Raw genomic sequence first — 42992 nt, forward strand, 5'->3', positions numbered from 1 at the left:
GGGTGCGCGATAGCAAACTGCAGGCCGTTCTCGCGCGCTTTGCGTTTGCGCCGCAGCATCGTGAAAAGCCCGTCGAAAACAGGTGACGAAACCCACGGCAAAGCGCTCGCCACGCTGCAAGCCGCTCGTCAAACCGGACAAAATCCTTTATGCTGCATTGACTTACCACCACAACCGCAGCGGCGTCGCCGGCCCGATCGTGCAGTTCCGAGGCCGGATCCGGCGCCGTTTTCGTTTCATGACCTCCCGGACCATTCGCCATTACCTGCAGTTCAAGGATTTCTCTCTTGACGAGTATGAATATGTGCTCGAGCGTGCCCGCATTCTGAAGCGCAAATTCAAGAGCTACGAGACCTACCATCCCCTGCACGACCGTACGCTCGCGATGATCTTCGAGAAGAACTCGACGCGCACGCGCCTTTCGTTCGAAGCAGGCATCTTCCAGCTCGGCGGTCACGCCGTGTTCATGAGCACGCGCGACACGCAGCTCGGGCGCGGCGAGCCGATCGAAGACGCGGCGCAGGTGATCTCGCGCATGGTCGACATCATCATGATCCGGACGTTCGGCCAGGACATCCTGACGCGCTTCGCGCAGAATTCGCGCGTGCCGGTCATCAACGGCCTGACGAACGAATATCACCCCTGCCAGGTGCTGGCCGACATCTTCACGTACTACGAGCACCGCGGGCCGATCCGCGGCAAGACCGTCGCCTGGGTCGGCGACGCGAACAACATGCTCTATACGTGGATCGAAGCGGCGCAGATCCTCGACTTCAAGCTGCGCATCTCGACGCCGCCGGGCTATCAGCTCGATCCGGCACTCGTCGCGCCGGAAAGCACGCCGTTCTTCTCGGTATTCGACGATCCGAACGACGCCTGCGACGGCGCCGACCTCGTCACCACCGACGTCTGGACCAGCATGGGCTTCGAGGCCGAGAACGAAGTCCGCAAGAAGGCGTTCGCCGACTGGTGCGTCGACGCCGAGATGATGGCGCGCGGCAAGCCCGACGCGCTCTTCATGCACTGCCTGCCGGCACATCGCGGCGAGGAAGTGAGCGCGGAAGTCATCGACGGGCCGCAGAGCGTGGTCTGGGACGAGGCGGAAAACCGTCTGCACGTCCAGAAGGCGCTGATGGAATTTCTGATGCTCGGCCGCCTGAACCACTGATCCGGGCCCGGCGCGCCGCCCGAAAAGCACGGCGCGCTGACGGTTTGGTGTCAAAATATTGTTTTCCGCGCGTCGGGGCCGCCCGCGCGCACAGATCTCACCCGTTACGGACTCACCATGAGCGATATCAATAAAGTCGTGCTCGCCTACTCGGGCGGCCTCGATACCTCGGTCATCCTGAAGTGGCTGCAGGACAACTACGACGCAGAAGTCGTGACCTTCACCGCCGACATCGGCCAGGGCGAAGAACTTGAGCCGGCGCGCAAAAAGGCGCTGCAACTCGGCATCAAGCAAGAGAACATCTTCATCGACGACCTGCGCGAAGAGTTCGTCCGCGATTTCGTGTTCCCGATGTTCCGCGCCAACGCGCTGTATGAAGGCGAGTACCTGCTCGGCACGTCGATCGCGCGTCCGCTGATCGCCAAGCGCCAGATCGAGATCGCCCGCGCGACCGGCGCACAGGCCGTCTCGCACGGCGCAACCGGCAAGGGCAACGACCAGGTCCGCTTCGAACTCGGCTACTACGCACTCGAGCCGGGCATCAAGGTGATCGCCCCGTGGCGCGAGTGGGATCTGCTGTCGCGCGAGAAACTGCTTGCCTACGCCGAAAGCGCCGGCATTCCCATCGACATGAAGCACCGCCAGGGCGGCGCGCCCTACTCGATGGACGCCAACCTGCTGCACATCTCGTTCGAAGGCCGTCACCTCGAAGACCCGAAGGCGGAAGCCGAGGAAGACATGTGGCGCTGGACGGTTTCGCCCGAACAGGCGCCGGACGCAGCCGAATACGTCGATATCGAGTACGAACACGGCGATCCGGTCGCCATCAACGGCAAGCGCGTCACGCCGGCTGAAGCACTGACCGAACTGAACCGCCTCGGCAGCAAGCACGGCATCGGCCGTCTGGACCTCGTCGAAAACCGTTACGTCGGCATGAAGTCGCGCGGTTGCTATGAAACCCCTGGCGGCACGATCATGCTCAAGGCGCACCGCGGCATCGAGTCGATCACCCTCGACCGCGAAGTCGCCCACCTGAAGGACGACCTGCTCGCCCGCTACGCCTCGCTGATTTACAACGGCTACTGGTGGAGCCCGGAGCGCCGTGCAATCCAGGTGCTGATCGACCACACGCAGCAGAACGTCAACGGCTGGGTGCGCGTGAAGCTGTACAAGGGCGGCGTCTCGGTCGTTTCGCGCGACTCGAAGGACACGCTGTTCGACAAGACCATCGCGACCTTCGACGACGACCACGGCGCCTACAACCAGGCCGACGCCGGCGGGTTCATCAAGCTCAACGCGCTGCGTATGCGTATCGCTGAAAACGCGCGTCGCCAGCGCGGCAAATAAGCGGCAAATAAGCGGCAAATAAGCGGCAAATAAGCGGCAAATAAGCAGATTCAAGCACGCAGGCAGTCGCAAAGCCGGGACGATGTCCCGGCTTTTTCAATTCCGCCGACGCAGTGCAGTACGCGGCTCAGACCGTCTCCCCGAGCCGCCGCGCGAGCGACTTGAGCAGCGGCGCGACGCGCTCGCGAAACACGTCGGGTCCCATCGACGATGCCGGTCCGCTGCAGCTCAGCACGAGCCAGCGGCGCTCGCGCGGTTCGCGAAACGGCACCGCCACGGCGTTCACATCGTCGTGCCAGTCGCGAAACGAATAACAGCACCCTTCCTGCGCGAATATCGCGATCTCGCGCTGCGCCGCCGCGACCAGTGCCGGACCTTCATCGCCCGCCGCCTTCTCCAGGTCGGCCAGCAGCGCCGCGCGCGCATCGTGCGGCAGCACCGCCAGATAGGCGCGCCCCATCGAACTCGTGAGCATCGACAGCCTTGAACCCGATGCGAGACCGAGCGTCAGCGCCGTTTCGCTACGAATCGTCTCCAGATAAACCATGTCGAGCCCATCGCGACAGCCGAGCGATACGGCCGCCCCCACCTCGCGGGCAAACGCCCGTAGATGCGGCCGCGCGAGTTCGAGGATGTCGGTGCCCGACAGCATCGTGAAACCCAGCGAGAGCACACCCGCGTCGAGCGCATATTTGCCGAGCGCCTCGTCGAAGCGCAGGTAGCCAAGCACGCTCAGCGTGTAGGCGAGCCGGTTCACGGTCGCCTTGGGCAAGCCCGTGCGTTCGACGAAATCGCGGTTGCCGAGCAGCGTCTCGCCGGGGCGGAACGCGCGCAGCAGTTCAAGACCCCGTGCGAGTGCGACGACGAACTTGCGTTCGTCGATCGTTGCATCGGGCTGCGAGGCATGTAACGGAAATCCGGATGCAGACATAAGCAGGCAAGTGGTACACTGGATCAAATTGCAAAACATTGTTCCGCACAGCGGAACTCCTGTCAAGTACCTGATCCCCTATCCGAGGAGACACACCATGGCCGAGCACGCCCATTTTCATTGGGACGATCCGCTGCTGCTGAACCAGCAACTCACCGACGACGAACGCATGGTGCGTGACGCCGCTGCCGCATACGCGCAGGACAAGCTCGCACCGCGCGTACTCGAAGCGTTCCGCCATGAAAAGACCGACGCGTCGATCTTCCGCGAAATGGGCGAACTGGGCCTGCTCGGCCCGACGATTCCCGAGCAGTACGGCGGCCCCGGCCTCAACTACGTGAGCTACGGCTTGATCGCGCGCGAAGTGGAGCGCGTGGACTCAGGCTACCGCTCGATGATGTCGGTACAGTCGTCGCTCGTGATGGTGCCGATCTACGAATTCGGCTCGGACGCGCAAAAAGAGAAGTATCTGCCGAAGCTCGCGAGCGGCGAATGGATCGGCTGCTTCGGCCTGACCGAGCCGAACCATGGCTCTGATCCGGGCAGCATGGTCACGCGCGCGAGGAAGGTCAGCGGCGGCTATTCGCTCTCGGGCGCGAAGATGTGGATCACGAATTCGCCGATCGCAGACGTGTTCGTTGTCTGGGCGAAGCTCGAAGAGAACGGCCAGGACGATATCCGCGGTTTCATCCTCGAGAAGGGCTGGAAGGGTCTGTCGGCGCCGGCGATCCACGGCAAGGTCGGGCTGCGCGCGTCGATCACGGGCGAAATCGTGCTCGACGAAGTGTTCGTCCCGGAAGAGAACATCATGCCGGGCGTGAAGGGTCTGCGCGGCCCGTTCACGTGCCTGAACTCGGCGCGCTACGGCATCGCCTGGGGCGCGCTCGGCGCGGCGGAAGCGTGCTGGCACACGGCGCGCCAGTATGTGCTGGACCGCAAGCAGTTCGGCCGCCCGCTCGCCGCCAATCAGCTGATCCAGAAAAAGCTGGCCGATATGCAGACGGAAATCACGCTCGGCCTGCAAGGCTGTCTGCGCCTTGGCCGCATGAAGGACGAAGGCACGGCCGCCGTCGAAATCACCTCGATCATGAAGCGCAACTCGTGCGGCAAGTCGCTCGACGTCGCGCGGCTCGCGCGCGACATGCTGGGCGGCAACGGCATCTCCGATGAATTCGGCGTTGCGCGTCACCTCGTGAACCTCGAAGTGGTCAACACCTACGAGGGCACGCATGACATTCACGCGCTGATTCTCGGCCGCGCGCAGACGGGCATTCAGGCGTTCTTCTGATCGCCCGGCGTGCCTTGCACGTCTGCAATAGCCGGATGCAAGAAAGCGCCGCACGATGTGCGGCGCTTGTTAATTGGCGAGGTGCGCGGCCGGGAAGCTTATTTGCCCGGCTGCGGCGTGAGGCGCAGATACGGGCGCAGCGCCTTGTAGCCCTTCGGGAATTTCTGCTTGATGAGTGCTTCGTCCTTCAGCGACGGCACGATCACGACGTCGTCGCCCTGCTTCCAGTTGCCGGGCGTGGCGACCTGATGGTTATCGGTGAGCTGCAGCGAGTCGATCACGCGCAGCACTTCGTCGAAGTTGCGCCCCGTGCTGGCCGGATAGGTGATGATGAGACGCACCTTCTTCTTCGGATCGATCACAAAAAGCGAACGCACAGTGAGCGTTTCGTTCGCATTCGGGTGGATCATGTCATAAAGCTCCGACACCTTGCGGTCGCCGTCCGCGAGAATCGGAAAGCCGACGCTCGTGATCTGCGTCTCGTTGATGTCCTTGATCCACTCTTTGTGCGATTCGGCGCTGTCGACGGAAAGGGCGATCGGTTTGACGTTGCGCTTCGCGAACTCGTCCTTCAGCTTTGCCGTCAGACCGAGTTCCGTGGTGCAGACCGGCGTGAAATCGGCGGGATGCGAGAACAGCACGCCCCAACTCTCTCCAAGCCAGTCATGAAACTTGATGCGGCCGATGCTCGAATCCTGCTCGAAGTCGGGTGCGGTATCGCCAAGACGTAGACTCATGTTCGATGTCCTTGAATGAAGGGTGGCCGGGCGCACCGCAAACCCGTGCAGTGCATGCGAAGGTAAGCGGGCGTTGAAGACAAGGATACGGGAGCCGTATCGCAGAAAGAACGAATATCGCTTCACACCTCCATGAATTTTCGTAATTTTGGATGCGATCACGAAACTTTACGTGCCAGATCAACTCCATGGGAGTGGACCGCAATTCGCCATGCATGCCCGTCATCGCACTGCAACGACGTAGCGGTAACAGGCGGTTCGTGACTCGCAGGCGCTCGGTGCGGCGCGCCGCGCTTGCCAGTGTCCGTTTCTTTGTTACGATTTACGCTTGGCGAGACACGAAGGGAGCCAGTTAATGTCAGAAGTCAACAAGGAGAGGCTAATGTCGGATATCAAAAACGTCCTCGCGGACGCCGAGGACCTGCTGAAGCAGGCTGCGAGCGCCACCGGCGAACGCGCGTCCGAACTGCGCGAAACGGCACTCTCGCGCCTGAAACAGGCAAAAGAAAAGGCCGCCGACGTGCAGGTCGTCGTGGTCGAGAAAGGCAAAAAGGCGGCTCGCGCCACCGACGACTACGTTCACGAACACCCGTGGACCTCGATCGGCATCGCCGCAGGCGTGGGTGTGTTGATCGGCCTCCTGATCAATCGCAAGTAATCCGCGAGTAACCCGCATGTAACCGTACTGCGGGCGCCCGGCCTGTTTCCGCACAACGGCGCGGGCACACCGTGCGGTCTCGCTGCGCCCGCTGCTCCTGCAACGGGCGCGCCGCGACGGCCCGCATCTTCTCGTGCATCAGCATGCACCACCCGCTCTCGCCATGACGACAGACACCCAATCGCCACGACATGATCATGGACCGCTGCGCCGCCTGCTCGGCTCCGCGTTCGCGATGCTGCAGACCAGGCTGGAGCTGATCGGTATCGAGCTGTCCGAAGAGAAGGACCGCCTGATGGCCGTGCTGTTCCTCGGCGTGGCCGCGATGATGCTCGCCGCGATGGCGCTCATGGCGCTTACCGCGCTGATCGCGATTGCGTTCTGGGACACCTGGCGCCTGCAGGCGCTCGCCGGTATCACGATCGTCTACGCGCTCGCCGCGCTGTTCTGCGCCATGAAGGCGCGCAGCAGCCTGCGCAATGCTCCGATGGTGTTCCAGGCGACCCTCGACGAGTTCGAGAAGGATCGCGAAATCCTTCGCAAGCACTAGCCGGGGAATCTTTAGCCGCCCAGCCAACCGCCCAATCGACACTATGAGCCGACCCAGACCGGATACCGCCTTTCGCCCCGCCCGCCCGCGTTCGCGCGATCTGTCGACGCCGCAACTGCGTGCGCTGCGCAAGGAGTTGCTGATCGTGCGTGCGAGCGTCGAGCGCGCCGAGATCGCCGGGGCCATTGGCGAGCTGCGCGACAGCGTCGCGCGTTTTAGCTGGCTGCGTTTTCTCGTTCCGGGCGCCGACCGCTCGTACGGCCGCGGCCTGGGCGCGGGACTCGGCAACCTGCTCAAGCAATATCCCCTGCTGAGTTCGCTCGTCTCGCTCATCCTCGCCAAGCCGCTGCGCAGCGGCGTCGTCTCGGCGCTGCGCCCCGTGATCAAGTGGGGCGGCCTCGCATTCACCGCGTGGGAAGCCTGGCGCCTGTTTCAGCAGGCCCGGCAGCAAGGCGACCAGGCCGCGGGCAGCGCATCGTCCGGGACGACGGACGATGCGGGCTACTGAAGCGCCCTCCTCCCTGCGAATCAGCGGCCGCGCCAGCATTCCCCGGTTCCGGGCGCAGCCGCGCCGGTCGTCTCATTGCCCCGTGTACCCGTAGCGTCGAGCGTGAAGGTCCCGCAAGCGTCGTCGAGCATTGGACCGGACGCCACCGGCGAAGCCGCGATCACGTACCCGCCATTCGATTCGTCGCCAGGCAGTAGCGTGAGCCGATAGACGGCCACACCCGTCGGCGGAACTCGATCCATGCCCGCCGGCAGTGCGGTTCTCGTGGGCGTCTGCAGGTCCACGAACTGCGCCGCTCGATAGAGCGCCGTCATGGCGTCGATGCGGTGGGCGCGCGCGATCTGGCTATGCCAGGCCGGCAAGGCAAACGACGCGACGATCGCCATCGCGGCAAGCGCCATCGCGAGTTCCAGTAACGTGAACGCCTTGCGCCTGATCCTCATCGCTTCCTCTTGCACACGGGTGGATGTCAGAACGGACGCGCGACGACGCGCCGCCAGTGACGTTCAACACGTGTCCCCTCGAATACGATCTGAGCCTGCAGCCAGCTCTGCGTGTCATCGTCCACGCCGAAGCCGCGTGCCGTGACGACGAACGCACGCGCCGCCGGACGACTGTCGATCCGCCAGGCTTCGACGAGACACTGTGGCGACCGGGCCGAACCAGGCCACGTGACAACGGGCACCACCGCCTGTGCTTCAAACGTGCCTTTGTGCCGCCAGCCGGCAGGCTCGCCGGGCTGCACCGGCGCCGATGGTGCGAACATCGAACCGTTCACGAGTGCGCGCGTGCACAGCGACAGCGCACCGTCTGCGGCATGGAAGGCCTGAAGGTGATCGGCCATGAGACGCGCGTTGCGGGCTTCGAGCAGCGACGCCTCGAACCACGCCGCCGATGTGACGAGCATCATCGACGCGATCACCAGCACGACCGGCAGCGCTACACCGCGAGGCGCGGCGTATCGGCCACGGCGATAAACGCGATAGCGGCTTGTGCTCATCACGAAGAGCCTTGCTGGTTTCGCAGTGCGATATGCCGCCAGAAAATCTGGCGGGCACGACCATCGGTTGCGATCTTCGAGGCACCGTCACAGTCGACATAGCTCGCCTTGCGAGGAAATGGCGCACCACGCACCTGGACGCACAGATCCACGGCAATCACCGACAACCACTGCTCACGCGCAAGCGCCGACGCACTCACGGGCCGCGTGGCATCATGCAGCCAGTAACGCAAGTGCAAAGCTTCGACGCCCTCGACGAGCGGCTGTGCTGCCCCGGCTTTTCCCGAGCCTTCGCAGTACAGTTCCGGCTCGCCGGTGGAACTGCTTGCCTTCGCGTGATAGCGGTTGACCACCGTGACACCCGCCGCGCCGACCGCCTGCCCGAGGCAGTCGGTCACCTGGCCACTCGACGACGGCCAGGTCGATACCGTGTCGCCCGCATAACGTACGGCGATGCCATCGGATCCATTTGCCAGCGACGCGCAGGTGAGATTGTCTTGCGCACCGATCGGACGGCCCGCTGCGCAGCCGAACACCGCAGGCCCGGCGAGACTTCGCGGCGCATCGGCCGAGGCGAAACCAGCGAGCTGGATCTGCTCGCCGACAAGCGTCAGCGCATTCATACCGGCTTCGTGAATGCGCGCGGTGTCGGTGGCGAGAATAAACGCCTGATGCTGCGCGCGATACGCGGCGACAGCGCCCGCCACGATGACCAGGCCGAGCGCCACTGCGATGGTCAATTCCAGCAGCGTGTGGCCGGTGCCGCCGATCAGTCGGACGTGGCGGCGCTTCATCGTGCAAACGTGAGGGCAACGCAATCGCGCCCGGAAGCGACGCTCGCACCATTGCAGTTCGATGGCGGCACGACGGCACCCGACGCGAATGCGTAGCCGGTAAATGCCCACGTCACCATTGCAATCGACGCCTCGGCGCTTTGGTTCGGGATTGCAGCGAGGCCGTCCGGCACGATCGTCCGGGCGCGCGCTCTCCAGGCGTCGACGGCTGCACCACCCGTAACCGTCGAGGACTCCGTGATCGCATCGGCGGCAAACGCGGCACGCTCGCGCACCGCCGCGGACTGCGCGTGGCGAGCGAGCGCAAGCTGCGTGCTCATCAGACCGAGCGCACACATTGCCATGACGCCCATGGCGAGCGCCACTTCGAGCAGTGTCGCGCCGCGAGCGTGGCCACGAGCGCGACAGAATCCGGGCGACCTCACGACGCCACCCCGCACGCACCGTCACTGATACGCGCCCGGCCGCCCGCAGCGATGCGGATGCAGCGGCGCCACGCTGCCCCACGGGTGGCGGCTGTCTGTGTACGCGGGGCGAGTTCGAACGTGCGCATCACGCCGATCGCCTGGCCAGCGGGCGGCGTAAAAACGATGGCGGTCAACGGCGAAGCCACGCCAACGTCTTCGAGTGCGGGCTGCACGCGCAAAAGCTTGGGTACACCCGAGACTTCGGCCATGACAGCCCACCCGCACGACCAGTCAGCTGCGCCTGACGGACAACTCTTGCCGGGGGCGAGGCAATTGCGGGACGTGTCGAGGCGGCAAACGGTGACGCGCCCCTTCCGGCGAATTGCCTCGTTACGCGCATAGGCGAGCGTTCCAAGCAGGGCCCCGGCGCGTGCGTTCACCTCGTCCCGCACGCGCCACGCGACGAACACCGGCGTCGCGGCCGTGGCGCAAATGGCCAGCAGGACCACGACAACCATGCTCTCGACGAGCGAGAAGCCTTCGCATTTCATCTGCAATCCTTATCGTGAAGGGAGTGCAGCAAATCTACCGGCGAAGGACAACGGGAACAATTAGCCGAACGGCCAGGTGGTGCGCGGCGCGCCTGCCCGCGACAATGCAAGCGTCACGGACAGCGGCAGCGAAGGGGGAACAGAAAGATGCAGACTGGCTCAGCGTTTGCGCGGCGGCGTGCCTGCGCTGCCGGAACGGCGGAATTCCTCGATCACGTCTTCGAATTCGGAGACGTCCTCGAAACGCCGGTAGACGGAGGCGAAACGTACGAACGCAACCTTGTCGAGTTCGCGCAGCTCGGTCATCACGAGTTCGCCGAGGCGCTCGCTGCGCACCTCGCGCTCACCGCTGCCGAGCAGTTGGTATTCGATGCGCGCGACCGCCGCGTCGATGGCGTCAGCCGCAACCGGACGCTTGCGCAGCGCCAGTTGCATGCTGGCCGCAATCTTGCGGCGGTCGAATTCCGTGCGGCTGCCATCCTTCTTCACGACGGCCGGCATCGCCAGCTCGACCCGCTCATACGTCGTGAAACGCTTGTCGCAGGCGGGACAGCGACGGCGGCGCCGGATCGCGGCGCCGTCTTCGGACACGCGGGAATCCACTACCTGCGTGTCTTCGTGCCGGCAAAAGGGGCAGCGCATAATCGGTCAACCGCCAGATCAGCGATAGACGGGGAAGCGCTTCGTCAGCTCCGCCACCTGGGTGCGCACGCGCTCGATCGTTGCGGCGTCTTCCGGATTATCGAGTACGTCGGCGATCAGGTTGCCCACCTGCTCGGCTTCCTTCACGCCGAAGCCGCGCGTCGTCATGGCGGGCGAACCGAGACGGACGCCGCTCGTGACGAACGGCTTTTCCGGATCGTTCGGAATCGCGTTCTTGTTGACCGTGATATGCGCGGCGCCCAGCGCGGCTTCCGCCGCCTTGCCCGTGATCTTCTTCGCGCGCAGGTCGACCAGCATCACGTGGCTTTCCGTGCGGCCCGAGACGATACGCAGACCGCGATTGACCAGCGTTTGAGCCAGCACGCGCGCGTTATCGACCACTTGCTGCTGGTAGGTCTTGAATTCCGGCGAGAGCGCTTCCTTGAACGCGACCGCCTTACCGGCGATCACGTGCATGAGCGGACCGCCCTGGATACCCGGGAAGATTGCCGAGTTGATCTGCTTCTCGAATTCGGCCTTCATCAGGATCACGCCGCCGCGCGGGCCGCGCAGGCTCTTGTGCGTGGTCGTGGTGACGAAATCGGCGTGCGGCACCGGGTTCGGGTAGACGCCCGCGGCGACGAGGCCCGCGTAGTGCGCCATGTCGACCATGAAGTACGCGCCCACGCTCTTCGCGATCTGGGCAAAGCGTTCGAAGTCGATGCGCAGTGCGAACGCGGAAGCGCCCGCGACGATCATCTTCGGCTTGTGCTCTTGCGCGAGTTTCTCGGCCGCGTCGTAATCGATGTCTTCGGCTTCGTTCAGGCCGTAGCTCACGACGTTGAACCACTTGCCCGACATGTTGACCGGCGAACCGTGCGTGAGGTGGCCGCCGTGCGCGAGGCTCATGCCCATGATCGTGTCGCCCGGCTTGAGCATGGCGAAGAACACGCCCTGGTTCGCCTGCGAGCCCGAGTTCGGCTGGACGTTCGCAGCCTCGGCGCCGAACAGTTCCTTCACGCGGTCGATCGCGAGCTGCTCGACGACGTCGACGTATTCGCAACCGCCGTAGTAGCGCTTGCCCGGGTAGCCTTCGGCGTACTTGTTGGTGAGCTGCGAGCCCTGCGCGGCCATCACGGCCGGGCTCGTGTAGTTTTCCGATGCGATCAGCTCGATGTGCTCTTCCTGGCGGCGATTTTCGAGTTCGATCGCTTTCCAGAGTTCGGGATCGACTTTGGCGATGGTGCTTTCGGCTCTGTCAAACATACGGATTCCGTTAAGTGTGTTCAGGTTGACCGGGTTTCGCGCGAAACGCGTAGCGGGCACGCGGCGCTGCTGGCAGCGGCGCTGGCAGGGATGCCAGCCTTGACGTGGCGGGGAACACCGCACACGCGTGGCAGGACAGCCCCTCCGGCGCTAATGCATGCGCGCGGAACTCAGCTGCCCAGGCGAACGGCAAAACGGCACCCTGCGCTTCACGGTGGGTCGTTCCACCTTGAGCTCCCGTTGCTGCCCGCGCCGCGCTTGCCAATGTGCCTGCAAAAATTGCCACTAAGGCTTACGCCGCCCGCTTCGCCATTCAGGAACCCTATCGCCAGTCACGCAGGGATTAAGCGCGTTAGTTTATTGGAACGACCTGAAATAGGCAACCGCCCGCGCGCAGGCCCGTCCAGCCGGGCAGACACGGCTGGACGGGCCTGTGGCTCGGGCTTTGGCGCCTTCCTTGCCGCTGCGCGGCAATGGAAGTAGGCTTGACCCTTTCTTTGACTTCTACCAATCAGGGAGCAACCATGATTGTCTTCGTCACCGGCGCCTCCGCGGGCTTCGGCGCCGCCATCGCCCGGGCCTTCGTCAACGGTGGACACCGCGTCGTCGCAACCGCCCGGCGCAAGGACCGCCTCGACGCCCTCGCCGGCGAACTCGGCGACAACCTGCTGCCCGTCGAACTCGACGTGCGCGACCGCGCCGCTGTGGAGGCGGCCCCCGCCGCCCTGCCGCCCGAATTCGCCGCGGTGGACGTGCTCGTCAACAACGCTGGCCTCGCGCTCGGCGTCGAGCCGGCTCACAAGGCCGATCTCGACGAATGGGAAACCATGATCGAGACCAATTGCACCGGACTGGTGCAGGTCACCCACGCGTTCCTGCCCGGCATGGTCGCCCGCAACCGGGGTCACATCTTCAATCTCGGCTCGGTGGCCGGACGCTGGCCGTATCCGGGCGGCAACGTCTATGGCGCGACCAAGGCCTTCGTGCGCCAGTTCAGCCTGAATCTGCGTGCCGATCTCGCCGGCACGGCGCTGCGCGTGACCGACATCGAGCCGGGCCTGTGCGGCGGCACCGAGTTCTCGAACGTGCGCTATCGCGGCGACGACGCCAAAGCGGCCAATGTCTACAAGGACGTCCAGCCGCTCACAGCCGAAGACATCGCCGACTCGATCTACTGGATCGCCACCCGCCCCGCTCACGTGAACATCAACACGATCGAGCTGATGCCCGTCGCGCAGTCTTTCGCCGGTCTGAACATCCATCGCGGGTAATGGTCTGTAACCGGTGTGTAACCGGAGCTTACAGATTTAGCCGAATGCGTCAGGCGAACGAAAGTCAGTATGACAGCGCATTCCGGTAGAATGCGCGGCATGGAAAGATCTACCAGCCAGGCGGACGCGGTCCCGCCCGGGTCCAGGCAAGGTTTTACGTGGCCTGTCCGCGTGTATTACGAAGATACCGATGCCGGCGGCATCGTCTTCTACGCGAACTATCTGAAGTTCTTCGAACGCGCGCGGACAGAATGGCTACGCGCATGCGGCGTCGATCAGTGCCGCCTGGCCGATGAAACCGGCGCGCTCTTCGTCGTGCGGCGCACGGCGCTCGACTATCGCGCGCCTGCCCGCCTCGACGACATCGTGACAATCGTGAGCAGGATCGAAAAGCTCGGCCGCGCGTCGGTCGACTTCATGCAGGAAGCGTGGCGGGGCGAAACACTGCTCGTAACCGGGAGCATTCGCGTCGCCTGCGTCGATGGCGCCACGATGCGCCCCGCCGTCATGCCGGACCATGTGCACGACGCCTTGCGGCGCGGATCCGACAAAGACGCACCGGCCGTGTCAACGGCCGCACAGTAATTTCCGTTGATACAACGCCAGTGGACTCTCGCCGTTCAATTCAGAACCCTGCAGTGTTCAGCCGCGCCGGCGCCGGGGAATTCCGCCTGACTCCAGGAAGCCTCGTCACGGCTTGCAGCCGCTCGCCCCTTCGGGGACGCTACAACGAACTTCTATGAACCCGACACAAGATCTTTCGATCATTTCCCTCGTTCTAAATGCGAGCTTGCTGGCGCAAGCGGTGATGGGATTGCTCCTGCTGCTCTCCCTGATTTCCTGGACCTTCATTTTCCGCAAGTGGTTTGCCATTCGCCGCGCCCGCGCGCAAACCGAACGCTTCGAACGCGATTTCTGGTCCGGCGGCGACCTGCAGGCGCTCTATCAGAGCGCCGCGAACAACCGTCACACGATCGGCGCACTGGAGCGTATCTTTGAATCGGGCATGCGTGAATTCCTCAAGGCCAAGGAAAAGCGCCTGAACGATCCGGGCGCCGTGCTCGACGGCGCGCGCCGCGCGATGCGCGCCGCTTTCCAGCGTGAGATGGACGCACTCGAAGCGAACCTGTCGTTCCTCGCGTCGGTGGGCTCGGTCAGCCCGTATATCGGTCTTTTCGGTACGGTCTGGGGGATCATGAATGCGTTCCGCGGTCTCGCGAACGTGCAGCAGGCCACGCTCGCGAACGTTGCGCCCGGCATCGCCGAAGCGCTGACAGCCACCGCAATCGGCCTGTTCGCCGCGATTCCGGCCGTCGTCGCCTACAACAGCTACGCGCACGACATCGACCGCCTCGCGATCCGGTTCGAAACCTTCATCGAAGAGTTCTCGAATATCCTGCAGCGTCAGGCCCACTAATCTCAAGGAGTCGGAGATGGGAGGCTCAGTTCGTTCGAGCATGCGCGGCAGCCGCTCGCGCCGCGCGATGGCCGACATCAACGTCGTGCCGTACATCGACGTCATGCTGGTGCTGCTCGTGATCTTCATGGTCACGGCGCCGCTCGTTGCGCCGTCGATCGTCAACCTGCCGACTGTCGGCGGCGCGGCCCAACAGCAACAGACGCCGCCGGTCGTGGTCAACATTCGCGCCGACGGCAATCTGGACGTACGCTATAAGGATGATTCCGGCGCAACCCAGCAGCAGGGTATGTCGCAAGCCGACCTCAACGCGTTCGTCGCCGAGCGCGAGCAAAGCCATCCCGACCAGCCGGTCGTGATCGCCGCAGACAAGGCCGTCAAGTACGAGGCCGTCATGAATGTGATGTCCGACCTGAAAGCGCAGGGCGTCAAACGTGTCGGACTGCTCGTCAAATCGCAATGACCCGCAAGCATTCCACCCAACCGCTTCGACCGCCTCACGAACGCGGGACGGGACGGGCTTTTCTGCTCGCCGTGCTGATGCACGTGCTGCTCGGGTTCTTCCTGTATCACGGCATCCACTGGCAGAACAGCACGCCAGCGGGTGCGGAAGCCGAGTTGTGGACCGAGGTGCCGGAGACGCCGGCGCCGCGTCCGCTGCCGGCACCTGCGCCGGCGCCGGTCGCCCCGGCTCCGCCGCAGCAGACGGAAGAAGCCGACATCGCGCTTCAGCAACAGAAACGCAAGCAGCAAGAAGCCGCGCGCCTCGCACAGCTCGCCGAGCAACAGCGTCTGCAGCAGCAACAGGAAGCCGAGGCGAAGCGCCGGCAACAGCTTGCCGCGCAACAGGCGGCGCAGCTCGCCGCGCAACAGAAAGCGGCGAAGCTAAAGGAACAGCAGGCCGCGGCCGACAAACTCAAGCAGCAGCAACTGGAAGCGCAGAAGAAGCAGCAACAGCAGGAGAAGCAGCAACAGCAGGAAGCCGCGCAAAAGCAGGCGCAGCAGGAAGCTCAGAAAGAAGCGCAGAAAGAAGCGCAGAAGAAGGCTGAGGCCGAAAAAGCGGCGAAAGCCAAGGCGCAGGCAGAGGCGCAGGCGCAGGCGAAGAAGCTCGACGCCGAGCGGCGCGCGCGCATCGCGCAGATGCAGGGCAGCGCGGGTGGCGGCGAGAGCGCGGGCGGCAACGGTCTTGCGAAGAGCGGCACCGGCACCGGCTCGGGCGGCACGGCGGCTTCGCCGGGCTATGCGGACAAGGTGGCGCGCCTCGTGCGGCCGAAGATCATCTGGGCTGGCGCGACCGAGGGCCTCGAAACGGTCGTGTCGGTGCGTTGCGCGCCGACCGGCACGCTGCTCTCCGCGCGCATCACGCGCGGCAGCGGCAATGCGCAGTGGGATGCCGCCGCCTTGCGCGCGGTCCAGCAGTCGGATCCGATGCCGCTCGACACGAACGGCAAGACACCGCCGGAATTTACAATTACTTTGCGCCCGGCAGGTTGAGGGCGGACTCAGGGGAAGAGGGACTCAGGCGTGCAGCAGTGATCAGCGGAACGATTCAAGTGTTTTCTGGTCTCTTTGCTGTTGCACTATGTTACAAAATGGCTCTTTCAGGAATCATCACAGCATGAGTTTGATGACGAAGCTTGGCTTGCGAACCCTCGTCGCGTCTTGTTTGATCGCGGCTGGCAGTGCGGCGCACGCACAACTCAACGTCCTCGTGACCGGGATCGGCTCTACCCAGTTTCCGATCGCAACGGCGAATTTCGCCAACGAGGCGAACTCCCCCGAACAGGTCAGCGCGATCGTCCGCGCGGATCTGGCGCGCAGCGGCAAGTTCACCAATATCGACGCCGGCAGCACGCCCGTTGCGGAAACCGCTTCGGTCGACCTCGGCAGCTGGAAGGCGAAGGGTGCGAACGCATTCGTCTCGGGCAGCGTGAACCGGCTGGCGAATGGCCAATTCGAAGTGCGCTTCAAGCTCTACGACACCGTCAAGGGCGAAAGCCTCGGCGGCTTGGTGCTCGTGAGCCCGCCGAGCGGCTTGCGCATGAGCGCGCATAAGGTTGCGGACTACATCTATCAGAAGCTGCTTGGCGACCGGGGTGTGTTCGCCACGCGTCTGTCGTACGTCATCAAGACGGGCAACCGCTATCAACTGCAGGTTTCGGACTCCGATGGCCAGGACGCGCACATCGCGCTGTCGAGCCCCGAACCGATCATCTCGCCGGCGTGGTCGCCGGACGGGACCAAGGTTGCCTACGTTTCCTTCGAAAGGAAAAAACCGATCGTCTACGTGCATGATCTGCCGACCGGGCGCCGCGTCATCGTATCGAACCAGAAGGGCAACAATTCGGCGCCCGCCTGGTCACCGGACGGCCGCACGCTCGCGGTCGCGCTGTCGCGCACGGGCAACACGCAGATCTTCGCCGTCAACGCTGACGGCACCGGCCTGCGCCGCCTCTCGGAAGGCTCGACGATCGACACGGAACCCACCTACTCTCCCGACGGCCACTGGATTTACTTCACGAGCGATCGCGGCGGTCAACCGCAGATCTACAAGATGTCGGCCCAGGGCGAAAGCGCCGGCGCCGCGCAGCGCGTGACGTTCACCGGTAACTACAATACGAGCCCGCGGATCAGCGCGGACGGCAAGCAACTCGCGTACATTTCGCGAACAGGCGGCGGATTTAAGCTGTACATTCAAGATCTGCAGTCTGGCGTTGCAACACAGCTCACAGACACGACACATGACGAATCGCCCAGCTTCGCGGCGAACGGTCAGTACATTCTTTACGCCACACAGGTGAACGGCCGTGGCGTGCTGGCTGCTGTATCGACCGACGGTCGTACGCGGCAAATCCTGTCCGTTCAGGGCGGCATAGTACGCGAGCCGTCCTGGGGTCCCTTCATGCAATGACACTTCTGGAGAGCAAAAATGATGTCGAATAAAGTCCGCTTGACCTTGGCCGTGTTGATGATTGGCGCGCTGGCAGCGTGTAAGTCGGGCGTCAAGACCGGCGAAACGGGCGGCGCAATCAGCACGCAGCCGAATCCGAACGCCGTTGCGCAAGTGAATGTCGATGATCTGAACAACCCGAACAGCCCGCTCGCCAAGCGCAGCGTGTTCTTCGACTTCGACAGCTACGCCGTGAAGGATCAGTATCAGTCGCTGCTGCAAGCTCACTCCCAGTATCTGAAGGCGCATCCGCAACGTCACGTCCTGATCCAGGGCAACACCGACGAGCGCGGCACGAGCGAGTACAACCTGGCACTCGGCCAGCGCCGTGCTGAAGCCGTGCGTCGTGCAATGTCGCTGATGGGCGTGCAGGATTCGCAGATGGAAGCTGTGAGCCTCGGTAAGGAAAAGCCGGTCGCGCTGGGCCACGACGAAGCATCGTGGGCGCAGAACCGCCGTGCTGACCTCGTGTACCAACAGTAATCGACGTATTGGATGAAGGGGCGTATGTCGCACCGTTTCTCAGCGCTGCGGGTAGCCGCGGCAGCCTGCGTAGCCGGCTCGGCCTTCATGGCGATGCCGGCCCACGCGGGCCTCTTCGATGACGATCAGGCGCGCCAGGCGATTCTCGACCTGCGGGCGAAGACGGACAACCTGGGGAGCCAGTTGTCCGCTGCGCAACGCACGATTCTCGATCAGTCCAACCGCATTGACCAGCTGACCCAGCAGATCGCGACGCTGCGCGGACAGAACGAGGACCTGGCGAATCAGCTGTCCACTGTGCAGAAGCAACAGAAGGACTACTACACGGATCTGGATGCGCGTCTCAAGAAGTTCGAGCCGCAGCAGCAGACCGTGGATGGCGTGCAGGGCACGGTCCAGCCGGGAGAGACGGACGCGTTCAACGCCGCTTCGCAGCAGTTCCGCAGTGGCGACTTCAAGACCGCGGCTGCGTCGTTCCGCAGCTTTATCGCGAAGTACCCGCAGAGTCCTTATCAGCCGACCGCGCAATATTGGCTCGGCAATGCGCTCTACGCGCTGAAGGACTACAAGGGTTCGACGACGACGTGGCAGAACGTGGTCAAGAACTACCCGCAGCACCCGCGCGCACCCGAGGCCCTGCTTGCGATTGCGAACAATCAGATCGAGCAGGGGCAAAAGGCTGCCGCCCGGCGTACGCTCGAGCAGATCGTGTCGCAATACAGCGGGTCGGATGTCGCCCAGACGGCGCAGAGCAGGCTGTCACAGCTCAAATAAGCGTCGCTGGATGTGGGTTGCGCGACGCTCGCCGCCGCGCGCCACGCCTCTCGCTATAGGAAAGGCCCGGGACACGATGTGTCCCGGGCCTTTGTCGTTCTACTGCACGTCGCGCACGACCGTTGACATCCGTCGCCCGCCGCCGCTATAATTACGCCTCTTTTGGGTCGTTAGCTCAGCTGGTAGAGCAGCGGACTTTTAATCCGTTGGTCACAGGTTCGAATCCCGTACGGCCTACCAAAGAAATCAAAGGGTTACATGCCATCTGCATGTAACCCTTTTCTCGTTTACGGTCAAATGTAGGCACCGTGTAGGCATTTCAGGTCGGCACGAATCAATCTCAATCCATTGTGCTGCATGCGGCACCTCCCCAATTTTCCTCTCTTCGAGGAAAATTACCCGCACGCTGATGCCCACTTCTCTCGGGCAGACCCGAGCTGAACCCGATTGGACTTGCGTGCCGTGCAAGTCGGTTGTCCGCTGCACGCGTACACGGCCAAGCTCGAAAGCTGCATTCGACTGATTCAGAAACCTTCACTCTGGTCAAAGCTGGGTCTAGTCGAAGACTATTGGACTCGTCACGTTGCGCATCACCTTGTCTTCTATGAGATCAGCGATAACGAAATCTGGGGAGCCCGATACTTCTCGGGCGTATGGGCGCCCTATTCCGATTGGGCTACTGAGAACAAGATGGCCAGACCTACAACGCAATGACAAAACGTAGAATGCCAGTGTGCGCCTTCCGCATATGCCAGCAGAGATGACTGTAGCGATTTATCGCCACCCACCCTGCGGCGTGCCGTCTGCCAAATTTCAGGCAGAGCACGCCGGTAAGAGGGTTGCGGACCGAGCGGCAGCATGGGAAGAATACAATCAGCGGTGAATCAGGAAGGTCAAGCCAAAGAATGACGACAACATCTACGTTCACGCCGCACCAAAGCAGTTTTTTTGCGCATCGCATTACCTTGGAAGGTGTGGGAGACGAAGCACTAGCACAATCGCTGTCCACTGCACGAGTCGATATGAATCCGCATCAAGTAGATGCGGCGCTCTTTGCCCTGTCCTCTCCGCTGTCGAAAGGCGTAGTCCTCGCCGATGAGGTCGGGCTCGGCAAGACGATCGAGGCAAGCCTCGTCATCGCGCAGCGTTGGGCGGAACGGCGGCGCAGGATTTTGTTGATAGTGCCTGCATCGCTGCGTAAGCAATGGAGTCAGGAACTACTCGAAAAATTTTCGCTACCATCGACAATCATTGAGAGCAAAAGCTACAACGCGGCGAAGAAGAATGGGAACAACCGCCCTTTCGATGTGGTCGACACCGTTCTGATCACATCCTACGAGTTTGCCGCTACAAAATCCGAGGACATCGCGCAAGTGCGATGGGACCTGGTCATCTATGACGAAGCGCATAGGCTCCGAAATGTCTACAAACAAGGCACGGGGCTCCGTGCCAAGCGGTTGCGTGAGGCGACCGCCGATCACTTTAAGATTTTACTGACAGCGACGCCCCTGCAAAACTCGCTGATGGAACTGTACGGCTTGGTGTCCGTGATCGACGAGCATTTCTTCGGCGACGAGAACAGTTTCCGTACGTCTTATGTCAGCGGCAGCGCGTCGAGCAACGGATTCCTCTTTCTGCGCAAGCGCCTTGAATCGATCTGCAAGCGTACGCTGCGCCGCCAAGTGCAGCAAGCGGGCCTTATTAAATACACAGCACGTTGCCCGCTTACATTGTCGTTCGAACCGTCCGACAATGAGGCAAAGCTTTACGAATCCGTGTCTTCTTATCTGCAACGCCCCGGCACCATCGCATTTGGCGACAGGCCAAACGCGCTGGTCACGCTGGTCGTGCGAAAAATCCTTGGTTCGTCCACTTTTGCATTGTCGGAAACACTGGCCAAGATCGTCGCGCGCTTGCGCGAAAAAGAGCGGCCATCGATCGAAAACCTCATAGACTACGACGCGATCGATGACTCCGCCGAGGAGTTTGACGAAGACGATGCCGCCGTCAACGAAATTGATCCAGCCAAACTTGCCGCCGAGATTACAGAGCTCGAAGAATACCGCGCCCTTGCCCTTGCGATCGGGGAGAACGCCAAGGGGAGCAAACTTGTAAATTCGCTTGCCGGTGCACTGGACGAAATCGCCTCCAAGGGAGGTTTGCGGAAGGCTGTGATTTTTACAGAGTCGGTTCGGACTCAGCGCTACCTTGCCGATCTGCTGTCCGTCAGTGGCTACGGAGATGAGATCGTGCTGCTCAACGGCCAGAACAACGACCCGGCCAGCGCCGCAATATATCGCGAGTGGCTCGCCCGCCATGAAGGCTCTGACGTGGTCTCGGGGTCCAAGACCGCAGACATGAAAGCGGCGGTCGTCGAAGCTTTCCGCGACCAAAAATCCATTCTCATCGCGACGGAGTCCGGCGCTGAAGGTATCAACCTTCAATTCTGTTCATTGGTCGTCAACTTTGACTTGCCATGGAATCCTCAGCGGGTCGAGCAACGCATTGGGCGCTGTCATCGTTATGGGCAAAAGATTGACGTAACCGTGGTTAATTTCTTGAACCTAAAGAACCAAGCCGAACGACGCGTCTTCGAGTTACTCGACCAGAAATTCAGGCTGTTCGACGGTGTATTCGGCGCGAGCGACGAAGTCTTGGGCGCCATCGAGAGAGGGGTCGATATCGAACGACGCATTCTCGAAATCGTACAAAGCGCCCGCAACGAAGATGCTATCAACGCCGCATTCGACCAGCTCCAAATTGATCTTCAGGAGCAGATCAGCGAACAAGTACTCGATGCGCGCAAACGCCTGCTGGAGAACGTGGATGAGAAGGTAACGAGACAGCTCAAGACAAGAGACGGCGAAATCCGGAAACACCTTTCTCAGTTCGATCATGACCTCTTGCGAATTGCTCGGGTGGAACTTCCCACTGCGCAGTTCCATGTTGATGATGAGCGACGGTTTGATTACCGCGGCCACACCTTTACTACCGAATGGCCGATGGCAGACGAACGCGGATGGCAGTTTTTCCGACTTACCGAAGGCACCCTGGCGCAGGAGGTGATTGCCAATGCAAAGAAACGACAATTTCTGGACACAAGCCATCTTCAATTTGATCTGTCCGCCTATCCGGGGAGGCTAGCTGATGTCGAATTGCTGCGTGGTTCTCAGGGCTGGCTTCGGGCCGCAAAACTGCGTGTTAGTACGGCAGCAGTGACGCGTGAATACCTCGTCCTTTCCATCATCGCCGACGAAGGCGACGCGCCGCATGCCGAGACGATAGAACGGCTTTTTTCAGTTCCCGCGCGCGATCTAGGGAAGACCCCTGAAGTCCTGCCCCTTGCCGCCCTAGATGCCGTCGAGTCATCAAGGCGTGCAAGTCTGCTGGCGCTTGCCGAGGAACAGAACAACACATGGTTGGAAGAAGAAAGTGAAAAACTTGACGCCTATGCTGATGACCTTGAGCGCGCATTCGAAGCAGAAGTGAAGGCAATCGATAGTGAAATCAAGGCTGCAAAGAAGGCATTACGAGGATCAAATTTGGCAATGGTTGATAAGCTGACAGAGAAGCGACGCATCAGCGCGCAAGAAGCTAAGCGCGACAAGATGAAAGCAGCGTTTTTCGATCGGAAGGCGGAAATCCGCGCCGAAGTGGAGTCGATGTTGGATCAGATACAGGAAAACCTCAAAATTGCACCGACACTAACACCGTTATTCAATGTCCGGTGGGGGGTTGTATGAGCGGAAAACAACGCCTCGAACTAACCTGGATTGGCAAAAACCATGGGCCTCGCCTTGAACCTCGAATCCTGATCGAAGATCAGGCAGTGTCATATCACGCGACGCAACGCTTCACAGATAGTGATATCTTCGACAATCGCTTGATATTCGGCGACAATTTGCTAGCACTAAAAGCGCTTGAAGCAGAGTTTACCGGCAAGGTGAAGTGCATATTTATCGATCCACCCTACAACACCGGAAGTGCCTTTACGCACTACGATGACGGCGTCGAGCACTCTATTTGGCTGGGATTGATGCGTGACCGCCTCGAAATTCTGCGACGCCTGCTTTCGGATGATGGCTCTCTTTGGATCACCATAGACGACAACGAAGTTCACTACCTCAAAGTCTTGTGCGACGAGATTTTTGGGCGAGCGAACTTCGTGAGCAATGCTGTTTGGCAGAAGAAATACACGATCGCAAACGACGCCAAATGGCTTGCGGAAAATCACGACCACGTACTCGTCTATGCACTTAACAAAGATACGTGGCGGCCATACCGTTTGCCACGTAGTGAAGAAATGGATGGGCGGTATCGCAACCCTGACAATCATCCCAAAGGTCCGTGGAAAGCGACACCGCTATACGCCAAGAGGACAGGATCAGAAAAGGAGCAAGCGTTCTCGTTTACATTCAAGAATGGCGTGGTTTGGTCTCCTCCACGGGGAACGTCGCCACGCTTTCCAGCTGAATCATTGCGACAAATGGACGAAGGGGACGAAATCTGGTTTGGCAGCGACGGCTCCGCCGTGCCTTCGCGAAAGACCTTTTTGAGCGAATTGAAGGTATCAGGCACTCCAGCGCCAACAATCTGGTTGCATACAGACGCGGGCAACAATCATGAAGCCCGAGAAGAAGTCAAAGCAATAAATCCCGACGATCCTTTCGCTACGCCCAAACCTGAAAAGCTCCTGAAGCGCATCCTTGAGCTTGCAACCGTTCCAGGCGACCTCGTACTTGACTCTTTCGCCGGTTCAGGTACTACGGGTGCGGTAGCTCACAAAATGGGCCGTCGCTGGATAATGGTGGAACTTGGAGAACACATCCATACCCACATCGTCCCGCGATTAACGAAGGTGATCGACGGCGAGGATGCCGGTGGCGTAACGCTGCCGGTGGGATGGCAAGGAGGCGGAGGATTTCGCTATTACCACCTAGCGCCTTCATTGCTTCAGAAGGATAAATGGGGCAATTGGGTTATTCAATCTGACTACAACGCAACCATGCTAGCCGAGGCCGTGTGTAAGCTCATGGGCTTTACGTACGCCCCGAGCGAAAGCCAGTATTGGATACACGGCTATTCTTCTGAGCGAGATTTCATTTATGTGACGACGCAGAGCCTCACGCATGCCCAGTTGCGCGCACTTGCAGAAGAAGTCGCTGAAGGGCGAAGCTTGCTCGTTTGCTGCAAAGCGTTCAATGCACCGCAAGATTCTTTTGAAAACCTCACCGTCCGGAAGATTCCTTTGGCTGTGCTTCGGAAATGCCAATGGGGAAAGGATGACTATAGCTTGACCGTACAGAGTCTGCCGACTGCCTCGCCGAGTCGCAGCGCCGCTCAATCGTCGAAACGCGCGCCTCAAGAGCAGGTGGACTTGTTTGCAGAAAAGGAATAATTTCAATAATGAATCGCGAACTGCACAGCATCACCCAGAGATTGTCACTTCGTGCCCCCCAAGCAGATTCCCTCGAAATTCTGGCCGAGGCACTGGAAAGCCTACCGTTGAAGAATGACATCACTGACGGTCGAGCGCTTGACGCAATCCGTGAGAAGTGGTCAAAGTTTGAGGATTTCGAAAGAGAATTCCCGTCATTGTGTTTCGCTCTTGCGACGGGGGTCGGCAAGACTCGGCTGATGGGCGCGTTCATAGCCTATCTTTACCTGACCGGGAAGAGCAGGCATTTTTTCGTCCTCGCGCCGAACACCACCATCTATCAGAAACTGATTAACGACTTCACACCAGGCCACCCTAAATACGTGTTCAAAGGGATTGCAGAATTCGCGACTAATCCGCCCCTCGTCATCACCGGCGATAACTACGACAGTGGCAGAGGTGTGCGCCTCGCTGATGGTCGCGCGTCTGACCTGTTCGGCAGCGATGTACATATCAACATTTTTAACATTGACAAGATCAACAAAGAAGAGGGGCCGCGTGGCAGCCCCAAGATGAAGAAGCTGCAGGAGACCATCGGCGAAAGCTACTATGACTATCTCGCCGGGCTCGACGACCTAGTCCTAGTCATGGACGAAGCACACCGCTATCGGGCAAGTGCGGGTGCAAAGGCGATCGACGGGTTGAGGCCAATTCTTGGGCTTGAGTTGACCGCAACGCCTAAGACCGTCGGCGCACGTTCCGCGCCATTCCGTAACGTTATCTATAGTTATAGCCTGGGACAGGCAATGGCGGACGGCTTCGTCAAGGAGCCAGCCGTCGCGACGCGCAAGGATTTCGATCCGAAGTCTGTTTCCGAGGACCGTCTCGAACAGATCAAGCTTGAAGACGCCGTGCATAATCATGATCACGTCGCCGTCGAGCTTGATCGGTATCACCGAGTTACGGAACGGCCCAAAGTCCATCCGTTTATCCTCGTCGTCGCTCAGGATACAGATCATGCCCGACGCTTGCGCACCTATATCGAATCAGACGATTTTTTTCACGGTCGATTCAAAGACAAGGTCGCCGAAGTGCATTCGGCTTTGCGTGGTGAGGAAAGCGAAGACGCAACGCAGCGGCTGGTGGCGCTAGAGCAGGACGATCGCACCGACATCGTTATTCACGTCAATAAACTTAAAGAGGGTTGGGACGTCACCAACCTGTACACAATCGTGCCGCTTAGAGCATCTGCCTCCGATATTCTCACGGAACAGACTCTCGGACGCGGCCTGCGCCTCCCCTACGGAGAACGGGTAACACGCCGTGACGAAGAAGATTTTGCGGCTGTAGACCGGCTGACGGTTATCGCGCACGACCGCTTCGACGAGATTATTCAGAAAGCGAGAGAGCCGGGCTCGATCGTCATGAAGCACATTGAAATTGGCGCTGGATGCGATGTGTCATCCGGCGGAGCGACGCTTGTGACCGCACCGTCAATCGCAGAGATCATGATCACCGGCGGAAGTCCTTCACTCCCCGGCCTTGAAAAATCGGATGCACCAGTTCTCACGCTTGAAACGCCCGAGGAAACCCGGACCGCCGAGGTAACCCTCGAAGTCATTCGGCGCTTTGAACGGAAACTAGGCAATGCCGGGGAACTGCGGTCACCTGACGTTCAGCGTCAGATTGCCGAAGCGGTGCAGGAAATCGTACGGCCAGCGCAGAGCACACTGGAGGGGATCGTTCCTGCAACTCGTGTCGAAGAGATCGTTGAGGCGGTCACCCAGACTGTGGCCGCGCGAACGCTTTCCATCCCACAGATTTTGGTGCTCCCGAAGCGGCGAACCACGTTCCAGTTCGCGGATTTTGACCTAGATGACCTCTCGACCATTAATGTCCGGCCAATCGATGACGGTTTGATCATCCAAAGCTTGCGGACAGAGGTCAGAACCTATCTTGCAAAGACGGTTGACGATCCCCGCGAGGAGCGTCTTGAAGATTATCTCGTCCGTTTCCTGATCGAGCGCAACGAGATCGATTATGACGCCCATGCCGATCTTCTATACAAGCTCGCGGGGCAAGTCATCGCGCGCATCGGTTCGTATCTCGAAATCAGGGCAGACATTGAGAATGTTCTGCTGCGGAATGGTCGGCAGCTCGCCGAATTGATCTTCGCCCAGATGATGCAGAACTACGTCGAAACGCCGCTTGACGACGATGACTACGAGGTTCGAGTAACGCGCGGATTCACCCTGCTTCAACCACAACCATTCAACATTGTTCCGGGCCAGCGAGTACGCGATTTTCGCCAGCAGGTATCGCCAGTGTCGGACACAAAGCGTCAGGTCTTCGGCGGTTTCAAGAGATGCTGTTACTCGCTACAGAAGTTTGATTCCGACCCTGAGCGCCGTTTCGCTGTTCTCATTGACGCCGATCCGATCGTCGAGAAATGGTTGAAACCGGGGCGCGCTCAGTTTCAAATCGAATATCGCGCGGGCGACAACTATGAACCCGACTTTGTCATCGAGACGCGTGACGCTGTAACGATTTGCGAAGTCAAAAGCAAGACCGAGCTGGCTGATCCTATCGTTCAGGCGAAAGCGAAGGCTGCGACGAAATGGTGTAGAGCAGCAACGCAACATGCGGCGGAGTCCGGTGGCAAACCCTGGTCGTACGCGCTCATCGGTGACGATCAGATCATCGGCAGCGCCACGCTCACTGGTTTGATGGCACGCTTCACACACGCCTGATTGAGGCAAACCGCTCCTGAGCACGAGGCAGTCAATTCCTTCGTGCTTTTTGTCCCTATGCCGCCGCGCGCTTATCAAACTCGCCAATCGATCATGAGCTTTAGTCCTCTCCCAACCTGTAGCGTCGCCCTCTTCGCCAAAGGAATGTGGAGGCTGGATGCCTTGGCCCCTATGAGCGGTAAGCGTGACAAGCCAGCCTCTTGAAACTGGAAACACCGGCTCCATATTTCAGTCACCACATTTTACGGGGAGGCAAGAATGGCGGCGATCAAAAAAGTTAAGCAGGACATCCTGGACTATTTCGCAAAGAACAACGCTGGGGTTGGCCATAGCTTCAATGCACGGGGCTTTGGTTTTACTGTGATGTTGAGCTACACCCAGAGCGAAAAAGAGGTGGTGTTGTCAGCCATGGAGGAGTTGGCGTCGGAAGAGCTGGTCGAAGAGCGCAACGGATCACATTTCCTGACCCAAGCTGGCTACGACCGAATCTATGGCACGGGGTTCGAGCACGTACAGCGAGACATTCTGGACTTTTTTGCGAAGAACGGAGCACGCGTTAGTGACAGCTTTAACGCACGAGCGTTCATGCATACCACCATGCTGCACTACACCCCCGAGGAACGACACGCGGTCGTGCCGGCGATGCAAGAACTCGTAGGAGCTGGCTTAGTCGAGGAACGCAACGGATCGCACTTTCTCACTCAAGCCGGCTTCGATCACATCTACGAATAACCTCCTTAGGGAAATCCAAAACGTAGCAACCGTTAGTTCGTCGGCAACCCCAGTTTGTCGAAAAACGCGCGGTTGCGTTCTCTCGCTGCGTTGAGCAGGCGGTCAAACGAAATGACTTCTATGTAAGCCTTGAAGTTATCGTTGTATCCGAAATAGCCTTGGTGGTCACTTGTGACCCGAAGCCCCAACATCTTGCAACGTCGCTCGACCGACTGCGTGAGATCGCATATCGCGTAGCAGAATCCAGGAATCTCGTCCGACGCAGGAATGGGCCGACCGCTTGCTGTGGTCGCTTTACCGGTACGAATACGTTCAAGGTAGCCCAGCGCCTGTTCAACTGGATCCTTTTCTTCACCAGCGGTTGCATCGTTGCGCATCGGACGCTTAATCTCGACGATGACAATCGAGGCAAGCGGCAACCTGTTGCCGTCGGACACCAGTATTGGCTCGTCAAACACATTCAGCAAACAAAGGTCCGGCTCTTTCGCCGAGGTGGAACCCGTGATCGGCATGGACGACAACGGCTTGTCCGACGCGAGGAAATCGTGAAATGCCAACCTCTCGTCAATTAGCCACAGGTTGCAACTGTCTAGCCGCACTTCGTTTGACGTCTTCCTCATCGGCATGATGAGTTCGTGAATCAGTTCTTCCTTTGAATACTTCCCATCCGCTCCGCGTTCGATGGCCTTCTCAAGAATGTCCAGGATCACCTTTCTATGGAACACGTAGTTCGCTAGATCCGACTTCTTGATGTCATCAGCCTTTTCGAGATATGCCGTAAGCCTTGCGAAGTAGTCAGCGGCCGATTCATCCTTGCTGAAGTTCATCATTGCATGGCCTTCAGCGAGCAGACTCCCTTCAATCTCCGACAGTTGCTTGTGAAGGAGAAGATCGAGGTCTTTATCCGAGATCTCCGGATCAACGGTGAGCTTGTCTGCTGCGATCCGGCCGAGAATCGGTCGATACCGAGGCGCGCGGAGCGAGACGAATTTCTCGACGCGTTCTTGCCCAGCCTTCCGACTTTCTTTCAAGTATTCGGCCAGGAAATCCTGCGACGAGGTGAGCACCACGCCACGAATGTCCGCGAGGCTAACCTCGGTGTCCGAGAAGAGATCGTCGCTGATTTCCTCGATGTCAAAGCCAATGCGCTCCGGACGGACGTTCTGATCGAGAAATGGCGAAGTCACATAGCAAGCATAGACGAAATCACCCGCATCGTCTTTGATACGACCATGAAGGCCGGGGATCTTCCCCACAATGCTTTCTTCCTCAACGACTCGACCGGCTGCACACCAGGCGATAAACGGTTGCTTCTGCGACGTCGCCTTGAGTTTCAGGTGCGTAAGCTCAAACGGCTGCTCCTTCACCGTGACGGTTTGCCGCTTCGCTGAGGAATACATGCATTCTTCGTAGACGTCATCAAGGTCGATCGTTTCGTCGTCGTCCTTAACCTTGATCTTCGGGGCTCCGCCGTCTCGAACGAAATACCATAGACAGTGTTCAAACAACGCGTTGGCAATGGCGCGTCCGGTTTTCGCCGATCGCTCGCGATACATCTGCTTGAATCCATCCAAATGTACCGACGTTCTGCCAACTTCTCCCTTCGGAGTACCCGAGAGAACCAGTTTATCGACGCCTTGCGTCGCAGTGAATGTGAAAGCCCGGCGCTTCAAAACATCGCCGGCATCGATATAGTCGCTCTTTACATGAACCGTCTCGAACGCCTTCAACCACAAGAGCCGCCCAACACCTCGACAACCGTCGCTGGCCTTGTAGTCAGAATCCAGCGTTTCGAACGATTCGAGGTTTCTATCGTCAAACCCGATGCCGTTGTCGATGACCCGGAAGCCGGTGATGTGTTCGAGAGGTGGCGCACCACGCTTCATCTTGCCGTTATCCAGGTTTAAAGAAGCCTGGGGTAAACGTACGATCTCGACGGTGATTTCACCATAGGGCGACTTTTTGCCGAGAGCCGCGATCCCTTGAATCGAGTTAACCACAGCTTCGAACAACGGCAACAGACCGTGACTGCGAGGCAGAGGCGTGTTGCGCAACCTACCTCTGAGATAGGTATTCATGCTCATGGTCTTTCCAAAGATGACGGGCCGTGTGCTCCATTCTATCAAGCGCGATCGCACATAGCCTATGCCTGCTTCCGCGCAAAACGATGACGCCAATGTCGGCGCCCACTTTCGGATTCAAGTAGCTTCATCGCGAGAATGCGCGCCTGAAATAACTGGTGGCGGAACTGCCGCGGAAGAAAGCGATGCTCGAGAAGATCGCTTTGGGAAACTGGTGAGCCGAGCGACGCCGACGCATGGCCGTCACGCGGCAGGAGCGTGCTGATTCGCGTCGATATGTCAAACGTGGGCATCGTGGATGCCACACCGTCTCTCGCCGACAAGACACTGGCTTGCACCAGTTAACAACAATACCCCAATCGCAGAAAATCTCGCGCATATATCACCTCGGTGAGCATCCAACCCGGAATGCCTGGGCAACGTCGTTTGCCCTGAACCCAGATGAGGCTGATCTATGAACCACTCCGTTTCCTGTCCCCGCTGCAACTCGACCCGCGTTACCACGCGGGATCACGCCCGAAAAGCCGGTGGTGCGGTTGGCGCTGCGGCCGGTGCCGCCGGTAGTGCTGCTGCCGCACTCGGCGGTGCCGAAGCCGGTGCAGCCCTCGGTATGGTCGCAGGCCCCGTCGGCTCGATCTTCGGCGGCTTGGCTGGTGCGCTCATGGGCGCACTATTCGGTGGCGCTGCCGGCTGTGCCGCAGGATCCGCCGTTGGCGAGCAGATCGATAACCACGTGCTCGACAACTACGACTGCATGGCGTGTGGACACACGTTCGGCAAGCAGCACACGTCCTAGCATTCACTGGGGCTTTCGCTTTATCGCTTTCATCTTTCGCCATGCCATGCCTGCAGCCCTTCGAGGGCTGCAGGCATTTGTGCTGTCTGTTTCTCACACTTTCAATCAGGAATTTCAAATGCACCTTGTACAAAGCATGGCCTATGTCAACGAAACGCCCTGGCACGGTCTGGGCAATCAGCTTGCGGCCAATCAGCCGCTCGAAGTCTGGGCGCAGCAGGCAGGTATGAACTGGCGTATCGAGGAAACCGAAGTCCGCTTCGTCTCAGGTAGTGTCGGATCCAGCCTGGGTTCGATCCACGCCTTCCCAGAACAGAAGGTGCTCTACCGCAGTGATACGAAGCAACCGTTGTCTGTCGTCTCATCCAAATACCAGGTGGTGCAGCCGGAATCAATTTTAGAATTTTATCGGGACCTTGTTGATGTCGGCGGATACGAACTGGAAACCGCAGGCGTGCTCAAAAATGGCAAGAAACTCTGGGCGCTCGCAAAAACCGGCCAGAGTGTGACGCTCAAGGGACGGGACCGCGTCAATGGATATTTGCTGCTTGCCACTGCATGTGATGGCACCCTGGCCACGACGGCTCAATTTACCTCCGTGAGGGTCGTCTGCAACAACACGCTCGCCATCGCGCTGGGCGACAGCACCGGCGCGGTCAAGGTGCCGCACCGAAGTCAGTTCGACGCCCAAGCAGTCAAACGCCAGCTAGGCATTGCGATCTCCAGTTGGGATGGATTCATGGCCCGCATGAAAGCGCTGTCCGAATGCAAGGTCAACGACACCGCCGCCGAAGCATTCTTTCGCCGTGTGCTGACCTATCAGGCGACGGGGGGCAATACAGCCTTGGCGGCCACCAACGACAGCGCCGTCAAGGCCGTGCAGGAACTGTTTGCAGGTCGCGGCAAGGGGGCCGACATGGCTTCCGCATCGGGCACCGCCTGGGGACTGCTTAACAGCGTCACCGAATTTGTCGATCACCACCGCCGCGCGCGCAGCGACGATAACCGCCGAGATTCCGCCTGGTTTAGTACGGGAGCCACCCTCAAGCAAAAAGCCTGGGATGAGGCGCTGCGGCTTGTCGTGTGATGACCGGTCTCGACGACGCGCCGGTCCTCGCGGTCGGCGTAAGGATCCAGATTCCGCGTGGAACAGGATTACGGTTCGGAGGCCGTTACGCCGCGGCTCTACTGATCAGGGCGCAAGGCACGACCGTGCACCTCGGAAACTGCAATCTCGTGACCTCTGCATTCGATGCCCTGCAGGACGCAATGGCGCGTACACAGCCAACCTGACGTGGCCTTCTCCCCGGTTTCTCGCGCTCCCTTATTCACTCACCTTTCGCCAATCCATCATCACACCACCATGCCCGGTCAGGTTCGCCTGCCGGGCTTTTCTCTTTCCGGAGGTAATATGAAAAACCTCAAAGCGGCAGCGGCCTCGCGGGGTCCCGCGCTGAGGCTGGTCAGCACTCAGGATCTGAGCCGCGAGGACTGGCTCGCCGTACGCCGCACAGGCATTGGTGGATCAGACGCGGCAGCGTCGGTCGGCCTGAATCCGTACATGAGCGCCCTTGAACTGTGGCTTGACAAGACCGGAAGGGGCGACGGACTCCCACGCCCCGATCCCACCGACACCACATCTCCAACCTACTGGGGAAACCTGCTTGAACCGATCGTTGCTGCCGCGTATACCCAGCAGACGGGCAACCGCGTCCGTAAGGTCAATGCGGTACTTCGTCACCCGAGCATCCCGTTCATGCTCGCCAACCTTGATCGCGAGATCGTGGGAGTACCTAGCGTACAGGTTCTTGAATGCAAGACGGCCGGTGAGTTCGGCGCACGACTGTGGCGTGAGGGCGTACCGGACTACGTGGTCTGCCAGGTTCAGCACCAGCTCTCGGTCACTGGCAAGCAGGCCGCCGATGTCGCGGTACTGCTCTGTGGACAGAAACTCGAAGTTCATCGCATCCAGCGTGACGACGCGCTGATTGCCCGTCTGATCGAACTGGAAGCCGCGTTCTGGCGCTACGTCGAGACAGATACACCACCGCCTGCGGATGGTTCGGAATCGGCGGATCGCGCGCTACGGTGTCTCTATCCAGGAACCGGAGGCACTGTCGATTTCTCGGATGACCGTCAACTGTCGTCGGCGTTCGCCGATCTGGTTGCGGTACGTGCCGACATCGAGCAACGCGAGGCACAGGAAGCGATGCTCAAGCAGACGATACACCAAGCAATGCGCGAAGCCGACCGGGCCCTCTTTGAGACCGGTTCGGTGTCGTTCAAACGCAGCCGGGACAGCTCTGGCATCGATCTCAAACGCCTGCTTGCCGATCACCCTGAGTTTTCGGCGCAGTACACGCTCACAAAACCCGGCTCACGCCGGTTTCTCGTTTCCGTCTGATTTCCCCGTTTCGAAGTTCTCGCTTTCGTTCCACATCCCACTGTTTACATGCAAAGGAGAGTTCCATGCTCAAAGGCTTGGCTATCACGCCCCCAACCGTAGGAAGGATCTCCATCGGGAGAGTTGTCGAGAAGAACGGCAAACGCCTCCCCGAAAAAGACGACCAGTTTACTTTGACAACTCAAGTGATCAATCGAGGCGAGTGGGTCCTCCATCCACTCAACGAGACACTTCGCAAGGCGACCACCGGCAAACTGCGTTCGATTCCGGTACGGATGCTGTTCAACGATCCGGATCTCAACCTGAGGGCCGAATACAGTCTCTTTGACCGCAGGACGGGCCGTCCCTTGTGCGTCGGAAATGGCGAGACATGCAAACGTGTGACTGACGGTGGCATCACCACAATGGACTGTCCGACGCCAGATGGCTGCGCGTTCGGCGAAGCCGGTGGCTGCAAGCCGTACGGGCGCTTGAACGTCACGATCGGCCAAGAAGACGAGCTCGGCTCGTTTATCTTTCGTACCACCTCGTACAACTCTATCCGCACGCTCTCGGCACGGCTGCAGTATTTCAGCGCAGTGTCCGGCGGCCTGCTCGCCTGTCTGCCGCTGGAACTGAAGCTGCGCGGTAAATCCACCACGCAAAGTTACGGCTCGGCAATCTACTACGTCGATTTGGGCGTACGGGCGGGGAGTTCTTTGCAGGAAGCCATCACACAGGCGCGGGAGCTCAATACCACCCGACAGGCGGCGGGCTTTGCCCAGGCAGCACTCGATGCAGCGGCACGCGTGGGTTTCGCCAATGGTGCGTTTGAAGACAGTATCGAAGAGAGCGCCGCAGTCGCCGAAGAGTTCTATCCAGCAGAGTCCGGTCACGATCGCAGTCACGATGACGGTCACGACGATACCGGTGGGCCGGCTGCTTCTGGTCTGAAGGCTCGACTGGATAAACGTGCCGCACTGCTCGGTGGGAAGGCTGCATGACCCGTCGTTCCGCGCTCGTCCTGGCTGCCGTGGCAACCAGTACCGCCGTATGTATGTCGATACTGGCCGGCTGGCAGCGCGGCGGATGGATCACGGAGCGGCTGGTGTGGGTTGCTGTCGGGATCGTGCTCGTTGCCGGCGCGCACCTGCTTCCCGCCCTGTGCCGCTCCACCCCGCTGCTTATCCGCGGCGCCGGCACGCTACTCTGGATGGCATCTATGGCGACTGCCTGCTATGGCCACGCGACCTTTTTCCTGCTGGCGCAGCAGCACGCTGGCGGATTGCGGGCCGCGTCGGTTTTTGCTCCGCCCATTTCGCCGCGCCGCAGCCTGACGATCGTGATGGACGAGCGTGCAAAAGTCGTCGGCCAACTGGCAACCCTTCGCACGCGCCGGTGCGTTCATGACTGCACGTTACTGGACGGTCGACGTGCGACGCTGACTGCGCGCATCGATGCGCTGGATGCCGAGGCAGCAGAAGTACGACGGGCGCAGGCCGAAGCCGATCGGGTTATGGGGCAACGTGACTCGGCCATGACCGACCCGGTAACGACCGGACTGGCAACAGTCACAGGCATGACGGCCCTGCACCTCGAACTGGTTGCTGGGCTCGGATTTGCCCTCGTGCTCGAATGCCTCGCCTGCCTGCTCTGGTGGATTGCACTGCCACCTGATGGGTGGCTCGCAACGGTCAAGAATGACCACGATGCGTCAGGTGAAGTCGTAGTCGCTCCTCCTGAGTCTCTGGCCACGGTCACGGAACCCGAAACCGAAGTCACGAAACTCGCGAGGGAGATCGAAGCGGGTCTCGCCCGCCCAACCGTCGCCGACATACGCCGGCATCTGCGGTGCTCACAGGCGAAGGCCGCCGTCCTTCGTCGCCAGCTCGTTCAGTCCAAGCCGTAACCCGGACGCGTCCTGCGTCCGGCATTTCCTTTCACTTTTACGAGTTCGTATCCGGTTCATCCGGAGGCCCGTGCTCGTCCGTATTCTGGAGAAATCACCATGAATCAGCCTTCGCGGCTTAAACCGCTATTCCGTCCAGGACGCCTGCTCGTCGCGTCGGACGCACTCACAGCGCTGCGTGTGAACGGCATTCCCGTCGTCAGCGTCCTGCTCCGTCATGTCGCGGGCGACTGGGGTACGGTGTCTGACGAGGACCGTCAACAGAACGACCTGTCAATCCTGGCAGGCCTGCGCCTGATCTCGCTCTATCGCCTGCCGGACCAGACCCGCATCTTGGTTATCACAGAGTGGGATCGATCGAGCACGACCGTCGAACGAGTTGAGGATATCGCAGCCGACAGCGACCCACGCGAAAATCGGCCAGCGAGTCGTCGCTATCCGGCCTGGCCTTCCGTAAGCTACATGCAGGAGTGCCGCGCATGAGCCGCTACGTGAAAGGACCCCGCTTTCCGATGGGCCGCCCCGCCATCACGCCAGGAGCCGAAGGAGCACTCGAAGCGGAAGGCATACCAGCAATCGTACTGCTCGCCCGTCATATCCATGGCGATTGGGGCAGCCTTCCGGTCGAAGACCAGACTGCGAACGAACTGGCGCTGCTCACGGGCAAACGCCTGCTGTCAAGTTACGACCTGCCGGGTGGCCGGAAGGTCTGGATCATTACGGAGGCCGACCGCTCGGCCACGACGATCCTGCTGCCCGACGACTACTGATCGACATCAGCGTTTCGCGAGTCGCCCGGTCAGCCGCTCGACAATCTCCATCACCATCGTCCGGTCACTGCTCCCAAGCTTCGAGAGCAACTGCCCGACGTGCTTCGCCTGGTCGCTGGTGCGACTACTTGCTTCCGTCAGCAGGTCAGCCGCGTTGCACTGGAACAGTTCCGCCAGTTCCACCAGTCTTGCGACGGTTGGCATCACGATCCCGCGTTCCATACGCGAAACCGCCTCATTGCCGATTCCCAGCGCCTCGGCCACCTGTTCCTGCGTGAAGCCGCTTGCCACGCGATGTTTCGCGATCGCCCGGCCAACTACCACGGCGAGCTGTTCCTGATCGACTTGAGCCATGAACCCTCCATTCAACCTGAATGGTTGAGCTACGCCTCAAAAAACTTAAGGACTTACTAAGATGAATCTAAACCTTTTAGGATGAATGCCGATATCTTTCCTGACATCCTCCCTTCATCAGCCACCTGAAAAGGAACCACGCAGTGAACAAAAACAAGATCAACAAGAGAATCGCCAGATTCGCGCTTGGCGCATCCATGTGTGCGGCACTTGCCGCGTGCGGCGGGGGCGGCGGCGGAAGCTCGCCGTCCGCAAGTAGCGGATCGACTTCGGTCAACACGACGGGCACGGCGGCGATTGGTGCGCCGATCATCGGCGGCTCGGTCGAACTGAAATGTGCATCGGGCACGACGACCTCAACCACAACCGGTACGGACGGCAGCTGGAACGTCTCGCTCAAGAGCACGGACTATCCATGCGTTGCCCGTGTGTCGGGCGGACAGGTCAACGGCTCTACGCTGGCTTCGGCGCTGCATTCGGTTGCCGCAGCCTCGGGCACGACCAATATCACGCCCTTGACCGACATCATCGTCGGGGTGCTCGGCAAGCAGGACCCGGACGCGTGGTTCAACAGCGCGAAGAGCGGCGATCTAACCGGCGCCATTACGACCGACAACCTGAACGGCGCCCTAGTCAAGCTGGAAACGGCACTGGCAACCCTGCCGGGCAAGCCGGCATTGCCACGCGGCTTCAATCCGCTCTCCACCAGCTTCAAGGCAGAAAAGGGCGACACAGGCGACACCCTGCTCGAAACCTACGGTGCAGCGCTGACGGCTTCCGGCCTGTCGCAGTCGGATGCGGCGACGAAGACGGCTAATGGCGCGGCATTGACGCAGCAGGCTTACGCCGCCACGGCCTACACCACCCCGGGGATCACGGAAATCCAGATGGGTTCGTCCGTCAACCTGGATGGCACGTTTGCCATCGCCATCGCTGATCCGAATCGCGGCCAGTACGCGGCGAAGGCGAACATCGACGCCGCCGGCAATGTGACCTCGTTCACGGATGCCGGGAAATTTAGTGCCGTTATCAGTTTGCTGGGCAACCGCGTCGGCCAGCTCTGCGCGGCCAATGGCGTCGGTAGCGTCGTCGCCGCTCAGCCGGGGCAGTATGTGTACGTGTCGAGCGACCTGACCGAAGTGACCGATCCGAGCGATCTGAACGGCAAGACGTTCGACGAGTACGAGGACTGCACAAAATCAGGCACGACGACATTCGCGAACGGCAATTCCACGTTCACCGGCATTGATGGTGGTACGGATGCGCCGGTCAGCGTTGCCCAGGCGCTAAGTGCCGATGGGATTTCCGATACGAGGAACCATTCGGTCGAGCACGCCAAGGTTTACAAGTACACCGATCCGGCATCGGGCACGACGAAGTACGCCTACATCACCGTGAACAGTACGACCACTCCCGGCACGACCGATGATCCGCTCACGTTCGACACGGATACCAAGTACGTGACCATCGGACTTTCGCAATAAACCTTTGGCGGTTCGTGCCCTGCTATTCCGATGGGGTACGTCGGCATCGTTCCCCGCGCAGCATCTAGTTGTTCGAGCTTGCTGCGCTTTCCTGATCCGGAGTGCGCGATTCCGTGAGCCGCGCACGCCAATCTTCATTCATTTTTCGCTGATGAACATGAAATTCACCACGCTTGCCTCGGCGACGTTCCTAAGCCTGGCATTGGCCGGCTGCGGCCACTCCGAAGTCGGTACAGTTAAGGCCGCAACCGTTCCGCAAGATTCGACCCATACCTACGAAACGGCCCTCTCGAACCGGGCCTCCTGCGAGAAGGATAGCTGGCGCACGTTCAAGGACGACACGAACCGGACGGTCGTGGAATACCGATGTGAGTTGAAGAACGGCGCGGCACTGCTTGCCGCGTTCCGTCAGCAGAAGATCATTGATACGCAGCACGACTATCAAGGCTATTACCGGGGCCTTGATCAGACCGCCGAGAGCATCCGCCAAAAGAATCCCGATGTCCTGGAGAAACAGCTCGCCGATGCCCAGAGTCAGCTCGCGCAATTGCAGGCCAATGGCGTGCCGTCGGGTGCAGATACTCCGAAAGACCCGGAAGTGCTGAAACAGTCCATCGTCAACCGCGAAAGCGCAATGGAGGCGGCCCAGTCCTCCGTTGAGCGGGCACAACGGGAGCTGAATGATGCCAAGAATGGCCTGGCCGGCGTGCAGCAGGAGCGCGCTCGTTTCGAGCAGCAGGAAAAAGACGCGCTCGCGCAGATCGACACGACATATGGGAGCGTCACCCAGGCGAACGAGGTCTTTCAGTGGTTAGTCCGGGATGACGAGGTCGTGCCGGACTGGTCCGGTGTTCAGTTGGCGAAGCAGGACGGCAACACCGCGCGCATCGACAGGAACTGGAGTCAGACGATGGCGGATTTGCTCAACCATCGGGGCGACGATCACGTTCACGCCGTGCTCAACGTCCCGAACAACATTGTCCTCAATCAGTAGCCACCGGCACCCGACTCGACAACGGCAGCGACTCAGGCCGCCAATGCCGGTCGAGCATCTAGCGACCAAGGCCGACCTTGCTACGACGCCAAGCTGAAGGATTTTCGAAACAGCATGGGCGAAGAAGCGACTGTCAGCAACGACATGAAACGAGTGGCGTGGCCAGAGGGGACTGCCACGGTCTGCCCGGTTATCGGGTTCGGCCTGCATATGAATGCCGCCTGCATGGGCGGCATTTTTTTTGCCATAATTAGCTCGATCAACGTATCGGTGAACAGATACGATCGTCCAAGCCCCGCAGCCAAGCGGACAGGCTCCTCGCACAGTCCGCTGGCCACGTCATATCTTCACTCTCGCCTTTAGTGCCTTCGTAATCATCGCTATATCGATATCTTCGCCTGGATGCGCCAAGCAAAATTCGTACAAAACGGCGATGTAGGCGTTACCCAGACTCTTAGTAATTAGAGCGGCCGTTGTCGCTGCGATTGCGCCGCCAACAACGGTGCCAGCGCCGGGAATCATCTTCAGAAGACCGGTCACGACTGTACGGCCTATCAGCGTCGCTGCGGATGCCCCTAGCACCGAAGTAACGAGCGTAGTCAAGGTTGCAGTGCTGAGCTCCATCCCGAAAGTGACACCGACCTTGGCAATCATTGTGACCTGAATCGGAACAAGCAGCGCCGCGTCTGAGAACGGAATAGGTACCGCAGCCGCAGTCGCCGCCAGGCCTGCGGCGATGCTCACTTCGTTCTCAGCTTGATGCTTTTTTTCATCCAGAGCCCTCCTGTTACGCGTCGACAATGCGTTCGCATAAGCGCGCTTTTGCGCCTCAGGTATTAGTCGCGACGTCGCATCGATCAGAGCGTCCAAACCAGTTGGCGGCAAGGTGGCATCGAGTTCCTCGATGCGTTCGGAGAGAGCCCGAACGCAGACCGTACAGGAAGCTCTAGACAAGAGGCCATTCACCTCCTTGAGGAATTTTTCGTTCTTTCGCGATTTCGTTAACACAGCGACTACCGGAATACCTGCTGCAGCAATCATGTTGCATAGCTCGACTTCAGCGTCCTCCACACGATCGCTGCCTTCCTGGATACAAAGCCATGCAATATGAATATGCCTGTTCTGGTCTTCTGACGAAGATCGCTCTTGTATCAGGGTATCGAGCTCGTCTCTCGTCCTCGCATAGTCAGCTACCTCCAGCCCTTTCGTATCGATGATGGTGAGCGGGTGGCCAGGCTTTGTGATCTCGACAATTTTTTGTGTAACCGGCTTACCAGAACCAGTTTTCGCGAAATCGCCACGAAAAACTGTGTTGATCAACGTACTCTTTCCTACACCAGTCTTCCCAACCGTCACCACGTTGACTTTTCCCAGCCCTTTGGTTGCGGCACCTATGGCTTCCTCGATGGCATCGTGAAGTTGAATGTGCTTGTCAGCGTCAGAAGAGATCATCCCATTTCCCCGAAAAAATCAGTTTTCTCAAATGCTGCGAAATTACCAAACGTGCCCTTTAAAATAGGACACCACCCGCGAACGATAAAATATACAAAGACCCATGCGTCCGGTTGTCTTCGGACTGCACTCCAAGCTACCTAATTCGGCTGAAAAACCACTCGATAAGATTGGGCCGCGAACGAACCAACGCGTGTGCACCACACCGAGGGCAGTGCGAACGGGTATCTATGTCCGGTACTAGGACGTCGCTACGCGGGGCAAACGTATGCTGCCAACCGCATTGACTACATTTCAACGTAAAAGGCGCTGGGCGCACGGGCATAAAGCCTCTGGTAGCTTATTCGATATACTTGGCGGGTCACTTCAAGCCCGCCGTCCCATACAGGTCGACTTATTCGTGCCGCGCGTCGGCCTTCACCGAGTCGACGTACACGCCAACCGCCGCAGTCCCCACCACAGCTGCAACAAACACAATCGCGAACGCAGCCAGATGTTGCAAAGGGGAAGAATTGCAATTCGTGAACATGACTTCTCCTGTCAGAAGGATCAATAGGACAGCAGCGACGCGCTGCCCTATCAAGATAGTCACTTCGTGAGACAAATCATGTCCGAATACCCTTGGCCGACTCTTGGCAACTCGATGCCTGCTGCTCCTCATAAAGCGCAGAGGTCGCCCTGGCCTCCGCCGCCAGTTCCGCCCGCAGGCTCGCCGGGCACAACACCTCCACGTTCGGCCCGAAGGCCCTCAGCCACCAACGCAGCCGCTGACTCAACAGAACAATGCCGCGCACCTCAAGCGAGTCGCCATTCTGGACGGCTTGCTGGTCGTCAGACAGCGGCGCTTCGAGTAAATGGTTCCCTGCTCCGTTCCTGAAACGCAACTTCAGATCGATTTCCCCTTCGACCATGAAGTCGAACTGTCGTTGTGCCCGCACGTACTCCGAAAGCTTGAACTCACGTGGATAGGTGAACGACTCGGGCAACATACTCGCGCGTGTGAGACGGTCGAGTCGGTACATCGCCGGTTTCGGATACCGCAGCATCGCAGCCACGAGATAGACCAAGCCGCCGACCTCGACCAAGCCGAGCGGGTGAACGATCTTCGCTTCGTCGTTGTCGATTTTAGTACGCGGCTGGTAAACGATTTCAAGTTGCTGCTCGCAAAAGAGCGCCTGCGAAACTACAGCGAAAACATCGGAGTCAATCTCCGGGTGTTGCAGTACAAAGTTACCTGTCTCGACCTCGATCTTGTCAATCCATTTGCGGTAGCGCCGCTCATGCTCGGTGTTGACAGTCGCCAACCGCTTACCCGCCACATCGAACAGCGGTGCGAGCGTTTCGGCCACTAGTGTCGGAATCCGCCAGGTCGAAAAGCGACGTAGCGTTTGGAGAGCAAGCGCCTCGTCGTGCGTCATCACGCCAGCCGCTTTGGCAGCAAGACCACTTGCGCCCGCAACCTTGCGCCAATACTTGGCTCGCCCGCGCCGCTCCACCACGACCAGCCCGCTTTCGAGCAAGTCTTCCAGCCTGCGCTGCACAGTCTTCACGACGGGGGGATCAAGCTGCATGACGCTGAGCTTGCGATGCACATCGGGAGTGGAAAGCGGTTCTTCGTCTCTGCCAGCATCGGGCAGAACCTGCAAGATTTCTCGATCCAGCATATCGGGGAAGGGAATCCGGAGAAACGGTCGATTGGCTATCTTTCTTTTAACGGCAAACTGACTCAGTTCTTGAGCTTTGCATGTTCGACGTTTTAGTGGCTCAAGGCAGACCTCCACCAATGAAGAGGGGTTTGGAACCGAACAGCCGACCAGGCCATCCGCCACATCTGCCACTTTAGCTGACTAAGCTTACACCCATCGGTTGCGCCGCCCCCCCTTAAACCTATGACCAGCGGGGCTTCCAGCCGTGCAGGCGGCTTTCATGCGAGGACGGTTAGCTTCCGCCCCCCTTAAACTCCGAAACCGAGTCCCTCAAATGAAGTGGAAACTTTGTAAGCGCGCGATTCCGCACACCGAGCTTCCGTTATTGAGAAGGCTCACGATTGCGTCCGCAACCCAGCTTTGCGGATGCAATCCATGACAGAAGATGAGCTGAGCTTTTTGCCCTTGCGCGTGACACGTGTTGGTGTCGGCGGCAAGTGAAGCTTTGACCTGGCGGACAAGCGACGTCTGGTCGAAGCCTGTCTGCGGCCAGGCGTCTCACTATCGGGCCTCGCCCTGAAGGCCGGCGTGAACGCCAACCAGCTGCACAAGTGGGTTCGGGCACATGAACAAGGCGGCCCCAAATCAGACACGATGTGGCGGTTGCATCGCTAGCGTTTGTTCCAATGCCATTGGCATTCACCCGGTACGCCTCCTAGCGCGGCATATCCACGGCGACTGGGGCGAACTCCCCGCCGAAGACCTTGGCTGCAAATGAATTCGCGCTGCTCTCCGGCAGTCGGCTGCTTTCGAGCTACACGATACCGGACGGCATCAAGAACATGGCGAATGAGGCCGACGAAGTTCTGCGGAACGGAGACATCGGGCGCAGCGAAAACATTGTCCAAGCCGCATACGGTCGCTTACGCGAAACGTGGGAGCGCGGAGTGGAGGAGGCAATCCTCAATGAAACGGTGGTCCGCTTTCGGCCTGGTGTCGCGACTCAGCGGCTCCGGGCTGTGGTCCTCACCGACAAAGGCTACGTGAAGATTCACGAAGCGATGGCACGTTGTTCCTATTTCGCCCTCCACGACACGTCGGCGGACACCAGCGCGGCCACGCCAACAGCCGCTGAGTTGCGAGCCAACATTGAGAGAGCGAGAGTGTTTTTCGCAGATCGGAAAAAGCTGAACGAGGAAACCGATCGCCGTCGTCGCGAGCTTCTTGAACGACGGGCGGCTCTCAAGCAAGCCTGATCACGAAATCGGCGCTGCAAAATGCAACGCCGTCTGGCGATGACGGCCGGAGCTTGGCTCCGCCGCCTCGTCATTCGTAGCCGGACAGCAGGGCCATTGCCTCCCGAATCAACGCGATGGCTGTGTCAACGTTCCGCGCTGTCGGATCGGCGCGTTCGGCGAGCGCCAGACAGGTGAAATGGACGGAGGGCGAATGCTTGGCTAGGAGTGCGTCGGATTTGAGGTGAGGCGTGAGTCCAGGCACCAGGTGATAACTGGGTTCGCGC

General features: G+C 60.0%; 43 protein-coding genes, 1 tRNA gene, 1 pseudogene and 1 riboswitch. Of the genes and pseudogenes, 30 read left to right on the top strand and 15 right to left on the bottom strand.

Annotated features, from left to right (window positions below; genetic code table 11):
- Positions 1 to 238: 238 nt before the first annotated feature.
- Positions 239 to 1168: an ornithine carbamoyltransferase gene (gene argF, locus ACFPTO_RS07915; RefSeq protein ID WP_377710636.1), complete on the top strand. Its 930-nt coding sequence runs from the start codon at positions 239 to 241 to the stop codon at positions 1166 to 1168.
- 117 nt (positions 1169 to 1285) lie between these two features.
- Positions 1286 to 2515 (top strand): argininosuccinate synthase, encoded by a 1230-nt coding sequence (locus ACFPTO_RS07920; protein WP_293036595.1) that lies wholly within the window; start codon positions 1286 to 1288, stop codon positions 2513 to 2515.
- Positions 2516 to 2642: 127 nt separating this feature from the next.
- On the opposite strand, the gene ACFPTO_RS07925 is transcribed toward ACFPTO_RS07920, so the two are convergent.
- The gene (locus ACFPTO_RS07925; protein ID WP_377710638.1) at positions 2643 to 3446 is read right to left on the bottom strand and encodes an IclR family transcriptional regulator; all 804 of its coding nucleotides are present in this window, start codon (positions 3444 to 3446) and stop codon (positions 2643 to 2645) included.
- A gap of 97 nt (positions 3447 to 3543) precedes the next feature.
- Here ACFPTO_RS07925 and ACFPTO_RS07930 point away from each other — a divergent pair, with 97 nt between their 5' ends.
- A complete protein-coding gene (locus tag ACFPTO_RS07930) occupies positions 3544 to 4734 on the top strand; it encodes an acyl-CoA dehydrogenase (protein ID WP_377710640.1) in 1191 nt (396 codons plus the stop codon).
- Between the two features lie 98 nt (positions 4735 to 4832).
- Here ACFPTO_RS07930 and ACFPTO_RS07935 read toward each other — a convergent pair whose 3' ends face one another.
- A complete protein-coding gene (locus ACFPTO_RS07935) occupies positions 4833 to 5471 on the bottom strand; it encodes a peroxiredoxin (protein WP_377710642.1) in 639 nt (212 codons plus the stop codon).
- 355 nt (positions 5472 to 5826) lie between these two features.
- Here ACFPTO_RS07935 and ACFPTO_RS07940 point away from each other — a divergent pair, with 355 nt between their 5' ends.
- The 3 genes from ACFPTO_RS07940 to ACFPTO_RS07950 all read left to right on the top strand — a co-directional run bounded on the left by ACFPTO_RS07940 (position 5827) and on the right by ACFPTO_RS07950 (position 7187).
- Complete coding sequence (locus ACFPTO_RS07940) at positions 5827 to 6129, top strand: ElaB/YgaM/YqjD family protein (RefSeq protein ID WP_293036602.1); 303 nt, start codon at positions 5827 to 5829, stop codon at positions 6127 to 6129.
- A gap of 163 nt (positions 6130 to 6292) precedes the next feature.
- On the top strand, positions 6293 to 6679 hold the full coding sequence (locus ACFPTO_RS07945; RefSeq protein ID WP_377710644.1) for a phage holin family protein: 387 nt from the start codon (positions 6293 to 6295) through the stop codon (positions 6677 to 6679).
- Between the two features lie 43 nt (positions 6680 to 6722).
- Positions 6723 to 7187, top strand: coding sequence for a DUF3318 domain-containing protein (locus tag ACFPTO_RS07950; RefSeq protein WP_377710646.1), 465 nt, complete (start codon positions 6723 to 6725; stop codon positions 7185 to 7187).
- Between the two features lie 20 nt (positions 7188 to 7207).
- Here the strand turns inward: ACFPTO_RS07950 and ACFPTO_RS07955 are convergent, their stop codons facing one another.
- From ACFPTO_RS07955 to glyA, 7 genes are all read right to left on the bottom strand, one after another.
- Entirely contained in the window at positions 7208 to 7630 is a 423-nt protein-coding gene (locus tag ACFPTO_RS07955) for a type IV pilin protein (protein WP_377710648.1), read from the bottom strand.
- 26 nt (positions 7631 to 7656) lie between these two features.
- A complete protein-coding gene (locus tag ACFPTO_RS07960) occupies positions 7657 to 8187 on the bottom strand; it encodes a pilus assembly PilX family protein (RefSeq protein WP_377710650.1) in 531 nt (176 codons plus the stop codon).
- Positions 8187 to 8981: a PilW family protein gene (locus ACFPTO_RS07965; protein WP_377710652.1), complete on the bottom strand. Its 795-nt coding sequence runs from the start codon at positions 8979 to 8981 to the stop codon at positions 8187 to 8189. Before ACFPTO_RS07965 ends, ACFPTO_RS07960 begins: the two co-directional genes overlap by 1 nt.
- Positions 8978 to 9334, bottom strand: a complete 357-nt coding sequence (locus ACFPTO_RS07970) for a hypothetical protein (RefSeq protein WP_377710654.1) — start codon at positions 9332 to 9334, stop codon at positions 8978 to 8980. The genes ACFPTO_RS07965 and ACFPTO_RS07970 overlap by 4 nt, the downstream gene beginning before the upstream one ends.
- 68 nt (positions 9335 to 9402) lie before the next feature.
- Positions 9403 to 9939: a GspH/FimT family pseudopilin gene (locus ACFPTO_RS07975; protein ID WP_377710656.1), complete on the bottom strand. Its 537-nt coding sequence runs from the start codon at positions 9937 to 9939 to the stop codon at positions 9403 to 9405.
- 159 nt (positions 9940 to 10098) lie between these two features.
- Complete coding sequence (gene nrdR / locus ACFPTO_RS07980) at positions 10099 to 10581, bottom strand: transcriptional regulator NrdR (RefSeq protein WP_377710658.1); 483 nt, start codon at positions 10579 to 10581, stop codon at positions 10099 to 10101.
- Positions 10582 to 10599: 18 nt separating this feature from the next.
- Positions 10600 to 11847 (bottom strand): serine hydroxymethyltransferase, encoded by a 1248-nt coding sequence (glyA, locus tag ACFPTO_RS07985; protein ID WP_377710660.1) that lies wholly within the window; start codon positions 11845 to 11847, stop codon positions 10600 to 10602.
- Between the two features lie 169 nt (positions 11848 to 12016).
- Positions 12017 to 12193, bottom strand: a riboswitch (ZMP/ZTP riboswitch).
- Positions 12194 to 12371: 178 nt separating this feature from the next.
- Here glyA and ydfG point away from each other — a divergent pair.
- The 13 genes from ydfG to ACFPTO_RS08050 all read left to right on the top strand — a co-directional run bounded on the left by ydfG (position 12372) and on the right by ACFPTO_RS08050 (position 27601).
- A complete protein-coding gene (gene ydfG, locus ACFPTO_RS07990; protein ID WP_377710662.1) occupies positions 12372 to 13118 on the top strand; it encodes a bifunctional NADP-dependent 3-hydroxy acid dehydrogenase/3-hydroxypropionate dehydrogenase YdfG in 747 nt (248 codons plus the stop codon).
- Positions 13119 to 13208: 90 nt separating this feature from the next.
- Entirely contained in the window at positions 13209 to 13703 is a 495-nt protein-coding gene (gene ybgC / locus ACFPTO_RS07995) for a tol-pal system-associated acyl-CoA thioesterase (RefSeq protein ID WP_377710708.1), read from the top strand.
- Positions 13704 to 13857: 154 nt separating this feature from the next.
- Positions 13858 to 14535, top strand: coding sequence for a protein TolQ (gene tolQ, locus ACFPTO_RS08000; protein WP_293036621.1), 678 nt, complete (start codon positions 13858 to 13860; stop codon positions 14533 to 14535).
- A gap of 16 nt (positions 14536 to 14551) precedes the next feature.
- Complete coding sequence (gene tolR, locus ACFPTO_RS08005) at positions 14552 to 14998, top strand: protein TolR (protein ID WP_377710664.1); 447 nt, start codon at positions 14552 to 14554, stop codon at positions 14996 to 14998.
- Positions 14995 to 16029: a cell envelope integrity protein TolA gene (tolA, locus tag ACFPTO_RS08010; protein WP_377710666.1), complete on the top strand. Its 1035-nt coding sequence runs from the start codon at positions 14995 to 14997 to the stop codon at positions 16027 to 16029. Before tolR ends, tolA begins: the two co-directional genes overlap by 4 nt.
- A gap of 124 nt (positions 16030 to 16153) precedes the next feature.
- Positions 16154 to 17446 carry a Tol-Pal system beta propeller repeat protein TolB gene (gene tolB, locus ACFPTO_RS08015; protein ID WP_377710668.1) on the top strand — a complete coding sequence of 431 codons (1293 nt, stop codon included), beginning with the start codon at positions 16154 to 16156 and terminating at the stop codon, positions 17444 to 17446.
- Positions 17447 to 17464: 18 nt separating this feature from the next.
- Positions 17465 to 17968 carry a peptidoglycan-associated lipoprotein Pal gene (gene pal / locus ACFPTO_RS08020; RefSeq protein ID WP_377710670.1) on the top strand — a complete coding sequence of 168 codons (504 nt, stop codon included), beginning with the start codon at positions 17465 to 17467 and terminating at the stop codon, positions 17966 to 17968.
- A 24-nt stretch (positions 17969 to 17992) separates the two neighbouring features.
- Positions 17993 to 18742: a tol-pal system protein YbgF gene (gene ybgF, locus ACFPTO_RS08025; RefSeq protein WP_377710672.1), complete on the top strand. Its 750-nt coding sequence runs from the start codon at positions 17993 to 17995 to the stop codon at positions 18740 to 18742.
- 164 nt (positions 18743 to 18906) lie between these two features.
- Positions 18907 to 18982: transfer RNA gene (locus ACFPTO_RS08030), tRNA-Lys, on the top strand.
- Between the two features lie 665 nt (positions 18983 to 19647).
- The gene (locus ACFPTO_RS08035; RefSeq protein WP_377710674.1) at positions 19648 to 22485 is read left to right on the top strand and encodes an SNF2-related protein; all 2838 of its coding nucleotides are present in this window, start codon (positions 19648 to 19650) and stop codon (positions 22483 to 22485) included.
- Positions 22482 to 24140 (top strand): site-specific DNA-methyltransferase, encoded by a 1659-nt coding sequence (locus ACFPTO_RS08040; protein WP_377710676.1) that lies wholly within the window; start codon positions 22482 to 22484, stop codon positions 24138 to 24140. Before ACFPTO_RS08035 ends, ACFPTO_RS08040 begins: the two co-directional genes overlap by 4 nt.
- An 8-nt stretch (positions 24141 to 24148) precedes the next feature.
- Positions 24149 to 26869 carry a DEAD/DEAH box helicase family protein gene (locus ACFPTO_RS08045; RefSeq protein ID WP_377710678.1) on the top strand — a complete coding sequence of 907 codons (2721 nt, stop codon included), beginning with the start codon at positions 24149 to 24151 and terminating at the stop codon, positions 26867 to 26869.
- A gap of 258 nt (positions 26870 to 27127) precedes the next feature.
- Positions 27128 to 27601: a hypothetical protein gene (locus tag ACFPTO_RS08050; RefSeq protein WP_377710680.1), complete on the top strand. Its 474-nt coding sequence runs from the start codon at positions 27128 to 27130 to the stop codon at positions 27599 to 27601.
- Between the two features lie 32 nt (positions 27602 to 27633).
- On the opposite strand, the gene ACFPTO_RS08055 is transcribed toward ACFPTO_RS08050, so the two are convergent.
- The gene (locus ACFPTO_RS08055; protein ID WP_377710682.1) at positions 27634 to 29679 is read right to left on the bottom strand and encodes an ATP-binding protein; all 2046 of its coding nucleotides are present in this window, start codon (positions 29677 to 29679) and stop codon (positions 27634 to 27636) included.
- 613 nt (positions 29680 to 30292) lie between these two features.
- On the opposite strand from ACFPTO_RS08055, the gene ACFPTO_RS08060 reads away from it, so the two are divergent.
- The 7 genes from ACFPTO_RS08060 (at position 30293) to ACFPTO_RS08090 (ending at position 35540) form a co-directional block, all read left to right on the top strand.
- The gene (locus ACFPTO_RS08060) at positions 30293 to 30478 is read left to right on the top strand and encodes a hypothetical protein (protein ID WP_377710684.1); all 186 of its coding nucleotides are present in this window, start codon (positions 30293 to 30295) and stop codon (positions 30476 to 30478) included.
- A gap of 118 nt (positions 30479 to 30596) precedes the next feature.
- Entirely contained in the window at positions 30597 to 31565 is a 969-nt protein-coding gene (locus ACFPTO_RS08065; RefSeq protein ID WP_377710710.1) for a DUF932 domain-containing protein, read from the top strand.
- Between the two features lie 324 nt (positions 31566 to 31889).
- On the top strand, positions 31890 to 32882 hold the full coding sequence (locus tag ACFPTO_RS08070; protein ID WP_377710686.1) for a YqaJ viral recombinase family nuclease: 993 nt from the start codon (positions 31890 to 31892) through the stop codon (positions 32880 to 32882).
- 65 nt (positions 32883 to 32947) lie between these two features.
- Positions 32948 to 33865 carry a recombination directionality factor gene (locus ACFPTO_RS08075; protein WP_377710688.1) on the top strand — a complete coding sequence of 306 codons (918 nt, stop codon included), beginning with the start codon at positions 32948 to 32950 and terminating at the stop codon, positions 33863 to 33865.
- The gene (locus ACFPTO_RS08080) at positions 33862 to 34770 is read left to right on the top strand and encodes a hypothetical protein (RefSeq protein WP_377710690.1); all 909 of its coding nucleotides are present in this window, start codon (positions 33862 to 33864) and stop codon (positions 34768 to 34770) included. The genes ACFPTO_RS08075 and ACFPTO_RS08080 overlap by 4 nt, the downstream gene beginning before the upstream one ends.
- Positions 34771 to 34869: 99 nt before the next feature.
- Positions 34870 to 35253 (top strand): hypothetical protein, encoded by a 384-nt coding sequence (locus ACFPTO_RS08085; RefSeq protein WP_377710691.1) that lies wholly within the window; start codon positions 34870 to 34872, stop codon positions 35251 to 35253.
- Positions 35250 to 35540 carry a hypothetical protein gene (locus tag ACFPTO_RS08090; RefSeq protein WP_377710693.1) on the top strand — a complete coding sequence of 97 codons (291 nt, stop codon included), beginning with the start codon at positions 35250 to 35252 and terminating at the stop codon, positions 35538 to 35540. Before ACFPTO_RS08085 ends, ACFPTO_RS08090 begins: the two co-directional genes overlap by 4 nt.
- A gap of 6 nt (positions 35541 to 35546) precedes the next feature.
- Here ACFPTO_RS08090 and ACFPTO_RS08095 read toward each other — a convergent pair whose 3' ends face one another.
- Entirely contained in the window at positions 35547 to 35894 is a 348-nt protein-coding gene (locus ACFPTO_RS08095; RefSeq protein ID WP_377710695.1) for a helix-turn-helix domain-containing protein, read from the bottom strand.
- Positions 35895 to 35970: 76 nt separating this feature from the next.
- Positions 35971 to 36294, bottom strand: a complete 324-nt coding sequence (locus tag ACFPTO_RS08100; RefSeq protein ID WP_377710697.1) for a hypothetical protein — start codon at positions 36292 to 36294, stop codon at positions 35971 to 35973.
- Between the two features lie 28 nt (positions 36295 to 36322).
- On the opposite strand from ACFPTO_RS08100, the gene ACFPTO_RS08105 reads away from it, so the two are divergent.
- Together ACFPTO_RS08105 and ACFPTO_RS08110 are read left to right on the top strand one after the other, a co-directional pair.
- Positions 36323 to 37378: a hypothetical protein gene (locus ACFPTO_RS08105; protein WP_377710698.1), complete on the top strand. Its 1056-nt coding sequence runs from the start codon at positions 36323 to 36325 to the stop codon at positions 37376 to 37378.
- A 157-nt stretch (positions 37379 to 37535) separates the two neighbouring features.
- Positions 37536 to 38372, top strand: coding sequence for a hypothetical protein (locus ACFPTO_RS08110; RefSeq protein WP_377710700.1), 837 nt, complete (start codon positions 37536 to 37538; stop codon positions 38370 to 38372).
- 339 nt (positions 38373 to 38711) lie between these two features.
- On the opposite strand, the gene ACFPTO_RS08115 is transcribed toward ACFPTO_RS08110, so the two are convergent.
- Together ACFPTO_RS08115 and ACFPTO_RS08120 are read right to left on the bottom strand one after the other, a co-directional pair.
- Positions 38712 to 39824: a YcjF family protein gene (locus tag ACFPTO_RS08115; RefSeq protein ID WP_377710702.1), complete on the bottom strand. Its 1113-nt coding sequence runs from the start codon at positions 39822 to 39824 to the stop codon at positions 38712 to 38714.
- Between the two features lie 605 nt (positions 39825 to 40429).
- The gene (locus ACFPTO_RS08120; RefSeq protein WP_377710704.1) at positions 40430 to 41662 is read right to left on the bottom strand and encodes a helix-turn-helix transcriptional regulator; all 1233 of its coding nucleotides are present in this window, start codon (positions 41660 to 41662) and stop codon (positions 40430 to 40432) included.
- A gap of 243 nt (positions 41663 to 41905) precedes the next feature.
- On the opposite strand from ACFPTO_RS08120, the pseudogene ACFPTO_RS08125 reads away from it, so the two are divergent.
- Together ACFPTO_RS08125 and ACFPTO_RS08130 are read left to right on the top strand one after the other, a co-directional pair.
- Positions 41906 to 42103: pseudogene (locus ACFPTO_RS08125) on the top strand (transposase); the annotation flags it as partial.
- A gap of 131 nt (positions 42104 to 42234) precedes the next feature.
- Entirely contained in the window at positions 42235 to 42726 is a 492-nt protein-coding gene (locus ACFPTO_RS08130; RefSeq protein ID WP_377710705.1) for a hypothetical protein, read from the top strand.
- 70 nt (positions 42727 to 42796) lie between these two features.
- Here the strand turns inward: ACFPTO_RS08130 and ACFPTO_RS08135 are convergent.
- Positions 42797 to 42992: hypothetical protein (locus ACFPTO_RS08135; RefSeq protein ID WP_377710706.1), on the bottom strand; the 196-nt coding region annotated here is incomplete at its 5' end.

It is taken from the genome of Paraburkholderia denitrificans (assembly GCF_042655705.1).
Taxonomy (GTDB): domain Bacteria; phylum Pseudomonadota; class Gammaproteobacteria; order Burkholderiales; family Burkholderiaceae; genus Paraburkholderia; species Paraburkholderia denitrificans.

Bases quoted from the DNA above. Each gene is read 5' to 3' on its own strand.
- ACFPTO_RS08115 (WP_377710702.1), bottom strand. From the start codon at position 39,824: ATGATCTCTTCTGACGCTGACAAGCACATTCAACTTCACGATGCCATC.
- pal (WP_377710670.1), top strand. From the start codon at position 17,465: ATGATGTCGAATAAAGTCCGCTTGACCTTGGCCGTGTTGATGATTGGC.
- ACFPTO_RS07970 (WP_377710654.1), bottom strand. From the start codon at position 9,334: ATGGGCGTCATGGCAATGTGTGCGCTCGGTCTGATGAGCACGCAGCTT.
- ybgF (WP_377710672.1), top strand. From the start codon at position 17,993: ATGTCGCACCGTTTCTCAGCGCTGCGGGTAGCCGCGGCAGCCTGCGTA.
- ACFPTO_RS07950 (WP_377710646.1), top strand. From the start codon at position 6,723: ATGAGCCGACCCAGACCGGATACCGCCTTTCGCCCCGCCCGCCCGCGT.
- tolB (WP_377710668.1), top strand. From the start codon at position 16,154: ATGAGTTTGATGACGAAGCTTGGCTTGCGAACCCTCGTCGCGTCTTGT.
- ACFPTO_RS07955 (WP_377710648.1), bottom strand. From the start codon at position 7,630: ATGAGGATCAGGCGCAAGGCGTTCACGTTACTGGAACTCGCGATGGCG.
- ACFPTO_RS08065 (WP_377710710.1), top strand. From the start codon at position 30,597: ATGCACCTTGTACAAAGCATGGCCTATGTCAACGAAACGCCCTGGCAC.
- ACFPTO_RS07920 (WP_293036595.1), top strand. From the start codon at position 1,286: ATGAGCGATATCAATAAAGTCGTGCTCGCCTACTCGGGCGGCCTCGAT.
- ybgC (WP_377710708.1), top strand. From the start codon at position 13,209: ATGCGCGGCATGGAAAGATCTACCAGCCAGGCGGACGCGGTCCCGCCC.
- nrdR (WP_377710658.1), bottom strand. From the start codon at position 10,581: ATGCGCTGCCCCTTTTGCCGGCACGAAGACACGCAGGTAGTGGATTCC.
- ACFPTO_RS07940 (WP_293036602.1), top strand. From the start codon at position 5,827: ATGTCAGAAGTCAACAAGGAGAGGCTAATGTCGGATATCAAAAACGTC.
- tolR (WP_377710664.1), top strand. From the start codon at position 14,552: ATGGGAGGCTCAGTTCGTTCGAGCATGCGCGGCAGCCGCTCGCGCCGC.
- ACFPTO_RS08110 (WP_377710700.1), top strand. From the start codon at position 37,536: ATGAAATTCACCACGCTTGCCTCGGCGACGTTCCTAAGCCTGGCATTG.
- ACFPTO_RS08085 (WP_377710691.1), top strand. From the start codon at position 34,870: ATGAATCAGCCTTCGCGGCTTAAACCGCTATTCCGTCCAGGACGCCTG.
- ACFPTO_RS07945 (WP_377710644.1), top strand. From the start codon at position 6,293: ATGACGACAGACACCCAATCGCCACGACATGATCATGGACCGCTGCGC.
- ACFPTO_RS07975 (WP_377710656.1), bottom strand. From the start codon at position 9,939: ATGAAATGCGAAGGCTTCTCGCTCGTCGAGAGCATGGTTGTCGTGGTC.
- ACFPTO_RS07935 (WP_377710642.1), bottom strand. From the start codon at position 5,471: ATGAGTCTACGTCTTGGCGATACCGCACCCGACTTCGAGCAGGATTCG.
- ACFPTO_RS08040 (WP_377710676.1), top strand. From the start codon at position 22,482: ATGAGCGGAAAACAACGCCTCGAACTAACCTGGATTGGCAAAAACCAT.
- ACFPTO_RS07930 (WP_377710640.1), top strand. From the start codon at position 3,544: ATGGCCGAGCACGCCCATTTTCATTGGGACGATCCGCTGCTGCTGAAC.
- ACFPTO_RS08035 (WP_377710674.1), top strand. From the start codon at position 19,648: ATGACGACAACATCTACGTTCACGCCGCACCAAAGCAGTTTTTTTGCG.
- ACFPTO_RS08090 (WP_377710693.1), top strand. From the start codon at position 35,250: ATGAGCCGCTACGTGAAAGGACCCCGCTTTCCGATGGGCCGCCCCGCC.
- ydfG (WP_377710662.1), top strand. From the start codon at position 12,372: ATGATTGTCTTCGTCACCGGCGCCTCCGCGGGCTTCGGCGCCGCCATC.
- tolA (WP_377710666.1), top strand. From the start codon at position 14,995: ATGACCCGCAAGCATTCCACCCAACCGCTTCGACCGCCTCACGAACGC.
- ACFPTO_RS08060 (WP_377710684.1), top strand. From the start codon at position 30,293: ATGGTCGCAGGCCCCGTCGGCTCGATCTTCGGCGGCTTGGCTGGTGCG.
- ACFPTO_RS08095 (WP_377710695.1), bottom strand. From the start codon at position 35,894: ATGGCTCAAGTCGATCAGGAACAGCTCGCCGTGGTAGTTGGCCGGGCG.
- ACFPTO_RS08070 (WP_377710686.1), top strand. From the start codon at position 31,890: ATGAAAAACCTCAAAGCGGCAGCGGCCTCGCGGGGTCCCGCGCTGAGG.
- ACFPTO_RS08050 (WP_377710680.1), top strand. From the start codon at position 27,128: ATGGCGGCGATCAAAAAAGTTAAGCAGGACATCCTGGACTATTTCGCA.
- glyA (WP_377710660.1), bottom strand. From the start codon at position 11,847: ATGTTTGACAGAGCCGAAAGCACCATCGCCAAAGTCGATCCCGAACTC.
- argF (WP_377710636.1), top strand. From the start codon at position 239: ATGACCTCCCGGACCATTCGCCATTACCTGCAGTTCAAGGATTTCTCT.
- ACFPTO_RS08045 (WP_377710678.1), top strand. From the start codon at position 24,149: ATGAATCGCGAACTGCACAGCATCACCCAGAGATTGTCACTTCGTGCC.
- ACFPTO_RS07960 (WP_377710650.1), bottom strand. From the start codon at position 8,187: ATGAGCACAAGCCGCTATCGCGTTTATCGCCGTGGCCGATACGCCGCG.
- ACFPTO_RS08075 (WP_377710688.1), top strand. From the start codon at position 32,948: ATGCTCAAAGGCTTGGCTATCACGCCCCCAACCGTAGGAAGGATCTCC.
- tolQ (WP_293036621.1), top strand. From the start codon at position 13,858: ATGAACCCGACACAAGATCTTTCGATCATTTCCCTCGTTCTAAATGCG.
- ACFPTO_RS08080 (WP_377710690.1), top strand. From the start codon at position 33,862: ATGACCCGTCGTTCCGCGCTCGTCCTGGCTGCCGTGGCAACCAGTACC.
- ACFPTO_RS07965 (WP_377710652.1), bottom strand. From the start codon at position 8,981: ATGAAGCGCCGCCACGTCCGACTGATCGGCGGCACCGGCCACACGCTG.
- ACFPTO_RS08055 (WP_377710682.1), bottom strand. From the start codon at position 29,679: ATGAATACCTATCTCAGAGGTAGGTTGCGCAACACGCCTCTGCCTCGC.
- ACFPTO_RS07925 (WP_377710638.1), bottom strand. From the start codon at position 3,446: ATGTCTGCATCCGGATTTCCGTTACATGCCTCGCAGCCCGATGCAACG.